The sequence below is a fragment of the Streptomyces rugosispiralis genome (assembly GCF_024505145.1).
GTDB lineage: Bacteria > Actinomycetota > Actinomycetes > Streptomycetales > Streptomycetaceae > Streptomyces > Streptomyces rugosispiralis.
This window is the reverse complement of sequence record NZ_JANIAA010000024.1, coordinates 1-57671: the sequence shown is the minus strand read 5'-3', so window position 1 is coordinate 57671 and position 57671 is coordinate 1. Positions and strand designations below refer to the sequence as shown.

The 57671-nt window shown below is 71.0% G+C and carries 45 protein-coding genes (1 of these 45 running past the window's edge); 22 read left to right on the top strand and 23 right to left on the bottom strand.

The window, feature by feature from the left end; genetic code table 11:
* Window positions 1–106: the 5' end (the start) of a 3'-5' exonuclease gene (locus tag NP777_RS29330; RefSeq protein ID WP_256653174.1), read on the bottom strand. It extends 503 nt beyond the left edge of the window; only the first 106 of its 609 coding nucleotides appear in the window; its start codon is at window positions 104–106; its stop codon lies beyond the left edge, outside the window.
* A gap of 229 nt (window positions 107–335) precedes the next feature.
* Here NP777_RS29330 and NP777_RS29325 point away from each other — a divergent pair, with 229 nt between their 5' ends.
* On the top strand, window positions 336–1892 hold the full coding sequence (locus NP777_RS29325) for an alpha-L-arabinofuranosidase B (RefSeq protein ID WP_256653173.1): 1557 nt from the start codon (window positions 336–338) through the stop codon (window positions 1890–1892).
* Window positions 1893–1942: 50 nt separating this feature from the next.
* On the opposite strand, the gene NP777_RS29320 is transcribed toward NP777_RS29325, so the two are convergent.
* From NP777_RS29320 to NP777_RS29310, 3 genes are all read right to left on the bottom strand, one after another.
* Entirely contained in the window at window positions 1943–2713 is a 771-nt protein-coding gene (locus NP777_RS29320; RefSeq protein ID WP_256653172.1) for an SDR family NAD(P)-dependent oxidoreductase, read from the bottom strand.
* Window positions 2714–2858: 145 nt separating this feature from the next.
* A complete protein-coding gene (locus tag NP777_RS29315) occupies window positions 2859–3740 on the bottom strand; it encodes an aldo/keto reductase (RefSeq protein WP_256653171.1) in 882 nt (293 codons plus the stop codon).
* 204 nt (window positions 3741–3944) lie between these two features.
* Entirely contained in the window at window positions 3945–4808 is an 864-nt protein-coding gene (locus tag NP777_RS29310; protein WP_256653170.1) for a helix-turn-helix transcriptional regulator, read from the bottom strand.
* Between the two features lie 236 nt (window positions 4809–5044).
* Here NP777_RS29310 and NP777_RS29305 point away from each other — a divergent pair, with 236 nt between their 5' ends.
* From NP777_RS29305 to NP777_RS29295, 3 genes are read left to right on the top strand one after another with little or no spacing between them, the layout of a single operon-like run.
* Window positions 5045–5812: an SDR family oxidoreductase gene (locus NP777_RS29305; RefSeq protein ID WP_256653169.1), complete on the top strand. Its 768-nt coding sequence runs from the start codon at window positions 5045–5047 to the stop codon at window positions 5810–5812.
* 46 nt (window positions 5813–5858) lie between these two features.
* Window positions 5859–6767 carry an SDR family NAD(P)-dependent oxidoreductase gene (locus tag NP777_RS29300; RefSeq protein WP_256653168.1) on the top strand — a complete coding sequence of 303 codons (909 nt, stop codon included), beginning with the start codon at window positions 5859–5861 and terminating at the stop codon, window positions 6765–6767.
* A gap of 57 nt (window positions 6768–6824) precedes the next feature.
* Window positions 6825–7040, top strand: coding sequence for a tautomerase family protein (locus NP777_RS29295; RefSeq protein ID WP_037947464.1), 216 nt, complete (start codon window positions 6825–6827; stop codon window positions 7038–7040).
* Between the two features lie 76 nt (window positions 7041–7116).
* Here the strand turns inward: NP777_RS29295 and NP777_RS29290 are convergent, their stop codons facing one another.
* Both NP777_RS29290 and NP777_RS29285 read right to left on the bottom strand, forming a co-directional pair.
* Window positions 7117–8235 (bottom strand): LLM class flavin-dependent oxidoreductase, encoded by a 1119-nt coding sequence (locus NP777_RS29290; RefSeq protein ID WP_256653167.1) that lies wholly within the window; start codon window positions 8233–8235, stop codon window positions 7117–7119.
* Between the two features lie 82 nt (window positions 8236–8317).
* On the bottom strand, window positions 8318–9658 hold the full coding sequence (locus NP777_RS29285) for a cytochrome P450 (protein WP_308405250.1): 1341 nt from the start codon (window positions 9656–9658) through the stop codon (window positions 8318–8320).
* A gap of 642 nt (window positions 9659–10300) precedes the next feature.
* Between NP777_RS29285 and NP777_RS29280 the strand changes: the two genes are divergently transcribed.
* From NP777_RS29280 to NP777_RS29255, 6 genes are all read left to right on the top strand, one after another.
* The gene (locus tag NP777_RS29280) at window positions 10301–11086 is read left to right on the top strand and encodes a trypsin-like serine peptidase (RefSeq protein WP_256653166.1); all 786 of its coding nucleotides are present in this window, start codon (window positions 10301–10303) and stop codon (window positions 11084–11086) included.
* A 90-nt stretch (window positions 11087–11176) separates the two neighbouring features.
* Window positions 11177–11467: a hypothetical protein gene (locus NP777_RS29275; protein WP_256653165.1), complete on the top strand. Its 291-nt coding sequence runs from the start codon at window positions 11177–11179 to the stop codon at window positions 11465–11467.
* A gap of 78 nt (window positions 11468–11545) precedes the next feature.
* Window positions 11546–12781, top strand: coding sequence for a sensor histidine kinase (locus NP777_RS29270; RefSeq protein WP_256653164.1), 1236 nt, complete (start codon window positions 11546–11548; stop codon window positions 12779–12781).
* Window positions 12778–13428, top strand: a complete 651-nt coding sequence (locus tag NP777_RS29265; protein WP_256653163.1) for a response regulator — start codon at window positions 12778–12780, stop codon at window positions 13426–13428. The genes NP777_RS29270 and NP777_RS29265 overlap by 4 nt, the downstream gene beginning before the upstream one ends.
* A 225-nt stretch (window positions 13429–13653) precedes the next feature.
* Window positions 13654–14418, top strand: a complete 765-nt coding sequence (locus NP777_RS29260; RefSeq protein ID WP_256653162.1) for an ABC transporter ATP-binding protein — start codon at window positions 13654–13656, stop codon at window positions 14416–14418.
* A 160-nt stretch (window positions 14419–14578) separates the two neighbouring features.
* Window positions 14579–17110, top strand: a complete 2532-nt coding sequence (locus NP777_RS29255; RefSeq protein WP_256653161.1) for an ABC transporter permease — start codon at window positions 14579–14581, stop codon at window positions 17108–17110.
* Window positions 17111–17173: 63 nt separating this feature from the next.
* Here the strand turns inward: NP777_RS29255 and NP777_RS29250 are convergent, their stop codons facing one another.
* From NP777_RS29250 to NP777_RS29230, 5 genes are all read right to left on the bottom strand, one after another.
* Entirely contained in the window at window positions 17174–18355 is a 1182-nt protein-coding gene (locus NP777_RS29250) for a serine hydrolase domain-containing protein (RefSeq protein WP_256653160.1), read from the bottom strand.
* A gap of 96 nt (window positions 18356–18451) precedes the next feature.
* Window positions 18452–19162 carry a response regulator gene (locus NP777_RS29245; RefSeq protein WP_256653159.1) on the bottom strand — a complete coding sequence of 237 codons (711 nt, stop codon included), beginning with the start codon at window positions 19160–19162 and terminating at the stop codon, window positions 18452–18454.
* On the bottom strand, window positions 19159–20304 hold the full coding sequence (locus NP777_RS29240) for a sensor histidine kinase (RefSeq protein WP_256653158.1): 1146 nt from the start codon (window positions 20302–20304) through the stop codon (window positions 19159–19161). The genes NP777_RS29245 and NP777_RS29240 overlap by 4 nt, the downstream gene beginning before the upstream one ends.
* A gap of 59 nt (window positions 20305–20363) precedes the next feature.
* Entirely contained in the window at window positions 20364–20918 is a 555-nt protein-coding gene (locus NP777_RS29235) for a TetR/AcrR family transcriptional regulator (protein WP_256653157.1), read from the bottom strand.
* Between the two features lie 34 nt (window positions 20919–20952).
* Window positions 20953–21426, bottom strand: a complete 474-nt coding sequence (locus NP777_RS29230; protein ID WP_256653156.1) for a nuclear transport factor 2 family protein — start codon at window positions 21424–21426, stop codon at window positions 20953–20955.
* A 248-nt stretch (window positions 21427–21674) separates the two neighbouring features.
* Here NP777_RS29230 and NP777_RS29225 point away from each other — a divergent pair, with 248 nt between their 5' ends.
* Entirely contained in the window at window positions 21675–23006 is a 1332-nt protein-coding gene (locus tag NP777_RS29225) for an FAD-binding oxidoreductase (protein ID WP_256653240.1), read from the top strand.
* 103 nt (window positions 23007–23109) lie between these two features.
* Here NP777_RS29225 and NP777_RS29220 read toward each other — a convergent pair whose 3' ends face one another.
* Complete coding sequence (locus NP777_RS29220) at window positions 23110–24273, bottom strand: acyl-CoA dehydrogenase family protein (RefSeq protein WP_256653155.1); 1164 nt, start codon at window positions 24271–24273, stop codon at window positions 23110–23112.
* Between the two features lie 184 nt (window positions 24274–24457).
* Between NP777_RS29220 and NP777_RS29215 the strand changes: the two genes are divergently transcribed.
* From NP777_RS29215 to NP777_RS29205, 3 genes are all read left to right on the top strand, one after another.
* The gene (locus tag NP777_RS29215) at window positions 24458–25420 is read left to right on the top strand and encodes a LysR family transcriptional regulator (protein ID WP_256653154.1); all 963 of its coding nucleotides are present in this window, start codon (window positions 24458–24460) and stop codon (window positions 25418–25420) included.
* Window positions 25421–25445: 25 nt separating this feature from the next.
* The gene (locus NP777_RS29210; protein ID WP_256653153.1) at window positions 25446–26252 is read left to right on the top strand and encodes an alpha/beta fold hydrolase; all 807 of its coding nucleotides are present in this window, start codon (window positions 25446–25448) and stop codon (window positions 26250–26252) included.
* Between the two features lie 70 nt (window positions 26253–26322).
* The gene (locus tag NP777_RS29205) at window positions 26323–27198 is read left to right on the top strand and encodes a hypothetical protein (protein ID WP_256653152.1); all 876 of its coding nucleotides are present in this window, start codon (window positions 26323–26325) and stop codon (window positions 27196–27198) included.
* 48 nt (window positions 27199–27246) lie between these two features.
* Here NP777_RS29205 and NP777_RS29200 read toward each other — a convergent pair whose 3' ends face one another.
* Together NP777_RS29200 and NP777_RS29195 are read right to left on the bottom strand one after the other, a co-directional pair.
* Complete coding sequence (locus tag NP777_RS29200) at window positions 27247–28593, bottom strand: MFS transporter (RefSeq protein WP_256653151.1); 1347 nt, start codon at window positions 28591–28593, stop codon at window positions 27247–27249.
* Window positions 28594–28832: 239 nt separating this feature from the next.
* Window positions 28833–29624, bottom strand: coding sequence for a thioesterase family protein (locus NP777_RS29195; protein WP_256653150.1), 792 nt, complete (start codon window positions 29622–29624; stop codon window positions 28833–28835).
* A 110-nt stretch (window positions 29625–29734) separates the two neighbouring features.
* Between NP777_RS29195 and NP777_RS29190 the strand changes: the two genes are divergently transcribed.
* Window positions 29735–30391, top strand: coding sequence for a YceI family protein (locus tag NP777_RS29190; protein ID WP_256653149.1), 657 nt, complete (start codon window positions 29735–29737; stop codon window positions 30389–30391).
* 86 nt (window positions 30392–30477) lie between these two features.
* Here the strand turns inward: NP777_RS29190 and NP777_RS29185 are convergent, their stop codons facing one another.
* Window positions 30478–30852, bottom strand: coding sequence for a winged helix-turn-helix transcriptional regulator (locus NP777_RS29185; RefSeq protein WP_256653148.1), 375 nt, complete (start codon window positions 30850–30852; stop codon window positions 30478–30480).
* Between the two features lie 137 nt (window positions 30853–30989).
* On the opposite strand from NP777_RS29185, the gene NP777_RS29180 reads away from it, so the two are divergent.
* Together NP777_RS29180 and NP777_RS29175 are read left to right on the top strand one after the other, a co-directional pair.
* On the top strand, window positions 30990–31958 hold the full coding sequence (locus NP777_RS29180) for an NADP-dependent oxidoreductase (RefSeq protein WP_391858598.1): 969 nt from the start codon (window positions 30990–30992) through the stop codon (window positions 31956–31958).
* 72 nt (window positions 31959–32030) lie between these two features.
* Window positions 32031–32351: an NIPSNAP family protein gene (locus NP777_RS29175; protein WP_256653147.1), complete on the top strand. Its 321-nt coding sequence runs from the start codon at window positions 32031–32033 to the stop codon at window positions 32349–32351.
* A 232-nt stretch (window positions 32352–32583) separates the two neighbouring features.
* Here NP777_RS29175 and NP777_RS29170 read toward each other — a convergent pair whose 3' ends face one another.
* Window positions 32584–33939: an MFS transporter gene (locus tag NP777_RS29170; RefSeq protein ID WP_256653146.1), complete on the bottom strand. Its 1356-nt coding sequence runs from the start codon at window positions 33937–33939 to the stop codon at window positions 32584–32586.
* Between the two features lie 214 nt (window positions 33940–34153).
* Here NP777_RS29170 and NP777_RS29165 point away from each other — a divergent pair, with 214 nt between their 5' ends.
* Together NP777_RS29165 and NP777_RS29160 are read left to right on the top strand one after the other, a co-directional pair.
* Window positions 34154–35428, top strand: coding sequence for a glucarate dehydratase family protein (locus NP777_RS29165; protein WP_256653145.1), 1275 nt, complete (start codon window positions 34154–34156; stop codon window positions 35426–35428).
* A gap of 228 nt (window positions 35429–35656) precedes the next feature.
* On the top strand, window positions 35657–37519 hold the full coding sequence (locus tag NP777_RS29160; protein ID WP_256653238.1) for a glycoside hydrolase family 9 protein: 1863 nt from the start codon (window positions 35657–35659) through the stop codon (window positions 37517–37519).
* A gap of 76 nt (window positions 37520–37595) precedes the next feature.
* Here NP777_RS29160 and argG read toward each other — a convergent pair whose 3' ends face one another.
* The 7 genes from argG to NP777_RS29125 form a co-directional block, all read right to left on the bottom strand.
* Window positions 37596–39044, bottom strand: a complete 1449-nt coding sequence (argG, locus tag NP777_RS29155) for an argininosuccinate synthase (protein WP_256653144.1) — start codon at window positions 39042–39044, stop codon at window positions 37596–37598.
* Between the two features lie 89 nt (window positions 39045–39133).
* On the bottom strand, window positions 39134–41323 hold the full coding sequence (locus NP777_RS29150; protein WP_256653143.1) for a discoidin domain-containing protein: 2190 nt from the start codon (window positions 41321–41323) through the stop codon (window positions 39134–39136).
* Between the two features lie 55 nt (window positions 41324–41378).
* Entirely contained in the window at window positions 41379–42977 is a 1599-nt protein-coding gene (locus NP777_RS29145; protein ID WP_256653142.1) for a glycoside hydrolase family 13 protein, read from the bottom strand.
* Between the two features lie 30 nt (window positions 42978–43007).
* Complete coding sequence (locus NP777_RS29140) at window positions 43008–43883, bottom strand: carbohydrate ABC transporter permease (RefSeq protein ID WP_256653141.1); 876 nt, start codon at window positions 43881–43883, stop codon at window positions 43008–43010.
* Window positions 43880–44836 (bottom strand): carbohydrate ABC transporter permease, encoded by a 957-nt coding sequence (locus tag NP777_RS29135; RefSeq protein WP_256653140.1) that lies wholly within the window; start codon window positions 44834–44836, stop codon window positions 43880–43882. The genes NP777_RS29140 and NP777_RS29135 overlap by 4 nt, the downstream gene beginning before the upstream one ends.
* A gap of 4 nt (window positions 44837–44840) precedes the next feature.
* Complete coding sequence (locus NP777_RS29130; protein WP_256653139.1) at window positions 44841–46184, bottom strand: ABC transporter substrate-binding protein; 1344 nt, start codon at window positions 46182–46184, stop codon at window positions 44841–44843.
* Between the two features lie 214 nt (window positions 46185–46398).
* Window positions 46399–47397 carry a LacI family DNA-binding transcriptional regulator gene (locus NP777_RS29125; RefSeq protein WP_256653138.1) on the bottom strand — a complete coding sequence of 333 codons (999 nt, stop codon included), beginning with the start codon at window positions 47395–47397 and terminating at the stop codon, window positions 46399–46401.
* Between the two features lie 253 nt (window positions 47398–47650).
* Between NP777_RS29125 and NP777_RS29120 the strand changes: the two genes are divergently transcribed.
* The 3 genes from NP777_RS29120 to NP777_RS29110 all read left to right on the top strand — a co-directional run.
* A complete protein-coding gene (locus NP777_RS29120) occupies window positions 47651–47965 on the top strand; it encodes a hypothetical protein (RefSeq protein WP_256653137.1) in 315 nt (104 codons plus the stop codon).
* A 135-nt stretch (window positions 47966–48100) separates the two neighbouring features.
* A complete protein-coding gene (locus NP777_RS29115; RefSeq protein WP_256653136.1) occupies window positions 48101–52843 on the top strand; it encodes a non-ribosomal peptide synthetase in 4743 nt (1580 codons plus the stop codon).
* Between the two features lie 59 nt (window positions 52844–52902).
* On the top strand, window positions 52903–57671 hold a 4769-nt coding region (locus tag NP777_RS29110), incomplete at its 3' end, for a type I polyketide synthase (protein ID WP_256653135.1).

Sequence of the window (57671 nt, the reverse complement as noted above, 5' to 3'; positions counted from 1 at the left end):
CGCCGATCTGGACGATTTCGCGAAGCTGCCCCGGTTCCGACCAGTCCTGCTCGAGCGCTCCCGGCCATGTGGTGAACTCAAGGTCGAACACGACAAACGTCGACAAACGGTCTCTCCTCGATGTGCGGTGGGGATGTGCGGTGGAGGCGAATGAACCATACGAGTCGCTGTGCAGGAGGCTACTCCTCCGTGCGCGGCCATTGACGCCGGCGGTCGCCAGTCCTACCGTCAGGTTCGATTTCACGGTCAATGTGCGGCATATCGAACGCATATGAGAATGGCATGCCCCTGACATTCGCATCGACATTCACACCGACACGGGAAGGGCAACCACCATGAAGGTTCCTTCGGGTCTCACGAGGGTGCGAAGAGCGCTGCTGCCGGTTGGCGCGACAGCGGCCCTCGTCCTCGGACTCCTGGCCGGCGGCACGGGCACATCCCAGGCCGCGGCCTCCCTGCCGTGCGACATCTACGCCGCGGCCGGTACCCCCTGCGTGGCCGCGCACAGCACCACCCGGGCCCTCTACGCCTCCTTCAACGGCCCGCTCTACCAGCTGAAACGCGCCTCCGACGGCGCCGTGACCGACGTGGGGACGCTGTCGGCGGGCGGCTACGCCGACGCCGCCCGGCAGGACTCCTTCTGTGCCGGAACCACCTGCGTCATCAACGTCATCTACGACCAGTCACCGCGCCACAACCACATGCCCATCGAACCGGCCGGCACCGCGGGCCCCGCCAACTCCGGTGTGCCCGCCGACGCGTTACCGGTGACCGCGGGCGGCCACCAGGTGTACGGCGCGTCCTTCTCCGGCCGCATGGGCTACCGCCACACCGCGGCCTCCGGTGTCGCCGTCAACGGCCGGCCCGAGGGGATGTACATGGTCACCTCCGGCACCCATGTCAATGGCCTGTGCTGCTTCGACTACGGCAACGCCGAAGTGCAGATCGCCGACACCGGCAACGGCCACATGGACGCCATCAACTTCGGCACGGAGTGCTGGTTCCCGCCGTGCGGCGGATCCGGGCCCTGGGTGCAGGCGGACCTGGAGAACGGCCTGTTCCAGTCGGACAGCGGCTACAGCAAGAACCCCTCCAACACCGGCAACTCGGCGCCCTTCGTCACCGCCCTGCTGAAGAACAACGGACAGAACTACTTCGCCCTCAAGGACGGCAACGCCCAGTCCGGCAGGCTCACCACCCAGTACGCGGGCCCTGAGCCGTCCAGGCCGGGCTACTCACCGATGCACCAGGAAGGTTCCATCGTCCTCGGCACCGGCGGCGACAACAGCAACGGGTCCATCGGCTCGTTCTTCGAGGGCGTGATGACCAGCGGCCTGCCGACCGACGCGGCCGACGACGCGGTGCAGGCCAACGTCGTCTCCGTGGGCTACGGCGCGCCCAGCCCCGTGGCGGGCGGCACCCTCAACGCGGGCTCGACGATGTCCCTGCGCGCCACCACCCCCGGCTACACCGACCGCTACGTCCGCCACCAGGCCAACAGCGCCGTCACCTCCGTGGTGTCCTCGGGCAGCTCCGCGCTCGACAAGGGCGACGCGTCCTGGATCGTGCGCCGCGGCCTCACCAACGCCTCCTGCGTGTCGTTCGAGTCGCGCAACTACCCCGGCGACTTCCTTCGCCACTACGACTACCAACTGCTCCGGCAGCCGATGGACGGCACCGCAGTCTTCCGGGCCGACGCCACCTTCTGCCCCCAGACCGGCAAGAACGGCCAGGGCACCTCGTTCGCGTCCTACAACTACCCCGACCGGTTCATCCGCCACTACGAGAACAAGGTCTACATCGCCTCCAACGGCGGGTCCAACCCCTACGACAGCGCCACGTCCTGGGCCGACGACGTGAGTTGGCGAGTGTCCGGGCCCTGGACACCGTAGGGCGGCCTGGCCCGGGGGAGCCCGTAGGGCGGCCTGGCCCGGGGGAGCCCTCAGTCGCGCAGGCTCATGCCGCCACAGACCGACCACACCTGGCCGTTGACCCACTCGGCGTCGTCCGAGAGGAGAAACGCCACGGTGCCCGCCACGTCCGCGGGCTCGCCCAGCCGCGGACTGCGGGCGATCTTCAGCGCCATGGCCTGCAGCCGCTGGTCGTCCCGCTGCTTCTGGGTGTCGCCCATGACCAGTCCGGGCGCCACGGCGTTGCAGCGGATGCCCTCCTTGCCCCAGCGGGAGGCGATATGGCGGGTCAGCGCGTTGATCCCGGCCTTGGAGGCGGCATACGCGGGACGCCGGGGCTCCCCTCCCCAGGCCGCGCCGGAGGAGGTGTTCACGATCACGCCGCCGCCCTGGGCCAGCAGCCGTGGGATGACCGCCCGGCAGGTGAGGGCGTAGCCCAGCAGATTCACCTCATGGGTGCGCCGCCACACCGCCGGGTCCATCTCCAGCAGATCGGTGTCCCGGCCCAGATGCTCGTCCGAGAGGTCGGCGCCGACGTTGTAGAGCCCGTCGACCCCGCCGAGTTCGGCGGCGGCCCGGTCGATCAGCGCGCCGATCGACTCCTCGTCGGCGAGGTCGAACGGGACGGCGACCGCCGTGCCGCCGCCCTCGGCGACGCGCCGGGCGGTGGCCTTGGCGCCCGTGATGTCGATGTCGCCGACGACGACCGAGGCACCTTCCCCGGCGAGCCGCTCGGCCGTGGCGGCGCCGATACCGGTGGCGCCGCCCGCGATGACGATCCTCTTGCCCTGAAGTCCCCTCATGCCTCTCTCCCACCGACAGAGGTCCGGAACCGACAAAAAGCTCGCGTCATCATTCCACGACGAGGCTCGGTAGTCTCCCGCCCGGACGATGGTGTGCGGGGCGGTCCGTGGCCGCCCCGCACCGGTGTCTCGGCGGAGCCGGGTCTCAGGAGAAGGTGTCGAGCGCGACCCGATCGGGGTCGGGGCCGCCCCGCGCCCCGGTGTCGAGCGCGTCGATCGCGGCCACCTCGTGGGGGGTCAGGGAGAAGTCGAAGATCCCGATGTTCTCCGCGATGCGGTGGGGTCTGACCGACTTCGGGATCGCGCACAGGTCGTGTTCGACCTGCCAGCGCAGGATGATCTGGGCCGGGCTCTTGCCGTACTTCTCGGCCATGCCGGTGATGGTGGGCTCCTGGAGCGGATCCCTGACCTTGCCCGTGCCGTCGCCCCCGTAGCGGTTCACCCCGCCGATGGGCGACCAGGACTGGGTGAGGATGCCGTGGCGTACGTCGAACGCGCGCAGCTCGGGCTGGCTGAAGTTCGGGTGCAGCTCGACCTGGTTCACCGCGGGCACGACCTCGGTGCGTGCCATGAGCTCGGCCAGGTGTCCGGGGGTGTGGTTGCAGACGCCGATGGCCCGCACCCGCCCGTCGGCCAGCAGCTTCTCGGCCGCCCGGTACGAGGCCACCGTGGTGTCGTGCGCGGACGGGACCGGCCAGTGCAGCAGGTACAGGTCGAGCTGGTCCAGGCCCAGCTTGGTGAGGCTGGTGTCGAAGGCCCGGAGGGTGGCGTCGTGGCCGTAGTCGGTCAGCCACAGCTTGGTGATGACGAAGATGTCCTCGCGGTCGATGCCCGAGCGGGCGATGCCCTCGCCGACCTCCTTCTCGTTGCCGTAGGCGGCCGCGGTGTCGATCAGTCGGTAGCCGTCCTCGATCGCGGTCGTCACCGCGGAGACGGTCTCGTCGGGCGTGCTCTGGCAGACACCGAGGCCGAGGGCGGGCATCCGCACGCCGTTGTTCAGGGTCAGAAGCGGGGCTGGTCCATTCATGACGGGATCCTTGGGGAGTCGGAGACCGGCGGGCCCCGCCGGTGCCGTGGCCCCGGCACCGGTCAGAGCCCGCTCGTACTGCGACAGGGGTTCCCGATGACGGGCCGCTCGCTCGCCCCGCACCCCGAACGTCACCACGTTGGCGCGATCAGAGAGCCGTGCCCGGCCTCCGGGGTCGCCACTCCGCGGTCGTATCGCGGGGGATCACGGTGACGCGCTGTGCTCGCCGGCCGTCATGTCCTGCGTGCCGATGACCGACAGAAGCTCCAGCTGGGCCGCGCCCTCGGTGCCGGGCGGGGCGCTGAACCACAGCAGCCGCTGGTGGCCGTCCTCGCTGAACAGGGAGTGGCAGTCCACCTCGATGACGCCCAGCGAGGGGTGGACGATGCGCTTGTGGTCGGTCCGCCGGAGGGCCACGTCATGGGTGTCCCAGAGGGCGGCGAACTCCTCGCTGCGGCGGCGGAGCGCGGCCACCATCCGCCGTACCTCGGAGTCGCCGCTGCGCCGGGCGGCGACGGCCTGGAGATCGGCCACGAAGACCCGGGAGTGGTGGGGGTGGTCCTCGGGCGGGTAGAGCCCACGGGCGTCCGGGTCGGTGAACCAGCGGTAGACCAGGCTCGCCGCGGGGCCGCGCACCGCCGGGGGACGGCCGATCAGCGCCGCGGCCAGCTCGTTCTGCACCAGCGTCTGGTGCAGATCGGTGATGACCTGGGCGGGAGTGGTGGCGAGCCGGTCCAGCAGGCCGAGCAGGGCGGGCTGGACCTGCGCGGCCGGGCCGTGCGTCGCCGGGGGAATGGGCCGGTCGGCGAGGCGGAACAGATGGTCGCGCTCGTCGCCGTTCAGCCGCAGCGCCCGTGCGAGCGCGGTCAGCACCTGGGCGGAGGGCTGAGCGCCGCGGCCGCGCTCCAGCTCGGTGTAGTAGTCCGCGGACAGCCCGGCGAGCTGGGCGACCTCCTCGCGCCGCAGGCCGGGCACCCGGCGCCGCGGACCGGCGGGCAGACCGACGTCGGCCGGGCGGATGCGGTCGCGCCGGGACTTCAGGAACGCGGCGAATTCGGAGTGGTTCACGCCCTCCATGGTCGCTGGTGCCGGTGAGCTGAGCCAGGGGCTGACAGCCCCTGGGTGGAGAGAGCCGTGGCTGGCCCGGCGATCCCGGCCCAAGCTGGAAACACCGAAGGGGCACGGCGGCGAACGGCGCCGCGGCCCCGGGGGGGCCACGGCCGGTACGCCGTGGCATCCGCCCGTCAGTACGTGCCCCCAAGCCAGTACATGCCCCCAAGCCAGTACGTGTCCCAGGAGTCTCCATGTCCCCCCAGGAAACCGCGCCCCAGCACCCCACCGACCGGACCCGCGTCGCCATCGTGACCGGAGGCTCCCGCGGCATCGGCCACGAGACGGTGAAGCGCCTGGCCGCCGACGGGTACGCCGTCGTGATCGGCTACGCGGGCCACCGCGAACCGGCCGAGGCCGCCGCCGAGGACATCGCCGCCGCCGGTGGCCGGGCCGTCGCCGTCCAGGCCGACGTCGCCGACGAACAGCAGGCGGCCGCGCTCTTCGACACCGCGGAGTCCGAGTACGGCGGTGTCGACGTCGTCGTCCACGCGGCCGGCCGGATGTATCTGGCCCCGATCGCCGAGCTGGACCTCGCCGAGCTGGACAAGCTGCACCGCACCAATATCCGCGGCACCTTCGTCGTAGCCCAGCAGGCCGCCCGCAGGATCCGCGGCGGCGGGGCGCTCATCACCTTCTCCACGTCCATCGTGGGCCTGGCCTTCCCCGCCTACGGCGCCTACAGCGCCAGCAAGGGAGCGGTCGAGGCGCTCACCATGATCCTGGCGCGCGAGCTGCGCGGCCGGGACGTCACCGTCAACACCGTGGCCCCCGGCCCCACCGCCACCGATCTGTTCCTCGACGGCAAGGACGAGGAGACCATCGCCCGGCTGGCGGCCCAGCCCCCGCTGGAGCGTCTGGGCACCCCCGCCGACATCGCCGAGGTCGTGGCCTTCCTCGCCTCCCCGGCCGGCCACTGGGTCAACGGTCAGTGCGTCCGCGCCAACGGCGGCATCGTCTGACCGCCGCCGCACCACCGCTTCCCCCGCTCCCGCCCGTAAGGACCCCATGCCCTCCGACACACCCACGACCGTCCTGGTCACCGGCGCCTCCAGTGGCTTCGGGGCGCTGACCGCACGCGCCCTGGCCCGCGCCGGCCACACCGTCTACGCCGGGATCCGTCAGCCGGCCACCCGCAACGCCTCCGCGGTGGCCGAGCTGACCCGCTACGCCACCGAACACGACGTCGACCTGCGCGCCGTGGAACTCGACGTCACCTCGCAGGACTCCGCCGACTCCGCCGTCGCCCGCGTCCTGGCCGACCGGAACCGGCTGGACGTGATCGTCCACAACGCCGGGCACATGGCCACCGGCCCGGCGGAGGCGTTCACCCCCGAACAACTGGCCCAGCTGTACGACGTCAACGTCCTGGGCACCCAGCGGGTCAACCGTGCCGCGCTGCCGCGGCTGCGGACTCAGGGCGAGGGGTTGCTGGTGTGGATCGGCAGCTCCAGCACCCGCGGCGGCTGCCCGCCCTTCATCGGGCCCTACTTCGCCGCGAAGGCCGCCATGGACGCCCTGGCCGTCAGCTACGCCGCCGAGCTGGTCCGCTTCGGCATCGACACCGCGATCGTCGTCCCCGGCGCCTTCACCACCGGCACCAATCACTTCCGCCACGCGGGCGAGCCCGCCGACCCCGACCGCGCCACCGCCTACGACGAGCGTTACGGCACCCTGCTGGCCGGACTCGACCAGCGGCTGGCCGCGCTGATTCCGCCGGACGCGGACGCCGCGCACGTCGCCGACGCCGTCGTACGCCTGGTGGCCCTGCCTGCCGGCGCCCGGCCGCTGCGCACCCACATAGACCCCAGCCGCGACGGCAGCGAAGTCGTCTCCGCGGTCGCCGACCGCGTCCGCGCCGAGTTCTTCCGCCGGGCCGGGCTGGACGATCTGCTCACCACGGGCAGCTCACTGTAAGAACACCCGAATCGACCCTCGAACACACCGAAATCCCCCGTACGAAAGAGAGCGACCATGCCCTTCGCGAACTTCAAGGTCCCTGCCGGATCCCTCGACGAGAAGCAGAAGGAGGAGATCGTCACCCGTGCCACCGAGCTGTACGTCGACATCTACGGTGAGCGCGCCCGCGCCACCACCCTGGTCCTGGTCGAGGAGGTCACCGACGGCGGCTGGGGCATCGGCGGCAACGTCCTGACCCTCGCCATGCTCCAGCAGCCGCCGGGCAACTGACACCGCCGGACCCCAGGGCCCCGGCGTCCCCTTCTCCCCCCGGGGGACGCCGGTTCCCCCGGGGGGAGACGCCGGCCTACTCGGGCCGGACCCCCTGAAGCCCGGCGCCGGTCCGCGCGGCCCCGGCGTCGCGCTGGGCGACGAGGGACGCGTGGGTCGGCGCGTCGGGCACGGTGGCGGGACGGTTCTCGGCGAACTCGGCGCGCAGGACCCGCACCACCTCGCCGAGGTGGTCCAGCTGCTCCAGGACGGTCTTCAGCGGCAGCCCGGCATGGTCCATGAGGAACAGCTGGCGCTGGTAGTCGCCGAAGGAGTCACGGAAGGCCAGGGTCTTCTCGATGACCTCCTGCGGGCTGCCCACGGTCAGCGGGGTGTCGCGGGTGAACTCCTCCAGGGACGGGCCGTGGCCGTAGACCGGCGCGTTGTCGAAGTACGGCCGGAACTCACGCACGGCGTCCTGGGAGTTGGGCCGGATGAACACCTGACCCCCCAGCCCGACGATCGCCTGCTCGGGCGTGCCGTGGCCGTACTGGGCGTAGCGCCGCCGGTAGAGGTCGATCAGCTGCTGGAAGTGCTCCTTGGGCCAGAAGATATTGTTGGCGAAGAAGCCGTCGCCGTAGTAGGCGGCCTGCTCGGCGATCTCCGGCGAGCGGATCGAGCCGTGCCAGACGAACGGCGGCACCCCGTCCAGGGGCCGCGGCGTCGAGGTGAAGCTCTGCAGCGGGGTGCGGAACCGCCCCTCCCAGTCCACCACGTCCTCGCGCCACAGCCGGTGCAGCAGGGCGTAGTTCTCGATGGCGAGCGGAATGCCCTGGCGGATGTCCTGCCCGAACCACGGATAGACCGGACCGGTGTTCCCGCGCCCCATCATCAGATCGACCCGGCCGTCCGCCAGGTGCTGGAGCATGGCGAAGTCCTCGGCGATCTTCACCGGGTCGTTGGTGGTGATCAGCGTGGTGGAGGTCGAGAGGATCAGCCGCTCGGTGCGCGCCGCGACATACCCGAGCATCGTGGTGGGGGAGGACGGCACGAACGGCGGGTTGTGGTGCTCGCCGGTCGCGAAGACGTCGAGACCCACCTCCTCCGCCTTCAGCGCGATCCTGACCATGGCCTTGATCCGCTCGTGCTCGCTCGGCGTCGTGCCCCTGGTCGGGTCCTCCGTCACATCCCCGACCGTGAAGATCCCGAACTGCACCGGACTCACCTTCCTCCGAAGTAGTTGATTGTTGAACTATGCCAACGGAGGACCTCCGGTGTCTATTCCGGTTCTTCGCGCGCTAGCCCGCGGTGACCGGGGTGGGGCTGAACGTGACGGGCAGCGACTCCAGGCAGCGGTACCAGAGGGAGTCCACCCATCTCAGCTCGTCGGGCGCGACCGCCAGTGTCAGGTCCGGAACCCGGTCCAGCAGCACCTCGATCGCCGTCTCCGCGATGATCCTGGCCGTCTCGGGTCCGCCCGCAGGGCAGCCGTAGTCGCCACCGCTGAACGCCACATGGGAGTGGTTCCCGAAGTGGCCGACGGGGGTGTCGGGCCACAGCAGCGGGTCGGCGTTGGCGGCGGCCAGGCCGAGGACGACGAGGTCGCCGGAGTGGATGCGCCGGCCGCCGAGGTCGGTGTCGCGGGTGGCGTACCGCCCGATGAGGTTCTGCAGCGGGGAGTCCGCCCACAGCACCTCGTTCATGGCCTCGCCGATGCTGCGGCGGTTGCCCGCGAGGGTCATGGCGAAGCGCCGGTCGGTGAGCATCAGCCGCAGGGTGTTGCCGATCCAGTACGAGGTCAGCGGCAGCGCCGCCGCCATCAGCACCATGACGTCCGCGGTGTGCTGCTCCTCGGTGAGGTCCGGGGTGTTCAGGATGAACCGCGAGGTGAGGTCGGGGCCCGGCTCCTCGCGCTTGGCCCGCACCAGCTCCGTCACATACCCGGCGACCCGCCGCTGACCGGCGATGGCCTCCTCGTTGGAGAGGAACGACATGGTCAGCCCCGCCGCCAGGGTCTCCAGTCCGGCCTCGTCCTCGGACAGGCCGAACAGCTCGGCCGTGGCGAGGGTGGGCACCGAGTAGATGTAGTCGTACACCAGATCCGCCCTGCCGCTCGCGGCGAACTTGTCGATCAGCTGATCGGCGAACTGCTCGCAGCGGCCGCGCAGCGCGAAGGGGTCGATCGTGGCGAGGGCCTCGCCGGCCGCCGTCGCGCGCCGCCGGTGCTCCTCGCCCTCCGTGAAGGTCATCATCGGGCTGTACGCCACCCACGGCATCAGCGGCCAGTCCGGCGGCACACTGTCCCAGCCGTTCCAGCGGCGTGGGTCCCGGCCGAACGTCTCGGTGTCGGCCAGCACCTGACGGGTCTCGCGGTAGCCGAGGACGAACCAGGCGTCGATGTCGCCTTCGAGCAGGACCGGGGCGACCGGTCCGCCGTCCCGCCGTATCCGCTGGTAGGTCTCGTCCGGGCGGCGCCGGAAGTCCGGCCCGTACAGCCGGGCGGCGTGGGCGGGACAGCCCGGGGGCGGCGTGTCGGGCGCGTGCGGCGGGGCCGGCGTGTCGGGCGCGTGCGGCGGGGCCGGTGTGTCCTGGCCTTCCCGGGCGTCCTGGTCGTCCTGGTCGTCCTGGAGGTTCGTCACCAATGGTCTTCCTCGGAGCGGCGGGTCTACGGGGATGCCGGGAGGCTAACAGCATCCGCTGCGGCAGGCGGGCCCACCGCGTAGTGCGGGGCTGCCGTGAATGCGTGCATACTTCCGTGAATTCGGCCGGAGAAATGCGATTGCGGGTTCCGGACACTGTCGGTGATCGGGCGGCCATCGCCGCCTGGGAGAAGGCGGCCGTTGACGCGCGTTGACGCGTCGGAATTCCTCGTTCAATGCGGTACGCGGCCCATTCCGCTTTTACCGAAAAGGGCAGTCCAGTAGTCGCGAGGCGATTCTCCGTACCGCGCCGCGGGCGGCACGCCTGGCCGGATACCGTTCTGACCACCTACGGGATCTTGGCGTGCGCACTTCATCACGCGATACGGTGCGCCCGGGATTTCACCGGGGGCAACCGCTCCCTGTCCCGATCAAAAATTGGGGGGACTGGTGCAGATACGCAAGGTCGTTTTAGCGGCGAGCGGAGTGGTTTTCGCATTCGCCCTGACGATTCCGGCGGCCGCGTCCGCCGATACGCACAGCACCGTCACACACAGCGTGGACACCGCGGTGTCCACGCACAAGAGTGCCGCGTCCCGCTCATCAGCGGAGTCCGCCGAGGATTACTGGACCCCGCAGCGTATGCGCAGAGCCGTCGAGGCCGACACGCCCGCCGACGCCAAGGCGTCCCGGAAGGCGGCCGTCGACGCGGCGGCCGAACCCGCTCAGCTCGCGAAACCGCAGAAGGCCACCTCGAAGAAGGCCCGCGGGGTGCGGATCGCCACCTCGATCGTGCAGGGCAAGGTCTTCTTCCACAACCCGACCAACGGCGGCGACTACGCCTGCTCCGCCGCGGCGGTCAACAATCCCACGAAGAACATGGTGTTCACCGCGGGGCACTGCGTCCACGGTGGCGCCGGTGGCACCTGGGCCACCAACTGGGTGTTCGTGCCCGCCTACTACAACGGCTCGCGGCCGTACGGAACCTGGTCCGCCAAGACGCTGACCACGTTCAACGGCTGGATCAACAACAGCGACCTCAACTACGACATCGGCGTGGTCAACGTCTGGGACAACGGCGCCGGCAAGCTGGTCGACACCGTCGGCGGCATGGGGCTCGGCTACAACTACGGGTACTCCAACACCGTGACCGTCTGGGGCTATCCGGCCGCCTTCGGCTACGACGGCGAAGTGCCCTACGTGTGCCAGAACATCCCCACGTGGCAGGACGGCTCCCGGGTGCAGAACGGATGCACCATGGTCGAGGGCGCCAGCGGCGGCCCCTGGCTGCGGGACTACAACGAGACCACGGGCCTGGGGACCGAGATCGGCGTCACCAGCACCCGGACCGATCCGCCCGCCTACATCGACAGCCCCTACTTCGACAACAAGATCCAGACGATCTACAACAACACCGCCAACGGCTGAGCACCGCACCCACCGCAGTCGGCCGGGGCCCCGCACTCAGGGGTCCCGGCCTCCGGCATCCGCAGCGCCCCACCATCGGGAGAAAACGTCATGCGCCCGCTCACCGCAGTCCTCATCACCGCGGCGGTCGTGGGAACCGGCATCGTCGCGGCCCTCGCCGTCACCGCCCGGGGCGACGACACCGGCGATCCGCCCGGCCCGGACACCCCACGGACCCATCGCGCGGATCCGCCGGACCCCTCGTACTGGACACCGGAGCGGGTGCGCGACGCACGGCCCGCGCCCATGCCCACCGACCCGGGCCGGGGCCGGGGCGCGGGACCGGGCGTGGGACCGGGCGCGCGGCCCGGCGCCGGAGGTGGGCGGCAATCGCCGCCGTAGGTGCGTAGGGTGGCGCGGGTGCGAATAGCTGTGTCCTCCGGCCGACGCGCCGGATACCGACGTTTGCCGGGGCGGGCCGTGATTGCCGCGCTGGCGCTGTGGTTCCTCTTCAACGTCTACGCGGACGTGCGGGAACGGCTCGTCCTCGACCCGAACGTCGACACGGAGGCGTTCGCCGGGGACTGGGCGCCGATCGCTTCCGGGGTCCTGGCCGGGGCGATGGCCGTGCTGGCCGTCGTACGCGATGTCCGATGGGTCCCGCGGGCCGCGCTGGTGGCCTGTGCCGGCACCTTCGCGGCCACGGTCGCCTATCACCTGATGCCGGTGAACATGGTGACCAGCGAGTCCAGCGGCACCGAAATGATGGGCCTGCTGTTCCTCCTCGCCGTGGGGGTGCGGCGCTGCACGCCCTGGCCGGCCCTGGTGTCCGTGGCGGCGATGAGCGTCAGCGTGTTCTCCGTCCCGCTCCTGCGGGACACCGATCCCGGTGACTTCTCCGACAACACCGGGCTGTTGCTGGCGCTGGCCTTCGTCTGCGGGCTGGTGCTGCGGCTCTACGACGTCCAGCAGGAACGCACCGGACAGCTGGTGCGGCAGGAGGAACGGCTCGCGCTGGCCCGGGACCTGCATGACACCGTGGCCCACCAGGTGACCGCGATCGTGGTGCAGTTGCAGGCCGTGCGCCATGTCACCGGGCGGGGCACCCCCGACCCGCGGGCGCTGAACGAGATGCTCGAGGCCGTCGAGAACGCGGGCGGCGAGGCGCTGACATCCATGCGGCGCCTGGTGGGCTCGATGCGCGGGGACGAGACCCCGCGGCATCCGGAGAACCTGGGCGAGGTCCTGAGCCGCATCGTCGAGGAGGCACGGGGGACGGGGCTGCCGGTCCGGCTGGACCTCGGGCGGGATCTGCCGGAGGACGTACCGGCCGAGGTCACCGGCGGGCTGAGCCGCGTCCTTCAGGAGGCCCTGACCAACGCCCAGCGCTATGCGCGCGGAGTGCGGTCGGTGGACGTGTCCGCCCGGGTGGCGGCACACCATGCCGAACTGGTCGTGGAGGACGACGGACACGGCTCCACGTCCGGACACCGCGGCAACCTCGGCCGGCTCGGCGGCGGCTTCGGCATCATGGGCATGCGGGAGCGGGTCGAACTGCTCGGCGGCGCCTTCGAGGCGGGCCACCGGGCCGAAGGCGGATGGCGGGTCCGCGCCTCCGTACCGCTGCGCCCCGACGAGGCCGCGCGCACCCCGCGGACACGCGGGCGGCACGCCGTACGGACCGGGTTGCGGCTACGGGAGGGCAGGACGGCATGACCATACGCATCCTGGTCGCGGACGATCAGCATCTGGTGCGGGCCGGGTTCCGCATGGTGCTGTCGGCCGAGCCCGGCATGGAGGTGGTGGCCGAGGCCGCCGACGGGGCCTCGGCCCTGTCGCTGGCCCGCGAGACCCAGCCGGACGTGTGCCTCGTGGACATCCGGATGCCCCCGCCCGACGGTCTCGAGGTCACCCGCCGGCTGGCCGGCGGCGGTCGGCCCGGCGCCCCGAAGGTGGTCGTGGTCACCACCTTCGACCTCGATGAGTACGTGTACACGGCGCTGTCGAACGGAGCGTCGGGATTCCTCCTCAAGGACGCCGGTCCGGCGCTGCTCACCGAGGCCGTGCGGGCGGCCGTCCGCGGGGACGCGATGGTCGCCCCGCAGATCACCCTGCGGCTGCTCCAGCACTTCACCAAGAGCCGGCGGCGCGCCGCACACGAGCCGGCCGAGCCGCTGACCGACCGCGAGGAGGAGGTCATCCAGGGCATCGCCCGCGGACTGACCAACCCGGAGATCGCCGCCGAGCTGTACATCGCGCCCAGCACGGTCAAGACCCATCTGGGCTCGGTCCAGGCGAAGCTGGGCCTGCGCAACAGGGTCGAGGTCGCGGCCTGGGCCTTCCGCACGGGGCGCGCGGAGTAGCGGTCCCGCGGGCGGGCGGGAGAGCGGTCGCGCGGGCGGGGGGAGTGATTCCGCGGGCGCGCGGAGCAGCGGTCCCGCGCTGATCTCCCCCGATCGGGGGAGGCGGCTCCGGATGGTCGGGGGATCCGCGCGGGGGTGGCCGAGCGAGAGGCTCATGGGTGTCGCCATCAGCGGCGACGCCCTCCGCCACGAGGGTCATCCACCGAGCGCTCACCGAGGATCGGCATGCACGCACACCAGCCCTCTTCCGCCCCGGAGCTCTACGCGGCCCACGCCACCGACCTGACGAAGGTGTACGGCACGGGGGACACCCGTGTGGTGGCCCTCGACGCGGTCACGGTCGGCTTCGGCAAGGGACGGTTCACCGCGATCATGGGGCCGTCCGGGTCGGGGAAGTCCACCCTCATGCACTGCATGGCCGGTCTCGACTCGCCGTCCTTCGGCTCGGTCCGCATCGGCGACACGGAGATCGGCTCCCTGAACAACCGTCAGCTCACCCGGCTGCGCCGCGACCGCATCGGCTTCGTCTTCCAGGCGTTCAACCTGCTGCCCACCCTGAGCGCCCTGGAGAACATCACCCTCCCCATGGACATCGCGGGCCGCAAACCGGAGCGGGCCTGGCTGGAGAGCATCATCCAGACCGTCGGCCTGGCCGACCGGCTCGGCCACCGGCCCGCCCAGCTCTCCGGCGGCCAGCAGCAGCGCGTGGCCGTGGCCCGCGCGCTGGCCGGGCGGCCCGACATCGTCTTCGCCGACGAGCCCACCGGCAACCTCGACTCCCGCAGCGGCGCCGAGATCCTCGAGTTCCTGCGCGGCTCCGTGAGCGCGCTGGGCCAGACCGTCGTGATGGTCACCCATGACCCCGTCGCCGCCTCCTACGCGGACCGCGTGGTGTTCCTCGCCGACGGCCGCATCGTGGACGAACTCCACGCGCCCACGGCCGAGGCCGTCCTGGAGCGCATGGGCCGCCTGACCCCGGCGCACGCCTGACGACCGCGTACGCCTGACGACCGCGTACGCCTGACGACCGCGTACGCCTGACGCCCGCGTACGCCTGACCGACCGCGTACGCCTGGCGCCCGCGCCACGCACGTCTGACGACCCACCCCGCTCACACCTCACACCCGGCACCCGCCCGGAAGGCCGCCCCGTGTTCCGTACCGCCCTGCGCAACGTCCTCGCGCACAAAGCCCGCCTGCTGATGACCATGCTCGCCGTCCTGCTCGGCGTCGCCTTCGTCGTGGGCACCCTCGTCTTCACCGACACCGTCGGCAACGCCTACAAGGAGCGCTTCCTCACCACCCTGCGCGATATCTCGGTCCAGGCCATACCGCCCTACGACGAGAAGACCGGCGAGCCCGGAACGGTGGAGGAGGACACGCTGCGGCGCCTGCAACGGCTGCCCGGCGTGGCGTCCGTCACCGGCTCCGTCGAGGGGTCCGCCGCGGTGGCCGCGAAGGACGGCCACCCGCTCGGCGAGGACCATGTGACCGCGGGGGGCAACTACTTCCCCCAGGCCGACGGCAAGGACACCCGCCACCCGCTGACCGCCGGGCGCGCCCCCACCGGGCCCGACGAGGTGCTGCTGGACACCGCCACCGCCGACCAGGGTGGCTACCGGGTCGGCGACACCGTCCGGCTGGCCGTCGACGGCCCGGTGCTGCACAAGAAGCTCGTCGGCATCGTCCGCACCGACGACACCCACGGCTCCGGCGGCACCCTGGCGCTCTTCGACGACGCCACCGCGCAGAAGCTGTTCCTGAAGCCCGGCCGGTACGGCGGAATCACCCTCGAGGCCGACCGCGGCACCTCCGAGGCGAAGCTCGCGGCCGAAGCGCGCCATCTGCTGCCCGAGGACTCCGACATCAGCACCGGGGCGCAGTTGCGCGAGCGGCAGCGGACCGAGGCCGCCGAGGGTACGCGGGGGCTCAGCCAGGTGCTGCTCGTCTTCGCGGCCATCGCCCTGTTCGTCGGCATCTTCGTCATCGGCAACACCTTCACCATGCTCGTCACCCAGCGTTCGCGGGAGATGGCCCTGATGCGGGCGGTCGGCGCCGAGCGCCGCCAGGTGACCCGCTCCGTCCTCGTCGAGGCCGGCCTGCTGGGGCTGTGCGCGGGCGCCGCGGGGTTCCTCCTCGGCATCGGCGTGGCCATGGGCATCCGGCAGCTCTTCGCGTCCACCGGATCCGGCTTCCCGGACGGGCCGTTGGTCATCTCGCCCGGCACCGTACTGATCTCGTTCCTGGTGGGCGTCGTCGTCACCATGCTCGCCGCCTATGTGCCCGCCCGCCGCGCCGCCGCCGTGCCTCCCGTGGCCGCCATGTCCGCGATCCACACGCCTCCGCCGGCCCGCGGCCTGCGCAGGCGCAACGCGATCGGCGTCGCCCTGATCGCGATCGGTGTGCTCGGCGTGGTGCTCGCGGCGTCCAGCGGCGAGTCGGGCAGCACCATCGTGCTCCTCCCGGCCGCCCTGCTGCTCATCGGCATCATCGTGGTGACACCCGCGCTCTCCGGCCCGGCCGTCGACCTGGCCGGACCGCTGCTGCGGCGCTTCGGTGTCCCGGGCACGCTGGCGCCGCGCAACGCCCGGCGCAACCCCCGGCGCACCGCCTCCACGGCCTCGGCCCTGATGATCGGGCTGTCCCTGGTCACCGGCCTCACGGTGGTCGCGGTGTCCGCCACGACATCGCTGCACGAGCGGGCCGAGAGCTCCGTCACGGCCGACTTCGAGATCTCGTCGAAGAACAGCGGCCACCTGCCCGCGTCGGTCCACGACACGCTGGCGAAGTCCTCGGCCGTGACCTCCTCCAGTCCGCGGCGCGAGGGCGCCGTGCGGATCGGCGGCGACGAGGTGACCCTGACCGGTGTGAACCCCCGGACCATCGGCGACCTCCTCGACCCGAGCTTCGTCTCGGGCTCGCTCGCCGCCCTGGACTCGGGCGGGGGCAAGAACCTGCTGATCGACACCTCCATCGCCGACATCTACGGATGGACCACGGGACAGCGGGTTCCGGTGGTCTACGACGACGGCAGCCGGGGCTCGCTGGAGATCGGTGGCGTCTACCACGACGACGAATACCTCCCGTCCACCATGACGCCGCTGGCCACGCTCCAGCCCCATCTCAAGGAGACCGAGGACGCTTCGGTCCTGGTGCGCACCAAGGCCGGTGACGGCGACGCGGCACGCCACTCCCTCCAGCGCATCCTCGACCAGAACCCCCTCATCCAGGTGCGGAACACCGACGACCTGGCCGAGGCGGCCGGTGGCGAGGCCATCACACTGCTCCTCAACGTCCTCTACGGACTGCTGGCCATGGCGGTGGTGATCGCGGTCCTGGGAGTCGTCAACACCCTCGCGATGTCGGTGTTCGAGCGCACCCGTGAGATCGGGATGCTGCGCGCGGTGGGGCTCCAGCCCGAGCAGACGAAGCGGATGATCCATCTGGAGTCCGTGCTCATCTCGCTGTTCGGGGCCCTGCTGGGCATCGGTGTGGGCATCTTCCTCGGCTGGGCCGCGGGCAAGCTCGCCTCCGAGAGCATCCAGGGGTACGAGATGGTCGTCCCCTGGGGCCGCATCGCCGTGGCCCTCGTGGGCGCCGTGCTCGTCGGAGTGGTCGCCGGGCTCTGGCCCGCCCGCCGGGCGGCCCGGCTGAACATCCTCACGGCCCTCAAGGCGGACTGAGGCGCGTCGCGGGCGGACCGGCCGGGGGCGGGCGGTGGAACCCGGAGGCGCCGGAGGCGCCGCTCAGGGGCTGCCGTAGGCCGCCACCATGATGTTCCGCACCACCGTGTTCATCTCCTGGCCCTTGGCGTCGGTGGAGTTGACGCTGTAGACCAGGGTGCGCGAGCCGTCGCGGGTGGAGGCGATGCCGGTGTTGTAGCCCCAGCGGCCGCCCGACTTCCCCCACACCTCCCGGCCGCCCAGCTTCTTCATCGAGAGGCCGACCGAGTACGCGGCCGGGTCGCCGGTGGCGAAGTCCGCCACCTTCGGCAGCGTGAACATCTCCCGCAGCAGCGGGCCGCGCACCACCCGCCCCTGGAACAGGGCCTTGGTGAACCGCTCCAGGTCCGCCGTGGTCGAGATGATGTCCCCGGCCGCCCAGCCGTCCGTCGGACTCCACACCGTCACATCGCGCGGCCCGGTCGTGCCGTCGTCCAGCCGCATCGTCTGGTAGCCGTGGTTGTGCTCCCCGGCGATGTGCGGATCCGTCCCCGGGAGGTAGGTGTCGCGCAGCCCCAGGGGCTTCAGGATCCGGTGGGTCACCTGGTGTTCGTAGGTGTCGCCCGTGACCCGCTCGATGACCAGACCGGCGATGGTGTAGCCGATGTTCAGATAGTGCTGCCGCTCGCCGGGCGCGAACTCGCGCTCCTTCGCGGTCGCCGAGCGGACCATCTCCTCGGGGTCATGAATCCGGAAGCGGTCGGCGTACCGCTCCTCGACCGTGCCCCCGGGGGCATCGGCGGCCGGGATGCCGTGGGTGTGGTCGAGCAACTGCCGTACGGTGACCGTCCGGTACGACGCCGGGATCAGCTCCGGCAGATACGAGTGAGCCGTGCGGTCCAGGTCGAGCGTGCCCTCGGCGGCCAGTTGCAGGGCGACCGCGGCCGTGAAGACCTTGGTCACCGAACCGGCGCGGAAGCGGCCCGCCGGATCGGCCGGCCGGTTGGTCGTCAGGTCGTGCACGCCCGAACTGCCTCTCCAGACGCCCTCGGTGCCCCCGACCCGTACCAGCGCGGCCGTGGCACCGCTCGTCGGCAGATCCGCGATGGCGGCCGCCAGCTCGGGAATCCCGGACCGCTCGGAGGCCGTGGCGGACGAGGTGTCCGCGGGCGGCGCGGTGGCCGCGAGGGCCGGCGGCACCGCCGGGCCCGCCACGACGCCCAGGACGAGCGCCGCGGCCAGCAGGGTGCGGCTGGTGCTCTTCATGGTCAACTCCTGTGGAATGAGCCGTTGTTCTCGGTGGCTCCATCCTGGTGACCCGCGGCCTGGCGCGGATCGCCCGCGCGAGCGGTGTTCCGGGGGTCAGTTCCCCGCCGACGCGGGGGAGGAGCCGGGCCGGGCAGCTCCCCCGGGCGGGGGATCCCCGGCCGTGATCAGGCCCGTCTCGTACGCGCAGATCACCGCCTGGATCCGGTCCCGCAGCCCCAGCTTGGCGAGCACATTGCCGACATGGGTCTTGACCGTGTGATCGCTGACGACCAGCTCCGCGGCGATCTCGGCGTTCGACAGGCCCCGCGCGAGCAGCAGCAGCGTCTCCCGCTCCCGCCCGGTCAGCGCGTCCAGCCGGGGATCGGGCCGCCGTGGCCGGGCGGTGGCCCGGGTGTACTGCTCCACCAGACGCCGGGCCACCGACGGCGCGAGCAGCGAGTCGCCCCGCGCCACCACCCGTACCGCGTGCACCAGATCGTCCCTGCGCACATCCTTCAGCAGGAAGCCGCTCGCGCCCGCGTGCAGCGCCTCGTAGACGTACTCGTCGGAGTCGAAGGTCGTCAGCATCACCGTCCGGCAGGCGCCGGACGCGGCGATCCCGCGGCACGCCTCGATACCGTCCACACGTGGCATCCGGATGTCCAGCAGGGCCACATCGGGCGTATGCCGCCGCACCGCCTCGACGGCCTCGGCCCCGTCGCCCGCCTCCGCGACCACCTCGATATCCGGCTGGGCGTCAAGGATCATGGCGAAGCCGCTGCGCACCAGCTCCTGGTCGTCGGCCACCACCACCCGGATCGTCAACGCGCCACCTCCACCGTGGCGGGTACGGGGAGCTGGACCCGTACCTCGAAGCCCCGGCCGTCCGGGCCCGGCCCGGTGACCGCCGTACCGCCGTGCGCCGCCGCCCGCTCGCGGACCCCGACCAGACCGTGGCCGCCACCGGAACCGGACCGCGCCCCCCGCCCGTCGTCCAGCACCCGGATGTCCACCGCGCCTTCGCCATAGGTGAGTCGGACGGAAACCCTGTGCGCCGCCGCGTGCTTGACCACGTTGGTCAGGGCCTCCTGGACGATCCGGAAGACGCTCGCCCCGATGGCCTCCGGCAGTGGCCGCACGGCCCCCACCGACTCGTACGCCACCTCGAGGCCACTCGCCCGGATCCGGTCGAGCAGCTCGGGCAGACCGGCCAGGCCCGGCTGCGGCTCGCGCGGGGCACGGTCCGGCTCATCGCCCTCGCGCAGCACACCCAGCATCCGGCGCAGCTGGGCCATGGCGTCCCGGCCCGTCGCGGAGATGGCGTCGAAGGCGGCCTCGGCCCGCTCCGGGGCCGTCCGCACCGCCACCGGACCGGCCTCCGCCTGCACGATCATCAGGCTCACCGCATGGGAGAGGATGTCATGCATCTCCCGGGCGATCCGGGCCCGTTCGCGCGCGGCGGCCCGCTCCGCCTCGATCCGGTGCTCCCGCTGCCGGGCGTCCGTCAGCCGCCCGAGGACATAGGCCGCCGCGAACACGAAGAGGGAGAAGGTCAGTTCGCGGGCCGTCCGGGTGTTCAGCCACACCGACACCGGCACGGCGACCGTCAGCAGCCCCCCGGCGACCAGCCGCTTCCACGGCGGTGAGACGACGGCGACCGTGTAGATGATGACGAGCCCGGTGTACGGCAGCGGCTGGCCGGGCCCCTCCACCGCCGGCTTGTACAGCGCGCTGGTCGCGATGATCGCGGTCAGCACGGCGAGGGGAGCGCGCCGGCGCCAGACCAGGGGGACGACGGTGAGTGTGGTCAGCCCGTAGGCGGGCCAGGTGGCCGGCTCCAGATCGGGTGGCCGCGGCACCACGAACGGCATCGTCATGGCCGCCTGGACCAGGAGCGCGATCCCGATGTCCACGGCCTGGGGGTGGGCTGCTCCCAGCGCCCGGCCCCGTTCCCACCACCCCCGCATGAGACTGGATGGTAACGGCTACGGCTTGAGGATGACCGCTACGGCCTTGTTGGTGACGGCTACGCCGCCTCCAGCAGGACGCGTGCGGCCGCCTTCGCCTGATGCGCGGGCTCCGCGCTGCCGGTGATCGCCGCGGTGGTGATGGCGCCTTCGGCCAGCAGGGCCAGGTGGTCGCCCAGCGAGGCCGGTTTGCCCGCGGCCGCCGTCAGCCCGGTGAGGTAGCGGAAGAACGCCTCCTTGTGGGCTCGGGCCGTCTCGGCGACGGCCGAGGAGGTGGCGCCCAGTTCTCCGAAGGAGTTGCTGAAGGCGCAGCCGCGGAAGTCCGGCTCGCCGAACCACTCGTGGAGCCAGTCGAAGACCGCCAGGATGCTCTCCTCGGGGGTGGCCTGAGCCTCGGCGTACGCGGCCAGCTTCTGGCGCCAGCGGACGTCGCGCCGCCGCAGATACGCCTGTACGAGCTCGCCCTTGGACGGGAAGAGCTGGTAGAGCCGTTTGAGGGAGACGCCTGACGTGGAGCGGATCTCGTCCATGCCCACCGCCTGGATGCCCCGTCCGTAGAACAGGGTCTCGGCCGCGTCGAGGATCCGGAGCTCCGCGGTCTCGGGACTGATCATGTCATCGCCTTCCTGGTGCCTGTCGCCCGGTCGGTCAGAGGCCGAGGTCGCTCAGCCCGGGGTGGTCGTCGGGACGGCGCCCGAGCGGCCAGTGGTACAGGCGCTGCGACTCCTCGATGGGGAGGTCGTTGACGCAGGCGTAGCGCAGCCGCATCAGACCGTTGTCGTCGAATTCCCAGTTCTCGTTTCCGTAGGAGCGGAACCAGCTGCCGGAGTCGTCGTGGGACTCGTAGGCGAAGCGTACGGCGATGCGGTTGCCGTCGAAGGCCCACAGCTCCTTGATGAGCCGGTAGTCCAGCTCCCTCGCCCACTTGCGGGTGAGGAAGGCGACGATCTCCTCGCGCCCGGTGGCGAACTCCGCGCGGTTCCGCCAGCGCGAGTCGACGGTGTAGGCCAGGGCGACCTTCTCCGGGTCACGGGAGTTCCAGCCGTCCTCCGCCAGCCGGACCTTCTCGACGGCGGTCTCGCGGGTGAACGGGGGGAACGGGGGGCGTGCGGCGTCGGTCATGTCGACTCCTCGGGTCATGGAGCGGGGAGGGATGGGGAGAACGAGCATTCTCTCCGTTGGGTACGACACTAGGAGAACGATGGTTCTCGTGCAACCGCCGACCCGCCTCCGCCCCGGTGGCAGGGGGGTGGTGATCACGCTTTCCGGCGGCGGTGGGTACCGTGCGAGCGGGAAGTACGTGCTCGAGGACAAGGCAGGGGACCGGCGTGTTGATCGATGATCTGCGGCAGGAGCTGCCGGACGGCCGGATGGTCGAGGACCCCGGTGTCGCCGCCGGGTTCGTCCACGACGAGGCGGAGTGGGCGCCGTACGGCACGCCCCGCGTGGTGGTGCGGCCACGCACGGCGTCGGAGGTGCGCTCCGTGGTGCGGGCCTGTGTACGGCACGGCGTTCCGCTGGTCACCCGGGGCGCCGGCACCGGCCTCTCCGGCGGCGCCAACGCGGTCGAGGGCTGTGTGGTGCTCTCCACCGAGGCCATGGACACCATCCACGAGATCGACGCCGTGGAGCGCCTCGCGGTCGTCGGGCCCGGGGTGGTCAACGACGATCTGCGGGCCGCCTGCGCCGAGCGGGGGCTGTGGTACCCGCCGGACCCGGCGAGCGCGCCCTGGTCCACCATCGGCGGCAATGTGGCGACCAACGCGGGCGGGCTGTGCTGTGTGAAGTACGGCGTCACCCGCGACTATGTGCTCGGCCTGGAAGTGGTGACCGGCACCGGTGAGCTGGTGCGGCTCGGCCGCAGGACCGCCAAGGGCGTCGCCGGGTACGACCTGGCGGGGCTGATGGTCGGCTCCGAGGGCACCCTGGGAGTGATCACCGAGGTCACGGTGCGGCTGCGGCCGAGCCGCGAGGCGGAGCGCACGGTCGCCGGATACTTCTCCTCCGTCGTGGCGGCGGGCCGCGCGGTCGCCGCGATCGGGGCCGCGGGGCTCACCCCGTCCGCGCTGGAGCTGATCGACCGGCACTGCCTGGCGGCGGTCGACAAGTGGAAGAACATGGGCCTGTCCGTGGACGCGGACGTGGTGCTCCTCGGGCGTACGGACGCCCCGGGCCCGGCCGGCGCGCAGGAGGCCGAGCGCATGCTCGCCTGTTTCGAGGAGGCGGGGGCGACCTGGGCCGCGCAGTCCACGGACCAGGAGGAGGCCGACGCGCTGTTCGCGGCCAGGCGGCTCGCCTACCCGGCGCTGGAGCGGCTCGGACCGGTGCTCACCGAGGACGTGTGCGTGCCCAAGGCGGCCGTACCGGAGATGCTGGCGCGGATCGAGCGCGCCGCCACCCGCCATGACACGCTCATCGCCAACATCGCCCACGCCGGTGACGGCAACCTCCATCCGCTGCTGATCACCCAGCCCGGCGACACCGCGGCCCGGGAGCGAGCCCAGGCCGCGTTCCACGACATCATCGCGGACGCCATCGACCTCGGTGGCACGGTCACCGGTGAACACGGTGTGGGCCTGCTGAAGCGGGACGGTCTGGAGCGGGAGCTGGCACCGGCCGTGCTGGACATGCACCGCGCGGTCAAGGCGGCCCTCGACCCGCACGGGATCCTCAACCCGGGCAAGGTCATCGCCCGCGGCTGAGCGCGTGGCGGGGGAGTGGGCGTCACGCCGGGGGGAGTGGGCGTCACTCCGGGGGAGCGGGCGGCATTCCGAGGGAGGGGGCGCCACGCCGGGGAAGGGGGCGTCACTCCAGTCCGCCGCGCTTGACGAGCTGAGCCGCGATCACATTGCGCTGGATCTCATTGGTGCCCTCGCCGACGATCATCAGGGGCGCGTCGCGGAAGTAGCGCTCCACGTCGAACTCGGTGGAGTAGCCGTAACCCCCGTGGATCCGGACGGCGTTGAGCGCGATCTCCATGGCGGTCTCGGACGCGAAGAGCTTCGCCATGCCCGCCTCCATGTCCACGCGCCGTCCCGCGTCCGCCTCCCGCGCGGCGTACAGGGTGAGCTGACGGGCGGCGGTGAGCGAGGTGGCCATGTCGGCGAGGTAGTTGCCGATCGACTGGTGCCGCCAGATCGGCTTGCCGAACGACTCGCGCTCCTGGGCGTAGGCCAGCGCGTCCTCCAGCGCGGCCCGGCCGACGCCGAGCGCACGGGCGGCCACCTGCAGCCGCCCGGTCTCCAGCCCCTTCATCATCTGGGCGAACCCCTCGCCCTCGACCCCGCCCAGGACGGCGTCGGCCGGGGCGCGGTAGCCGTCGAAGGACAGCTCACAGCTCTCCACGCCCTTGTAGCCCAGCTTGGGCAGATCGCGGGAGACCGTCAGACCCGGTCCGTGCTCGACCAGCAGGATGGACATGCCCCTGTGGGCGGGGGTGGCGTCGGGATCGGTCTTGCAGAGCAGGGCGATCAGCCGGGAGCGGCGGGAGTTGGTGATCCAGGTCTTGGCGCCGTCCACCACATAGCCGCCGGAGTCCTTACGGGCCACGGTGCGCATCGCCTGGAGGTCCGAGCCGCCGCCCGGTTCGGTGAGCGCCATGGTGGCACGGATCTCGCCGGTGGCCATCTTCGGCAGATAGCGGCGCCTCTGCTCCTCGGTGCCGAAGCGCAGCAGCAGCGTGGAGACCACGGTGTGGCCGCCCATCGCACCGGCCAGGCTCATCCAGCCACGGGCCAGCTCCTCGGTGATCAGGACATAGCACGGGGTGGAGACGGGGGTGCCGCCGTACTCCTCCGGGATGGCGAGCCCGAAGACACCGAGCCGCTTCATCCGCTCGATCAGGGCCTCGGGGTAGGTGTTGGCGTGCTCCAGCTCCCGGACGACCGGTTTGACGTCGTGGTCCACGAAGTCGCGCACCGTCGTGACGATGAACCGCTCGTCCTCGGACACCATGTCGAGGGTGCTCATACCCTGAAAACTCCTGCCTTTGAACGCTCCTGCTCCGACGCTCCTGCCCCGACGCTCCTGCTCCGACGCTCCTGCTCCGACGCTCCGCGGAGACACCATGCCATCATGGTCGCTCATGAGCGCGTCGGTGAAATAGCGATATGTGATACGTCCATGCCGGGCGCGGATGGCGGGAGAGCGAGCGTTGGACGTCAGACAACTCAAGGCACTCGTCACGGTCGCCGAGGTCGGCAGCGTCACCCGGGCCGCGGAGCTGCTGCATCTGGTGCAGCCCGCGGTCACCCGGCAGATCCGCACCCTGGAGGAGGAGCTGGAGGTCCCTCTCTTCGAGCGGACCCGGCAGGGCATGCGGCCCACCGAGGCCGGCGCGATCATGGTCGAGCGCGCTCGCCGTGCGCTCAACGAACTGGAGCGCGCCCGCGCCGAGGTCCAGCCGACCCCGGGCGTGGTGACCGGCATCGTCACCGTGGGCCTGCTGGAGAGCACGGCCGATCTGCTGGCGGAGCCGCTGGTGTCGGCGCTCGCCCGGGACCATCCCGGAATCGAGCTGCGCCTGATGACGGCGTACTCCGGACACCTCCAGCAGTGGCTGGACGACGGCGACCTGGACCTCACCCTGCTCTACCATCTGGCCGGCACCCCGTCGCCGAACGTCCGCCCCCTGGTGCGCGAGCGTCTGTGGGTGGTCGCGCCGCCGTCCGAGGGGCTGCGCGCCGACCGCCCCGTCCCCCTGGCGCGGGCCGCCGGGCGTCCGCTGGTCATGCCCGCGGCCGGCCACGCCCTGCGCAGCCTGATCGACGGGGCCGCCGGACGGGCCGCGGTCGAGATGGACGTCGCCGTGCAGACCAACTCCATGCGGGTGCAGAAACAGCTCGTCCTCGCCGGGCACGGCTGGACCATCCTGCCGGGGCTGGGCATCGCCGAGGACGTGGCCGATGGCACACTCAGCGCGGCACCGCTGTGCGAACCCGACGTATGGCGCTCGATCGTCCTCGGGACATCGCGGGCCGGGCGGACACCGCCCGCGGTGGAGGCCGTCGCCCGGGAGCTCATCCACCAGATCACCTCGGCCGTGCGCCAGGAGCGGTGGCCCTCCGCCCGGTTGCACACGTCGGCCACGCACACCGAGCACACCGATGACACCTGAGAACCCCGAGAGGCAAGAGACACCCATGCCACGCACCGACGTCCCCCAGCAGGTCAGCGGCCATGCCCGCGCGCAGGACGGCACCCTCCTCGCCTATCAGCGCCAGGGCACCGGGGCGCCGCTGCTGCTCCTGGCCGGCCAGGCCAACAACCACCACTGGTGGGACGGCATACGGGCGGACTTCCACGCCACGCACTCCACCCTCACCATGGACTGGCGCGGCACCGGGGAGAGCGGAAAGCCCGACCACCCCTACGCGACACGGGACTTCGCCGACGACGTCATCGCCGTCCTCGACCATCTGGGCATCGAGTCCGCCGATCTGTACGGGACCTCCATGGGAGGGCGGGTCGCCCAGTGGGTCGCCGCCCGCCACCCCGACCGGATCCGGCGGCTCGTCCTCGGCTGCACCTCACCCGGTGGGCCGCGGGCGGCGGAGCGCGACATGGCGGTACGCCGCTCCCTGGCCCAGGCCGACGCGGCAGCGGCGCGGGAGGCGCTGATCGACCTCATGTACACCCCGGCCTGGCGGTCCGGGCACCCCGGGCCGTATACGACCCTCGGCGACCCCGCCATGCCCCCGCACGCCCGGCGGCACCACCTGGTGGCCAGCAATGAACACAACGCCTGGGACGTCCTCCCGCTGATCGCCGCGCCCACGCTGATCCTGCACGGAGCGGACGACCGGCTCAACCCGGCGGCCAACGCACCGCTGCTCGCCTCCCGCGTCCCCCGGGCGCGGACGCATATTTTCGAGGGCGCCCGGCACGGCTACTTCGAGGAGTGCCGCCCGGAAGCCGGGGCGATCGTGTCGTCGTTCCTCACCGACTGACATGCCATCGCGGCCGGAACTCCTTCCACGCCGCCGCGCCGTCCCCGAGCACTCTCCAGGCAGGAGCACCATGCAGCCCACACCCACTCCGTCCCCGCTCGGCTCGTACCTCGCCTCATGGGCGCCCGGACCCGTCACGGCCGAGGACGCCCTGGCCGCCGGTCCGGCCGCGGCCCTCTCCGCGGTCCTCGACCTGCCGGAGCCCGTGACGAGGGACGGCGGCCTCCTGCCACCGCTGTGGCACTGGCTCTACTTCCTGCGGTGGCCCGACCAGCGGGAGCTGGGGACCGACGGCCACCCCCGGAACGGGCACTTCCTGCCGCCCATCCCGCACCGGCAGCGGATGATCGCCGGAGGGCGGTGCGAGATCTCCGAACCGCTGCGCCTCGGGGAGCCTGCCGAACGCGTCACCAGCCTCGGCACGGTGACGGCCAAACAGGGCGGCACGGGCGAGTTGCTGTTCGTCACCGAGCGCCGTGAATTCCGCCAGCGCGGCCGGACCCGCCTCGTCGAGGAGCAGGACATCGTCTACCGGTCGGGGCGCGGCGCCGCGCACCACCCGGCCACCCTGGACGAGTCGGCCGCCCCCGACCCCGACGGGACGTGGCGGCTCTCACTGCATCCGGATCCGGCCCTGCTGTTCCGGTTCAGCGCGCTCACCGCCAACGCCCACCGCATCCACTACGACACGCCGTACGCGCGAGGGGAGGAGGGCTACCCGGGCCCCGTCGTCCACGGGCCGCTGCTGGCCCTGCTCATGCTCGAACTCGCCCGTCGCCACGCCCCGGCCCGGCGGGTGGCCGCCCTGTCCTACCGGCTGCGGCGGCCGCTGTTCGCCGGGGAGCGCCTCCTCGCGTCCGGCACACCCTCCGGCAATGGCGCCGAGATGCGCATCGCCACCCATCGCGAGGCGCGGCATGCCACCGCGGAGGTGACGTTCGCATGAGCGCGGGCGGCGACCGCAAGGCCGCCGCCCGCGCCCCCGGGGCGTCGCTCAGGAGGTGGTGTCCGCCGCCTCGAGCGAGGCGGAGTGGGGGTCGGCGGTGCCCCCGTCCCGGCGTATCGCCGTGGTGGTGCCGCGCGGTGCGATGTGGGCGCGCAGGGACACCACCGTCAGCAGGGCCAGGGCCGTGCCCACGAGCGGCACCGTGAAGGCGGCGCTCGCGCCGAAGCCGTCCGCCAGCTGTCCGCCCGCCGTCACCGCCGCCGCCTGGCCCAGCGCGACCGAGCCGGTCAGCCAGGTGAACGCCTCCGTCCGGGACGCGGCCGGGACCAGCGCCTCCACCAGGGTGTACCCGGTGATCAGCGCCGGTGCGATGCACAGGCCCGCCAGCAGTCCCAGCCCGCCCAGCGGCAGGGGCGCGGACACCGCCCACAGCGTCGAGCAGATCAGCGTCAGCGCGGCGTAGGCGGTCAGCAGCCGCCGGCGCGGGGAGGTGCGCCAGGCGATGGCGCCGCAGGCCACGCCCGCGAGCATGTTGCCGGCCGCGAAGACGCCGTACAGCACACCGTTCAGGCCCGGTCGACCCTGCTCCTGGGTGAGGGCGGTCAGGGCGACCTGCATTCCGCCGAAGACCGAGCCGATGCCCAGGAAGGCCACGGCCAGGACCCGCACACCCGGCACGGACAGGGCCGAGGCGTGCGGCTCCCGCGCGTCCGTCCACGCCTGGCCCGGCGGTGGCGCGGAACGGCGTCGGGCCGCGAAGAGCAGCCCGCCCACCAGTGTCAGCGCGGCCTCCGCGATCAGGCCGGAGGCCGGGTGCACGGCCGTGCTCAAGGCGGTGGCGAGCACGGGGCCGATGACGAACGTGAGCTCGTCCGTCACGGACTCGAACGCGGCCGCCGTCGCCAGCAGCGGATGGTGTCCGGGGCGCGGCCCGGATCCGCCCGGCGCGCCGTCCCCGAGGGCGGTCGCCCAGCGGGCCCGCACCATGGGCCCGATCTGCGGGACGGAGGCGCCCGTGGGCACCGCGGCGGCGATCAGCGCCCACAGCGGCGCGTGGGCCAGCGCGAGCGCCGTCAGCAGCGCCGCGGCCGCCGTGTGGAGCAGCACACCCGGCACCAGGACCGCGCGCTGTCCGTGGCGGTCGGCCAGTTTGCCGCTCTGGGGTGCGAACAGCGCCATGGAGACGCCGGTGACGGCCGCGACCGCACCGGCGAGACCGTACGACCCGGTGGTGTGGCGCAGCAGGAGCACGATGCTGATCGTCAGCATCGCGAACGGCTGCCGGGCGGCGAACCCGGGGAGCAGGAAGGTCCACGCCCCCGGGGTGCGCAGCAGTTGCCGGTAGCCGGCGCGCCGCACGGGGGGAGGGGTGTCGCTGGAGACCGCGGATGCCACGGCCGACGCCTTTCCGCCGCCTGGTAGCGCACCCGGGCCGGCGTGGCGGAGTGCGCCGAGAGCTGTCCTCTCGCGCTGGACCGGGGTAGATACCGGGTCCGCGCCGATCAGGGGGATGCAGGACCGTGGCCGCCGAGCGGTCGCGCCAGCTCTGCGTCAGGCAGAGTGGTTCGTTGCTTGCGGGCTCATGGTACAGGGGGAGCCGCCACCTCGCCGGTGGCGGCCTGTCCCGTGCGCGGTCAGGTGCCGGGCAGGGGCCGGACGGTGAGGATCTGCTGGGCGTGCCCGACCGGGCCGCGCAGGTCGTGCAGCACGGTGCTGGTGATGCCCTGGCCGGTGCCGCCGAAGGTGACCGTGGTGTCCAGCCCGGTCCAGCGGCCCTCGGGCTGCCGGTGGAGGTGGATGGTCAGGTCGACGTTGGGGAACATCCAGACGGTGGGCGACTGCCGTACGGCGATGCCGTTGGCGGTGTCCACGAGCGCGATGTACGAGGCCAGCGGGGTGCTGGTCTGCCCGGCGACCAGGTCGAGCGGGGTGGACACCCAGAGCGTCCCGCGGCCGGGCTCGCGGGGTGCGAGCGGACGGGCGTCCAGGGAGGCGATGTACCCGCCGGGCCACAGCGAGGCCATCGACCAGGGGGCGAGCTGCTCGGGAGGGGCGAGCCGGTCCCCGGCGCCACCGGCCACGGAGGTGGTGTCCACGGCGGCGAGGAGCCAGGCGCGGGCCCGGACCACGGGGCGGTCGGCGATGAGCACCACGGCCTCGAGGAGTTCGATGGTGCGGCCGGGCCGGATGGTCTCCACCCGGATCTCGCACTCGTCGAGGGCGAGGCGCCCGAGGATGTCGAAGCTGATCCGGCTGAGCAGCAGCCCGGTGTGCGGGCGGGTGGCGAGGTGGCGGTCGATGGCGTGGACGATGAGCCCGCCGAGCGGGCTGAAGTGCTGTTCGTCGGTGCTCCAGGCGCCACTGACGTGCGAGGTGGGCTTGTAGCGGTACTCGTCGATCGGCTCGTAGTAACTGTCGGTCGTCAACGGGGGCTTCTCCTCGGGGGGAACGTCGCAGACACTTACTCAAGATCCTTGAGTATCTGCTCTTGATCAAGGGTTGCGTCATCCCCTAAGTTGAAATAACAACGGGTGGCATGAACCTGTTCAGCCGCAGTACCTCCCGCCGCGCGATCGCCAGCGCCGCACCGGCGGCCCCCACAACCCGGCCCGCGTCCGGCGCCGTCGCGCTGCCGGAATCCGGCCTCGCGGCCCTCACCGGAGAGTGGATCGTCGACCCGGCGCACAGCCGGATCGGTTTCTCCGTCCGGCACGCCATGGTGAGCACGGTGCGTGGCGCCTTCACGGAGTTCGACAGCCGACTCTACTTCGACGGCCGCGACCCGCGCCGTTCCCGGGCCGAGGTCCTGCTGTCCACCGCCAGTGTCCAGACCGGTGTCGAGCAGCGCGACGACCACCTGATGGGCCGGGACTTCCTGGACGCCAGAACCTTCCCGCACATCCGGTTCATCAGCACCGCCGTGGAGGTCGCGGGCCCGGATGTCTACCGCATGGCCGGGGACCTCACGATCAGAGACGTCACCCGTCCGGTGGTCCTGGAGCTCACCTATATCGGACATGTCACGGACCCCTTCGGCTACCAGCGGGCGGGCTTCGACGGCACGACCACCATCAACCGCTCCGAATGGGGGCTGACCTACAACGCCAGGCTGGCCGAAGGCGGCGCCCTGGTGAGTGAGAAGGTCCGCCTCCAGTTCGACATCGCCGCCATCCGTTCCGCGCCCACCGCCTGACCGAGCCCGGACCAGGGCGCCCTCTCGTTCCGCGAGGAGGGTGCTGAGGGGGGGGCGGGCGGCGACCGGCAGGGGAACCGGCGCCGTCACATCGGCTTCGCGGCCGCGGTGGTGAGATCCAGATTGTCCTCCACCCACAGACGCAGATTCCTGAGCGGGACGGACGCGCTGTGGCCCAGGGAGGAGAGCTCGTACTCCACATGGAGCGGGACGGCCGGGTAGACGGTCCGCTCCACCAGCCCGGCGTCCTCGAGACGACGCAGTGTCTGGGTGAGCACCTTGGGGCTGACCCCCTGAAGCCGGCGCTGCAGCGCGCCGAATCGGAGGGGGCCGTCCTCCAGGGCGCCTATCGCCAGCGCCGACCATTTGTTCGCCAGCAGATCCAGCATGGCGCGGCACGGGCACTGGGCCTCGTACACATCATGATGGGCGTGCTGGCCCGTGTGGCATCGCGTACTCATGGAGGAAACCTTCCGGGCCGCTTCGTACTACCCAAAAGGTAGCAGTGTCCCTTGTGGGTAACCAGGTCCCTGGGGTTAGCGTGCGAGCGCGTTCGGAAAGCGGGCGTGGGAGATACGGATGAGCTCAGGAGGCACACGTGTCCAGGTCCATGATGCGTGCGGTGGTACAGGACGCGCCCGGCGGCCCGGAGGTGCTGCGCGTCGCGGAGGTCGCACGGCCGGAACCGCTGCCCACCGAGGTGCTGGTGCGGGTGCACGCCGCCGGCGTCAACCCGGTCGACTGGAAGACCCGTCAGGGCGGCGGTATGGCGGGCGTGCTGGGCGAGCCGCCGTTCACCCTGGGCTGGGACGTCTCCGGTGTGGTCGAGGAAGTCGGGTTCGGGGTGACCACGCTGGCCCCCGGCGACGAGGTGTACGGCATGCCGTGGTTCCCCCGTCAGGCGGGCGGCTACGCGGAGTTCGTGACCGCCCCCGCCCGTCAATTCGCCCGTAAGCCCGCCACGTTGAGCCACGAGGCGGCGGCCGCCGTGCCGCTGGCGGCACTGACGGCCTGGCAGATCCTGGTGGACACCGCGAAGGTGGAGGCCGGCCAGCGGGTTCTGGTGCACGCCGCCGCCGGTGGCGTCGGACACTTCGCCGTCCAATTCGCACGGCATCTGGGGGCGACGGTCGTGGGGACCGCCCGGGAGAGCCGCCACGAATGGCTCGGCCGGCTCGGGGCGGCGGAGCTGATCGACTACACCGAGCAGCGCTTCGAGGACACGGTCGAGAACGTCGATGTGGTGATCGACCTGTTGGGAGAGGGGCACGACGCCACCAGCACCCGTTCCCTGGAGGTGCTCAAGAAGGGGGGACTGCTGGTCGCCGTCCCCGGCGGTGTCAGCCCCGAACTGCGCGAGGCCGCGGACGCCCGCTCGGTGCGCACCAGCCCCTTCCTCGTCGAGCCGGACGGCGCCGCGCTGACCACCATCGCCGGGCTGATCGACCAGGGTGAGGTCGAGGTCGAGGTCGAGGACGTCTTCCCGCTGGAGGAGGCGGCCCGCGCCCACCGCCAGGGGGAGGACGGCCACACCCGAGGCAAACTGGTGCTCCGCACCGGCGCCTGACCGCTCCCCGGCCGACAGCCGACAGCCGAGGCCACTTCGCGCCACCCGTCATACCAGCCCCAGGAGACGCGCATGTTCTACGAGATCCGCCGCTACCAGGCCAGGCCCGGCCGCCGGGAGGAATGGGTGACTTTCATGGAGGAGGTGGTGATCCCCTTCCAGGCGTCGCAGGGGATGAACGTCATCGCCTCGTTCATCGACGAGGAGGACCCCGACGGCTATGTGTGGATGCGGCGCTTCGCCGACGAGGCGGAGCGGGTGCGGCTCTACGAGGCCGTCTACCAGAGCGAGCGGTGGCAGCGGGAGATCGGCCCCCGGGTCGAGGAACTGCTGTTCCGGGAGAAGATCCAGGTCACGCGGGCCGTGCCCACGCCCGCGTCCGGACTTCGCTGACCGCGACGGCACCACCGACGGGACGGCCGTCCGCCGGTGACGCCGTCCACGTCCCCCCGACTCGCACGTCCCCGCCCGGCCCCGCACGGCCTCGCCCGGAATCACACGGCCTTGCCCGGACTCGTACGTCCCCGCCCGGACTCGTACGTCCCCGCCCGGAATCACACGGCCCGGCCCGGACCCGCACGCCCCCGCCCGGATCCGCACGGCTCCGGGCGGGGCCGTGCCGGGATCACCCGGAGACGGCCCGGACGTGGGCGGGCGCGGTGGCCTCGGCTCCGCCACGGCCGCTCCCGCGGCGGATGAAGTAGACGCCCACGGTGGCGAGCAGTGAGGCCGCGGAGAGCGCGTAGAGGCCGCCGTTGGTGCTGCCCGTCGTCTCCTCCAGATAGCCGAAGAGGGTGGGGGAGACGAAGCCGCCGAGGTTGCCGAGGGAGTTGACGACGGCGAGCCCCGCGGCCGTGACCCTGAGATCGAGCGTGGACTGGGCCAGCGGCCAGAAGAGGTTGGCGGCGCACTTGCTGCCGACGGCGGCCAGGGTGACGGCCGCGAGTCCGAACCACGGGGAGCCGAGAGTGGCGAGGAAGGTGCCGACGGCGGACAGCACCAGCACGATCGCGAGGTAGGGCCGCCGGTCCGGCACCCGGTCGGTGTAGCGGCTCATCGTGTACATCGCGATGACCGCGCAGATCCACGGGATGGCCGTGAGCAGCCCGATCTGGAAGGGCGAGAGCCCGCCGATGTCGTCCACCAGGCTCGGCAGCCAGAAGGTGATCGCGTATCCGGTGAGCGCCATGGCGAAGAACACGCCGGTCAGCAGCGCCACTTGGGGGTGGACCACCAGCCGCAGCCTGGACACCTGGGGCTCACGGCTGCGCGCCTCACGGTCCCGCTCGACCGCCGCGCCGAGGGCGGCCTTTTCATCGGCGCTCAGCCAGCGGGCGTCCTGGATCCGCGAGACGAGGAAGAAGGCCGCGACGAGGCCCACGGTGATCGAGATGGCGCCTTCCAGCGCGAACATCCAGCGCCAGCCGGCGAATCCGCCCAGGCCGTGCATTTCCAGCAGCGCGCCGCTGATGGGGCCGGTGACGATGTAGGCGGTGGCCGAGCCGCCGAGGAAGAGGGCGCTGGCCCGGCCGCGCGCGGAGTCCGGCAGCCAGGTGGTGAGGTAGTACATCACGCCGGGGAAGAACCCCGCCTCCGCGATGCCCAGCAGGAACCGCAGGACGTAGAAGGAGGTGGCCCCCGTCATGAAGCACATGAGGACGGTCACCGCACCCCAGCTGATCATGATCCGGGTGAGCCAGACGCGGGCGCCGAAGCGCTCCATCAGCATGTTGCTGGGGACTTCGAGCAGGGCGTAGCCGATGAAGAACAGCCCGGCGCCGAGCCCGTAGGCCGCGCTTCCGATGCCGATGTCGGCCTTGAGGTCGTCCTGGACGAAGCCGACGTTGGTGCGGTCCATCTGGTTGACCACGAGCATGATGACCAGGATGGGCATCACACGTCGCAGAAACTTGGTCACGGACCGTTGGACGAGCTCCGAGGAGGCGGCCGGGTCGCGGTCGGGGGCGGGGGGATTCACCATGGCGGCTCTCCTCGCTTCGTTCATGCACATGAACCCACTGGCAGTGGGGTGCAGACCCTACGATCGCCCGTTCCCTCGGTCAATGACTCCGGAAGCAACAATTCCACGCGGAATCACATGAGTTGTGATGGGTGTTTTGGCTGCTCGTCGGTGGGGCAGCCACTTGATAGGGTTCACGGACCTACCATCTGTTCAACCATATGAATGGACGTCGATGTCTGACGGAGCACCCCTGCGCATCACGGATGTCACCATCACCCCCGTCGCCTTCCGCGACCCGGCCCTGCTCAACTCCGTCGGCGTCCACGAGCCCTTCGCGCTCCGCTCGATCGTGCAGATCCACACCGACGCGGGCCTGACCGGGCTCGGCGAGACCTACGCCGACGAACTCCACCTGGAGCGCCTGGCGGCCGTCGGACACGAGATCGTCGGCCTGGACGCCTTCGCCACCGAGGAACTGCACCAGCGCGTCCAGCGGGTCATCGACCGCGTGGGCGGCTCCGGAGGCTCCGGGCTCACCGGCATGATCACCACCAGCAGCACCGTCGACCGGGTGGTCTCCCCGTTCGAGGTGGCGCTCCTGGACATCCAGGGCAAGGCCATCGGCCGCCCGGTCAGCGATCTGCTCGGCGGCGCCGTACGGTCCGCCGTCCCGTTCAGCGCGTACCTCTTCTACAAGTGGGCCGCCCACCCCGGCCAGGAGCCGGACGAGTGGGGCGAGGCCCTCGACCCCGATGCCATCGTGGCGCAGGCCCGCCGGATGGTGGACGACTACGGATTCACCGCGATCAAGCTGAAGGGCGGCGTCCGGCCCCCCGAGGAGGAGATCGAGGCGATCCGGGCGCTGCGCCGCGCCTTCCCCGGCCATCCGCTGCGCCTGGACCCCAATGCCGTCTGGACGACGGAGACCTCGGTGAAGGTCGGGCGCGCTCTCGAGGGCGTGCTGGAGTATCTGGAGGACCCCACCCCCGGGATCGACGGCATGGCCGCGGTCGCCCGCGAGGTCCCCATGCCGCTGGCCACCAACATGTGCGTGGTGGCCTTCGACGAGCTGGCCCCCGCGGTGGCCGCCGACGCCGTCCAGGTCGTCCTCTCCGACCACCACTACTGGGGCGGGCTGCGCCGTTCCAAGCTGCTCTCCGGCATCTGCGACACCTTCGGCATGGGCCTGTCCATGCACTCGAACTCGCACCTGGGCATCAGCCTGGCCGCGATGACCCACCTCGCCGCGGCCACCCCGAACCTCACCTACGCCTGTGACACCCACTGGCCGTGGAAGACCGAGGACGTGATCGTGGACGGCGCGCTGACCTTCGTGGACGGCGCGGTGCCCGTCCCGTCCGCCCCCGGTCTCGGCGTGGAGCTGGACCCCGACGCCCTGGCCCGCCTGCATGAGCAGTACGTCCGGTGCGGACTGCGCAACCGCGACGACACCGGCTACATGCGGCGCTTCGACCCGTCCTTCCAGGCGGACCTCGCCCGCTGGTAGCCCGCCCCCACCGCGGCTCACCTGGCGCGATACCTCGATTGACGGAGGCCGGTCTCGGTCACCTGGGGTACCCGGATTTCGGCTAAGCGTACGAAGCTGCAGGCCAGGGCCTCTTCATAGCCTCTGAGGGACGGAAGAGACGCCGACCCCCGGAAGTGCTGAGTCTTGTCTGCTACTGCTCCTCGCGTACGGATGACCCCTGACCGGACCGACCGCCGCCGCCGGCGCATGGTGGGCGCGGCGGTCGCGGCCGGACTGACCCTCGGCGCCCTGACCGCGCCCGCGGCGGGTGCCGTGGACCACCACACGCGGCACGCCGCCGGGACGGCCGCTCCCAAGGCCGACACCGGCTCGCCGGTGCGGGTGAACCAGGTCGGCTATCTGACCCACGGCCCCAAGAAGGGCACCGTCGTCACCCCCGCCACCAAGCCGCTGACCTGGACGCTCCGGGCCGCCGACGGCACCGAGCGGGCGCGCGGCACCACCATCCCCGCGGGCGTGGACCCCAGCTCCCGCCAACACGTCCAGACCTTCGACTTCAGCAAGGTCACGGACGCGGGCCAGGGCTACACCGTCACCATCGGCGGGAAGAAGAGCGAGCCGTTCGCCATCGGCGACCACCTCTACGACTCACTGCGGAGCGACGCGCTCGCGTACTTCTACCACAACCGCAGCGGCATCAAGATCGACGCGGACCTGGTGGGCCCCAAGTACGCCCGTCCCGCGGGACATGACAAGGCGGCCCCGCACCGGGGCGACACCGACGTTCCGTGCCAGAAGGGCGTGTGCGACTACCGCCGCAATGTCGCCGGTGGCTGGTACGACGCCGGTGACCAGGGCAAGTACGTCGTCAACGGCGGTATCTCGGTGGCCCAGCTGATGTCCGCGTATGAGCGCACCCGCACCACCAAGGGCGTCGACGCCGCGCCGCTGGGCGACGGCCGGCTCCGGGTGCCCGAGCGTGGCAACGGCGTCCCGGACATCCTCGACGAGGCCCGCTGGGAGATGGAATTCCTGCTGCGCATGCAGGTGCCGCAGGGCAAACCGCTCGCCGGTATGGCGTTCCATAAGGTGCACGACAAGCAGTGGACCGGGTTCCCGACCCGGCCGGACCAGGACCACCAGCAGCGCGAGCTGCACAAGCCGTCCACCGCGGCCACGCTCAACCTGGCGGCGTCCGCCGCGCAGAGCGCCCGGCTGTTCAAGTCCTACGACCCGGAGTTCGCCGCCCGCTGTCTGCACGCGGCCCGGACCGCGTGGGACGCGGCCAAGGCACATCCGAAGATCTTCGCCAGCGACAAGGACTCCACGGGCGGCGGGGCCTACGGCGACCGGCACGTCGGCGACGAGTTCTACTGGGCCGCGGCCGAGCTGTTCATCACCACCGGCGACCACGGCTATGCCAAGGCGGTGCTCGACTCGCCGCTCCACCGCGACGTGGGCGCGCTCTTCCCGCGTGGCGGCGCCATGTCGTGGGCCTCGACCGCGGGCCTCGGGGCGCTGGACCTGGCCACCGTCCCCAACAAGCTCACCCAGAAGCAGCGCGCCGAGGTGCGCGCGATGGTGACGACGGCCGCCGACCGCTACGCCGCGGACTCCGCCAAGTCGGCCTACGGCGTGCCGTACGCGCCCAAGGACGGCAAGTACGAGTGGGGCTCCAACAGCCAGGTGCTCAACAACATGATCGTGCTCGCCACCGCACACGACCTGACGGGCAAGGACCGCTACCTCGACGCGGTGCTCCGCGGCATGGACTATCTGCTGGGCGGCAATCCGCTCAACCAGTCCTATGTCACCGGCTACGGCGAACGGGACTCGCACAACCAGCACCACCGCTTCTGGGCCCACCAGCGCGACCACCGGCTGCCGCATCCGCCGCCCGGCTCGCTGGCCGGTGGCCCGAACTCCGGGCTGCAGGACCCGGTGGCCAAGAAGAAGCTGAAGGGCTGCGCCCCGGCGATGTGCTACACCGACAACCTGATGGCGTTCTCCACCAACGAGATCACCATCAACTGGAACGCCCCGCTGGCCTGGATCGCCTCGTACGTCGGCGGTCTGGGCGGCGGCACGGCGGAGCAGTCCGTGCGCTGACCCGGCCCGGCCGGAACACGCCGCCGCCCACCCGCGCTCGGGCGCGGGTGGGCGGCGGACCAGAAGAGCGGGGAGGTCAGTCGGCGCCGAACTCCATCGCGGCGCGGTCGAGCAGCGTGTCCTGGCCGGACACCTGCCCGTCCGAGGCGATCGCCTCGGAGGCGCCCCGCGGCATCGCGCCGATCAGCCCGGTGGAGGCCGCCTGCGCGGCGCCGATCAGCGCCGGATGCGAGCTGCCGACCATGCCGAGGCCGGCGTACTGCTCCAGCTTGGCGCGCGAGTCGGCGATGTCGAGGTTGCGCATGGTCAGCTGGCCGATCCGGTCCACCGGACCGAAGGCGGAGTCCTCGGTCCGCTCCATGGAGAGCTTGTCCGGGTGGTAGCTGAACGCCGGTCCCGAGGTGTCCAGGATGGAGTAGTCCTCGCCGCGCCGCAGCCGCAGCGTCACCTCGCCGGTGATCGCCGCGCCGACCCAGCGCTGCAGCGACTCGCGCACCATCAGCGCCTGCGGGTCCAGCCAGCGGCCCTCGTACATCAGCCGGCCGAGCCGTCGGCCCTCGGTGTGGTAGGTGGCGACGGTGTCCTCGTTGTGGATCGCGTTGACCAGCCGTTCGTACGCCGCGTGCAGCAGTGCCATGCCCGGTGCCTCGTAGATGCCCCGGCTCTTGGCCTCGATGACGCGGTTCTCGATCTGGTCGGACATGCCCATGCCGTGGCGGCCGCCGATGGCGTTGGCCTCCAGCACCAGATCGACGGCGGAGGCGAACTCCTTGCCGTTGATCGTCACCGGGCGGCCCTGCTCGAAGCCGATCGTGACGTCCTCGGCCGCTATCTCGACCGACGGGTCCCAGAACCGGACGCCCATGATCGGCTGGACGATCTCGATGCCCGTGTCGAGGTGCTCGAGCGACTTGGCCTCGTGGGTGGCGCCCCAGATGTTGGCGTCGGTGGAGTACGCCTTCTCCGTGCTGTCCCGGTAGGGCAGGTCATGGGCGAGCAGCCACTCCGACATCTCCTTGCGGCCGCCGAGCTCGCTGACGAAGTCGGCGTCCAGCCACGGCTTGTAGATCCGCAGGGAGGGGTTGGCCAGCAGGCCGTAGCGGTAGAACCGCTCGATGTCATTGCCCTTGAAAGTGGAGCCGTCGCCCCAGATCTGGACATTGTCCTCGAGCATGGCGCGCACCAGCAGGGTGCCGGTGACCGCCCGCCCGAGCGGGGTGGTGTTGAAGTAGCTGCGGCCGCCGGAGCGGATGTGGAACGCCCCGCAGGCGAGGGCCGCGAGCCCCTCCTCCACCAGGGCCGCCCGGCAGTCCACCAGACGGGCGACCTCCGCGCCGTACGTCGTGGCGCGCCCGGGGACCGAGGCGATGTCGGGCTCGTCGTACTGGCCGATGTCGGCGGTATAGGTGCAGGGCACCGCGCCCTTGTCGCGCATCCACGCGACCGCTACCGAGGTGTCGAGGCCGCCGGAGAAGGCGATCCCGACGCGTTCGCCGACAGGGAGGGAGGTGAGAACTTTGGACACAGCAGGAGTATGCAGGGTTACGCATGATCATGCAAGGTCTCCTGGTGATGGCCTTGATCCACACCTCGCTCCCCGGCGCGAAGATGGGATCACGAGGAGGTCAGATACGCCTCCACCTCACTGACCTGGGCGGCCGGCCAGCCGGTGTTACCGGTGACGTTGAGCCTCAGATAGCGCACATTCGTGCTGCCGGGCAGGGTGACGGTGACCTTGTTGCCGGACACCGGGTCGAAGCGGTAGCCCTGCGAGCCCACCACCGTCGAGTACGCGGAGCCGTCGGTGCTGCCCAGCACGGACAGCGTCTGGGTGCGGGCGCCCCACGCCGAGGACGGCGGCAGCTTCAGCACCAGCCGGCGGACCGCCTGGCTGGAGCCCAGGTCCACGGTCAGGGCCTGCGGAAAGGCGTTGTTGGTCGACTCCCAGTAGCTGTTCGCGTCGCCGTCGACCGCCTTGTCGGGGGTGTAGACGTCCCAAGAGCCGGTAGCGGTGGCCGGGCGGCCCTTGGCGAGGTTGCGGCCCGGGTCGGGATCCGGGTTGCCCTGGCCGGGCTGGGGCCAGCTGGAGCAGTCCGACCAGGTGCTGCTCCAGCCGGAGTTGCCACCGCCGTCGGTGAGACCGAAGGTCCCGGAGCCGGATGGGTACGGGCAGTTGTAGACGCCCGCCGCGCCGACGCTGGAGGCCGTGACATCGCTGAACTTCGCCGCCCCCTGCGCCTCGGCCTGGACGACGACCGTTCCGGGGTTGGTCACGGTCGCGCCGGACACATTGACGTTCTTGACCGCGTAGCCCCTGCCGCCACCCGAGACGAACTCGAAGGCGCTGTACGGGCTGTCGGTGATGGTCGTGTTGGTGATGTTGACGGTGGCCTCGATCGCGCTGTCGTAGGAGTCGACGCGCAGGGCGCCCATCGGGTGGTTCCAGTTGGGGTTCATGGCGCCCGCGCGGACCAGCGTGTTGCCGTCGACCGTGATCGTGCCGGCCAGCGGGTGGAACGGGTCCATGAACTTCTGGTTGGAGATGGCGATACCGCTGCCCAGGGCGTTGGTGTCGGAGATGAGGTTGTTCCTGACGGTGATGTCCGTACCGCCGTAGATCGCGATGCCATTGGCGAGGTTCGGCTGCGAGATGGTGTTGTTCTCGAAGCTGCTGTTGGTGTCCGGCGAGTTCAGCGACCACATGGCGAGCGCGTCGTCGCCCTGGTTGCGCAGGAAGTTGTTCCGCACGCGTACGTTCTTGGCGGTGCCGTTGAGGTTGAGACCGTCGGCCGTCATGTCCAGGAAGCGGTTGTTCTCGACCACGAGGTTGTCGTTGTTGCCCATCAGCCACAGACCGACCTTCAGGTGCTGCAGCCACATGCCCGACACACTGGAGTCCGGACCGAGCGAGCCGTTGACGAAGTTGTCGGGGTTGGAGTCGACGCGCTCGGTGACCTCGCCGATGACCGCGAAGTCCTTGATGTGCACGTTGCCGGCGGAGCCGGACTGGTCGATGAACCGCGAGGTGTGCACCACGGAGTGCCAGCCGCCGGCGCCCTGCAGGGTGACGTTCTGGACGCCGTTCAGCGAGGAGGTCAGCCTGTAGTCACCCGGCGGGATCCAGACCACTCCGCCCTGGGCGGCGGCGATGGCGTCCCGGAACGCCTGGGTGGAGTCGCCCTGCCCGCTCGGGTCGGCGCCCTTGGAGGTGACGGACACCGATCCGGCGGGTTGCGAGGCGGCCGCCGCGACCTGCTCGAAGTCGGCCACGTCCACGGTGACCTGGGTGTTCGCCGCCTCGAAGGCGACCTTGTCACCGGCCTGGACGTGTCGCCCGAGCAGCAGCCGGGCGTTGTCGTAGAGGTGGTGGGTCTTCGAACCCGCGATCCAGCCGGTGTCCACGTACGAGTACTTGGACGTGACCGCGATGGTCTTGGCCAGCTTGGTGCCGTTGACGTAGACGTTGAGCGTGCCCGACTGGCCGTCGGGCACGTTGTAGGCCACGTTCACCGCGTTGGCCGCGCGCGGCGCGGTGAACTCCACGCGCTGTCCGGCGGCGAGGCGGACGGCCTGGCGCCCGGACGCCTCGGAGGCGAGCGTGCCCTGGGTGAAGTCGGGGCCGATCTTCGCCCCCGTGGTGGTGGCCGACTCGGCCTCGGCCGAGGTGAACGGCAGGGAGGCGCCCGCCGCCGCGTGTGCGGCCGTGGGGGTCAGGGCGACGAGCGTGCCGGCCGCGAGGGCGACGGCCGCGCCGATCGCCGACAGGCGTTTGGTGGATGCCGATGCGGTACCGCTGTGGTGCATGTGCTGATCCCTTCGTGGTGGGGGTGGTGGGATAGCGCGGTGCGATGGTGGCGGCTCAGCGGAGCAGCCAGGCCGCCGTGTCCTGCGGAAGGCGGCCCCGGTCGTCCAGCGGGCCGCTGCTGAGCAGAAGCCGGGAGGTGCCGTCCAGCTCGGTGGGGGTGTTCGCGAGGTTGACCACGCAGACCAGGCCGTCCGTACGGGCGAAGGCCAGGACACCTTCGGCCGAGGGGAGCCAGGTCAGCGGCCCGTCGCCGAAGCCGGGGGTGGCGCGGCGGATCCGGATCGCCGCGCGGTAGAGGCCGAGCATCGAGCCCGGGTCCTCCGTCTGCGGATCGGCCGCGTACGCCGCCCAGTGCGCCGGCTGCGGCAGCCATGGCTCCTCGCGCGAGCCGAAACCCGCGTACGGCGCGTCCGCCGCCCACGGCAGCGGCACCCGGCAGCCGTCGCGGCCCGGGTCGGTGCCGCCGGAGCGGAAGTGCATCGGGTCCTGGATGCGGTCGCGGGGGATCTCGGCCTCGGGCAGGCCCAGCTCCTCGCCCTGGTAGACGTAGACGGCGCCGGGCAGGGCCAGCGACAGCAGCGCCGCGGCCCGTGCCCGCCGGGTGCCGAGAGCGAGGTCGGTGGGGGTGCCGAAGACCTTGGTGGCGAAGTCGAAACCGGTGTCCTCGCGTCCGTAGCGGGTCACCGTGCGGGTCACATCGTGGTTGCACAGCACCCAGGTGGCCGGAGCGCCCACCGGAGCGTGTTCGGCGAGCGTCTCGTCGATCGACGTCCGCAGCCGCCGGGCGTCCCAGGGGCAGGCCAGAAAGGAGAAGTTGAAGGCGGTGTGCAGCTCGTCGGGGCGCAGATAGCGGGCGAAGCGCTCGCTGTCCGGCAGCCACACCTCGCCGACGAAGACACCGCCGTACTCGTCGGCCACGCCGCGCCAGGAGCGGTAGATGTCATGCAGCTCGTCGCGGTCGACATACGGATGCGGATCGCGGCCCTCGACGAAGTCGGGCAGCCGGGGATCCTTGGCCAGCAGGGCGGCCGAGTCGATGCGCACCCCCGCGACACCCCGATCGAACCAGAAGCGCAGGATGTCCTCGTGCTCCTGGCGCACGGCCGGGTGGGCCCAGTTGAGGTCCGGCTGCTCGGGGGCGAACAGATGCAGATACCACTGGCCGTCCGGCAGCCGGGTCCACGCCGGGCCGCCGAACTCCGACGTCCAGTCGTTGGGCGGCAGTTCACCGTCGTCGCCGCGGCCCGGACGGACGTGGAAGAGCTCGCGCTCGGCGCCGCCCGCGAGCGCGGCCCGCCACCAGGGGTGCTGGTCGGAGACATGGTTCGGCACGATGTCCACGATCGTGCGGATGCCCAGTTCACGGGCCTCGGCGATGAGCTTCTCCGCCTCGGCCAGGGTGCCGAAGGCCGGATCGATGGCGCGGTAGTCGGCGACGTCATAGCCACCGTCCTTCATGGGCGACAGGTACCAGGGGCTGAACCACAGCGCGTCGACGCCGAGTTCGGCGAGGTACGGCAGCCTGGCGCGGACGCCCGCGAGGTCGCCGGTGCCATCGCCGTCCCCGTCGGCGAAGCTGCGCACATACACCTGGTAGATGACGGCGGAGCGCCACCAGTCGTTCGGCGTCCGGGCAGGGGTGGGCTGGGCCACGGTGGGAGCCTTTCTGTCGAGGGGGCGGTGTCAGCCCTTCGTGCTGCCCGCGCTGATCCCGGCGATGATGTGCCGCTGGAAGACGAGGAACAGCGCGACCATCGGGATGCTGGCGATGACCATCGCGGCGATGAGCACGGTCAGCTGGATGTTCTGCGACAGCTGGACGAGTGCCACGCTGATCGGCTGCTTGCCGGTGTCGGAGAAGACCATCAGCGGCCACAGGAAGTCCTGCCACACCGCCACCAGTGCGAAGATCGACACAACGCCGAGCACCGGACGCGACATGGGCAGCACGATCGACCACAGGGTGCGCAGCCTTCCGGCGCCGTCGATCTCGGCGGCCTCCAGGACATCGCGCGGGATCTGGTCGAAGAACCGCTTGAGGAGATAGAGGTTGAAGGCGTTGGCGACGGCCGGCAGCCAGATCGCGAGCGGGTCGTTGAGCAGGCTGGTGTGGATCAGCGGCAGGTCGGCGACGGTCAGGTACTTCGGCACCACCAGCGCCTGGGCCGGGACCATCAGCGTCGCCAGGATGCCACCGAGGATCACCTTGCCGAAGGCGGGCTTCAGCTTGGACAGGGCGTAGGCGGCGGCCGTGCAGAAGACCAGCTGGAACAGCCAGGCCCCGGCCGCCTGGACCACCGTGTTCCACAGGTGCTGCGGAAGCTGCATCAGGTCCCAGGCGTCGCCGTAACCGCTGAGGTGCCACTCCTTCGGAGCGAGGGTGGGCGGGGTTCGCGCCACCTCGTCCGGCGACTTCATCGCACCGGTCACCATCCAGTAGACCGGGAAGAGGAAGGCGATCGCGAACAGCACCACCACGGCGGTGAAGACCGTCCAGTAGACGGCCCGGCCGCGGGGACGGGCCAGGGCGGCGGGGGAGACGAGGGTCCGGGTGCTCATATGGCGTCCTCCCCGGAGCGGGTGAGCCGCAGATAGAGGGCGGAGAAGGCGCCGAGCAGCACGAGCAGCATCACGCTCAGCGCGCAGGCGCCACCGAAGTCGTTGTAGAGGAAGGCGTACTTGTAGATCAGGTAGAGAACGGTGACCGTGGCGTTCTCCGGGCCACCGCCGGTGATCACGAACGGCTCGGTGAAGACCTGCATCGTCGCGATGATCTGCAACAGCATCAGCATGAGGATCACGAACCGCGTCTGCGGGATCGTGACGTGCCGGACGCGCTGCAGCAGGCTCGCGCCGTCGAGTTCGGCCGCCTCGTACAGCTCACCGGGGATGGACTGCAGCGCCGCCAGGTAGATCAGGACGGTGCCGCCCATATTGGCCCAGGTGGCCACGATGACGAGGGAGATCAGGGCGGTGTGGGCGCCGTTGGACCAGTTCGAGGTGGGCAGGTGCAGGAAGCGCAGCGCCTCGTTGGCCAGCCCGGCGCCCGGGTCGTAGAACCACTTCCACAGCAGGGCGCTGACCACCGGCGGGATCATCACCGGCAGATAGACCACGACCCTGAAGAACGCCTTGGCGTGCCGGAGTTCATTGAGCACCAGGGCGAGCAGGAACGGGATCGCGAAGCCGATGAGCAGCGCCAGCAGGGTGAAGGTGAGGGTGTTCCGCCAGGCCGCGGTGAACTCCGGATCGTGCAGTACGCGGGTGAAGTTGGCGGTGCCGACCCATTCGGGGGACGAGCCGGGCGTGTACTTCTGGAAGGCGATCACGACCGCGCGGATCGCCGGATACCAGGAGAACAGCGCGAAACAGATCAGGCCGCCGAGGAGGAAGCCATAGGCCCCGACCTGGTCGGCGAGACGGCGCCGCCCCCGACCCCCCGCCGGGGGCGGCGCCTGCGCGGGGTGGACGGCGATCGCCTCGGCGGGCGGTCGCGCGGCGGTCTTGGTCATCGGGTCAGCCCCGGGCCAGAATGCTGTCGATCTTGCCGGAGGCTTCCTTCAGGAGCTGGTCGACATCGGCGTCCTTCTTGGTGAGGACGGCGGAGACGGCCCCGTCCAGCACGGAGTAGATCTGCTGGGCGTGCGGCGGCTCGATCTTCATCCGCAGCTTGTGGTTGCCGTCGAGGAAGGTCTGGTAATTGCCCACGGGAACATTGGCGTTGGCCTTCTTGACCTGCTGGTCCTTGGCGTCGGCGGCGCCGGTGAACAGCCGCGGCTCGGGCAGGCCCACCGGGGCGTGTCGCTTCTTGGCGCGGACGTAGTCGCCGAGGAAGCCCTCGCCCGGGGTGAGGAACATGTGGTCGAGCCACTTGAGGCCGGCCCGGATCTGGGCGGGCGTGTCCTTCTTCTGGAACATATAGCCGTCGCCGCCGATGAGCGTGCCCTTGCCACCGGGCATGGGGGCGATGGCGAGATCCTTGTAGTTGCCGCCCTTCTCCTTCACCAGGATCGGGATGTTGTCGGGCGCGGCCAGGTACATGCCCAGCTTTCCGGAGCCCATCAGCTGCTGGGCGTCGTTGATGACCAGGAGCTGTTTGCTGCCCATCGAGTCGTCCACCCAGCGCATGTCGTGCAGGTTCCGCAGGACGGCCCGCGCCTCGGGGGTGTCGATGGTGGCCTTCTTGCCGTCGGCGCTGACGACATCGCCGCCCTGTGAGTACAGCTCGGCGGTGAAGTGCCAGCCGCCCTGGTTCTGGGCGCTGTAGTCCGCGTAGCCGACCGTGCCACCGCCCAGCTTGGCGATCCGCTTGGCGTCGGCGCGGACCTCCTCCCACGTCGCCGGCGGCTGGTCGGGGTCGAGTCCGGCCCTCTCGAAGAGCTTGCGGTTGTAGATCAGACCCATCGAGTAGCCGGTGCGCGGGATGCCGTAGATCTTGCCGTCGACCGTGTAGATGTCGCGCAGCTGCTTCTGGAGGGTGGAGTAGCTCTTCAACTCCTTGATGTACGGGGTGAGATCGGCCGCCTGGTTGATGTCGACCACGTGTCCGGCGTCGGTGAAGTACGTGTAGAAGACGTTCTCCATCTGGCCGCCGGCCAGTTTGGCGTCGAACGTCTTCGGGTCCTGGCAGGGGAACGCGTCATGCGCGACGACGTCGATGTCCGGGTTCTGCTTCTCGAAGGAGGCGATGTCCTCCTCGAAGAACCTGCGGTCGACCTTGGCGCTCTTGGGCGGCATGCAGTTGACCGTGATACGCGTCTTGCCGCCCGCCGACCCGTCGTCCGACCCGCCGCAGGCGGTGAGGGCGAGGGAGAACGTGCTGAGCGCGATAAGAGTACGGCGGAACCCGGTGCTTCTCATGGGTGGACCCCTCTGTACAGGAGCAGGGAAGCCCCACGGCCGCGAGCGGGGCGCACACAACCGTGAGTGCGCCGCACACTCAAGCACCGACGACATCGTCCCGCAAGATGTCGCGTAGATTCTGTAATTATTCAACTGGACTGCGAATCAGGTGGATTGAGTCCGTCGACCTCTTGCCGACCGCCTCTTCGGCCGCTCCCGCCGGTCCGCTCTCTCACTCCCGCGGTGCCTGGGCGGTGGAGCCGCGCACCACCAGCTCCGGCTCGAACAACAGCTCCTCGGCCGGTACGGACGCCCCGCCGATCTGCGCGTTCAGCACCTCCACCGCCGCCCTGCCCATGGCCTCGATGGGCTGGCGGACGGTGGTCAGCGGCGGCTCGGTGCAGTTCATGAACGCGGAGTCGTCGTAGCCGACCACGGACACCCGCGACGGCACGCCGAGCCCCTTGCGGCGCGCGGCTCGTATCGCGCCCAGGGCCAGTGGGTCGCTGGCGCAGATGATCCCCGTGACACCCCGGTCGATCAGCCGGGAGGCCGCGGCGTGGCCGCCCTCGATCGAGAAGATCGCCCGAGCCACGAACTCATCCGGAAGGCGGCCGGCGATCGCCCGCGCGGCGGCCAGCTTGCGTGCCGACGGCATGTGGTCACCGGGCCCGAGCACCAGCCCGATCCGCTCGTGGCCCAGGGAGGCCAGATGGCGCCACGCCTGCTCCACGGCCACGGCGTCGTCGCAGGAGACGGCCGGGAAACCGAGGTGCTCGATGGCCGCGTTGACCAGCACCACCGGGATCTTGCGCTCGGCGAGCAGCCGGTAGTGGTCGTGCGGCGCGTCGGCCTGCGCGTACAGCCCGCCCGCGAACACCACCCCGGAGACCTGCTGTTGCAGCAGCAGGGCCACGTAATCGGCCTCCGAGACCCCGCCCTTGGTCTGGGTGCACAACACCGGAGTCAGTCCGAGCTGCGCCAGCGCCCCGCCGATGACCTCGGCGAACGCCGGGAAGATGGGGTTCTGCAACTCGGGCAGCACCAGCCCTACCAGCCGCGCCCGGTCGCCCCGCAACTGCGTGGGCCGCTCGTAGCCGAGGACGTCCAGCGCGGACAGCACGGCCTGCCGGGTGGCTTCGGAGACCCCGGGCTTGCCGTTGAGGACCCGGCTGACCGTGGCCTCGCTGACTCCGACCTTCTTCGCCACTTCAGCAAGTCGTCGCGTCATGCACGCAAGCGTAGCGCAAGCCCTGCAAGTGGCTTGCGTAAGAGGGGTGCAGAACGTGTGACGCCGATGGCGGCTCCCGGCTCGGAGTGGAAATCGCCGCGGCCCCGCCGACCCGCGGATCGGGCGGCCGGGTGAGTTCGCACAGGTCGGCAATTCGCCCTATTGCCGCCCCAAAAGTATGGGTTGACAGCGGATCAGCCAACGATCTAGGTTCCTTTCGAGGGGGCTCGTTGGACGGGGGACGGGGACTGTAGTGAGTGTTTCGGAGTTGCAAACCTCCGGGAATGCCGCTTTGAACTGCGCTGAATACGACCACTCGGCGCGGCGCGGCGGATCTATCGGCAATATCGACGCCGATCACACCATCGATGCCCGTCATACGGCCCGCGTCGAGCGTGGACGCCGGCAGTCGACCGAGTTCACCGTATCCGAGTCCCTCGAAACTCCCGGCTCCATCGACGCTCCCGGCTCTATCGGCGCTACGGGATCCACGCTCCAAGAACACTTCGTTTTCGATCCCTTTCTCGGGTCTGCCGCCGAATGTAATCCCGGCCGTACTGCCGTTTAAGAAGCGTTTGCGCCATCGGTTGGCAAGCGACAGCACCAGCGGAACAACCGCGAAAAGCAATTTCCATCAGTCGTCGGGGAAGGCTGTGTTGTGGGGAATTCAGGCGCGCCCAAATCCCGTGGTCTCAGCGCGGCCATGAGCAATCTCTTCGAGCGGACCAGGAGAAACGAGTCCACCGGCGTTGTGCCGATCGACCGGGCCCGGGAGTTGAGGGCGTCATTCGCCCAGCAACGGCTGTGGTTCCTGGACCAGTTGGAACCCGGCAACGCCTCGTACAATCTCCCCTTCGCCGTGCGGGTGCGCGGCCGCTTGGACATCTCCCATCTCTCCCAGGCCCTTTCGCTGGTGGTCGCACGGCACGAGGCGCTGCGCACCACCTTCGGCGAGGCCGGCGGTCAGCCGGTGCAGCGGATCGAGCCCCCCGCCCCCGTCCCGGTGCGCCTCGAACCGGTGCCCGGCGGTACGGAGGAGGAGCGGCTGGCCGAGGTCCGGCGGCTGGCCGGGGCCGAGATCACCGAGCCCTTCGACCTGAGTACCGGGCCCCTGCTGCGAGCCAAGGCGCTGCGACTGGACGAACAGGATCACGTCCTGCTGCTGACGGTGCACCATGTCGCGACGGACGCCTGGTCACAGGGCATTGTGGTGCGTGAGCTTTCCGTCGCGTACGAAGCGCTCGACGCCGGGCGCGAGCCCGCACTGCCCCCGCTGCCCGTGCAATACGCGGACTACGCGGAGTGGGAGCGCGACTGGCTGTCCGGCCCGACCCTGCGCCGCCAGCTGGACTACTGGACGAAGCGGCTCGACGGCATGGCGCCCGCGCTGGAGCTGCCCACCGACCGGCCCAGGCCCTCGATCGCCCGCCAGGAAGGCGACGCGGTGCGCTGGGAGTTGCCACCCGAACTGATCCGGGCGGCCCGCCGGCTGGGCGCCGGTGAGAACGCGACCCTCTACATGACCCTGCTGGCCGCGTTCCAGCTGGTACTGGGCCGGTACGTGGACAGCGACGACATCACGGTGGGCACCCCCGTGGCCAACCGGGGCCGCGCCGAGGTCGAGGGGCTCATCGGGTTCTTCGTCAATACCGTGGTGCTGCGGACCGACCTGTCCGGCGACCCCACCTTCCGCCAACTGCTGGGCCGGGTCCGCGGCACGGCGGCCGGTGCCTTCGCCCACGGCGACCTGCCCTTCGAGTATCTGGTGGAGCAGGTCCACCCCGAGCGGGACCTGTCCCGGAACCCGCTGGTCCAGGTGCTCTTCCAGATGATCAACGTACCGGCGGAGCGGCTCGAGCTGCCCGGCGCGCGGACCGAGCCCTACGACCACGGCGGCATCCTCACGCGAATGGATCTGGAGGTCCATCTCGTCGAGACCGGGGACGGAGTTCTGGGACACGTCGTCTTCAGCAAGGCCCTGTTCGACACGAGCACCATCGAACGGCTGCTGCACCACGTCACCGTCGTCCTCCGGGGCGTCCTGGCCGAGCCGGACCGGCCCATCTCCGAGATCGCGCTGCTCGACGAGGCGGAGCGGACCAAGGTCCTGGAGGAGTTCAACGCGACCGCGGGCCCCGTACCCGCCGGATCCCTGCCCGCGCTCTTCACCGCCCAGGCCGAGCGCCGCCCCGACGCGGTGGCCGTGATCAGCGGTGATGACCGGGTGACCTACGCCGAGCTGGATCAGCGGGCTAACCAGCTCGCCCATCTGCTGGCGGGCCGGGGAGTCTGCCCCGAGACCCTGGTCGGGCTCTGCGTCGATCGCGGCATCGAGATGATCGTGGCGATCCTCGCGATCCTCAAGCTCGGAGCGGCCTATGTGCCGATCGATCCCAACCACCCCCGAGACCGCGTCCAGTTCGTCCTGGCCGACTCCGGGGTGATGGTCGCCATCACCCAGCAGCGCTTCACCAGCTTGCTTGAAACCCCGGAGGCGCCCGGGACGCCTGATGCGCCCAGGACATCGGATGCATCCGATACATCCGATGCGTCCGGGATCCGGCTCATCCTGCTCGACGCCGAGCGCGCACCGCTCGCCGCGCAGCCCCGGACCGCGCCCACGGCACGGCCCAGCGCTCAGAACCTCGCGTACGTCATCTACACCTCCGGTTCCACCGGAGTCCCCAAGGGCATCCTCATGCCCGCCACCTGTGTGCTCAACCTGGTGGCCTGGCAGAAACGGGCCCTGCCCATCGATCCCGACGCCAAGACGGCACAGTTCGCCACGCTGACCTTCGACATCTCGTTGCAGGAGATCTTCTCCGCGCTGCTGCACGGCGAGACGATCGTCGTCCCCGGCGAGGAACTGCGCATGGACCCCGTCGAGTTCGCCAAATGGGTCCACGCCCACGAGATCGACCAGCTCTTCGTCCCGAATGTGATGCTGCGGGCGATCTCCGAGGAGGTGGATCCGCACGGCACCGAACTGGCCGCACTGCGCCACCTCTCACAGGCCGGCGAACCCCTCTCCCTCCACCACGATCTGCGCGAGCTGTGCGCCCGCCGCCCCGCGCTGCGGCTGCACAACCACTACGGTCCCAGCGAAGCCCATGTGGTGACGTCGTACTCGCTCCCCGCCGAGGTGGCCGAGTGGCCGCTCACCGCACCCATCGGCCGCCCGATCGGCAACACCCGGGTGTATGTGGTCGACCGGCGGCTCCGGCCGGTCCCGGTAGGGGTGCCGGGTGAGCTGTGCGTGGCCGGAGCGGGGCTGGCCAGGGGCTATCTCGGCCGTCCGGATCTGACCGCTTCCCGGTTCGTGGCCGACCCGTTCCGCGGCGACGGATCGCGTATGTACCGCTCCGGCGACCTCGTGCGCTGGCTGCCCGACGGCAACCTGGAATTCCTCGGCCGGATCGATGACCAGGTGAAGATACGCGGCTTCCGAATCGAACCGGGCGAGATCGAGGCGATCCTCGCCCGGCACCAGGACGTGCTGCACGCCGCCGTGATGGTGCGGGAGGACACCCCCGGCGACAAGAGGCTGGTGGCCTATGTGGTGGCCGATGCCGCCGCGGACCGGCACGGCCGGCTGACCGAGACCCTCCGTCGGTACGTCGAGTCCGCGGTGCCCGAATACATGGTGCCCTCCGCGTTCGTCCTGCTGGACACCATGCCCCTGACCTCCGGCGGCAAGATCGACCGGAAGGCGCTGCCCGTCCCCGATCTGCGCACCGTGCTCGAGGTCGGCTACGTCGCTCCCCGCACCTCCGAGGAAGAGGCCGTCTGCCGGGTTTACGCGGATCTGCTCGGCGCCACCAAGGTCGGCATCGACGACGACTTCTTCGCACTGGGCGGCCATTCCCTCATCGCCACCAGGGTGGTCGCCAGGCTCCGGTCCGCCCTCGGCGTCGCCGTACCGCTGAAGGCCGTCTTCCAGCAGCGCACCCCCCGAGAGCTGGCGGCCACGCTCACCGCCGCGGCCCGCTCAGGTCCCGAAGCCTCCGGCCCCGAAGCCTCCGGCCCCGAAGCCTCCGGCCCCGAAGCCGAACTGCCGCCGCTGGTTCCCACGCGGCGTGACCAGCCCGTCCCCCTCACCTTCGCACAGCAGCAGACGGACCTCTTCTTCGACGATGTCCTGAACGCCGGGCACTGGAACATCCCCATGGCGGTGCGGGTGTCGGGCGAACTGGACCTCGACTGTCTGCGCCGGGCGATGGACCTGCTGATCGACCGCCACGAGGCCCTGCGCACCGCCTTCGTCAGGGAAGCCGACGGATACGTCCAGGTGATCCGGGCGAGCGCGGCGGTCCAGGTGGAGGTGGCCGAGGCGCACGACGAGACCGAAGCCTCGGTACTGGCCGGTCAGGAGGCGGCCCGGCCCTTCGACCTCAGCCGCGGCCCGCTGGCGAGACTGCGCGTTCTGCGGCTGTCCGAGTCCGACCATGTGCTGGTGCTCACCCTGCACCACTTGGTCACCGACGGCTGGTCCCAGGGAGTGCTGGTCCGCGATCTGTCCATCGTGTACGCGGCACTGCTGCGCGGCAGCGAACCCGAGCTGCCACCTGTGCCCGTCCAGTACGCCGATGTCGCGAACTGGGAGCGGAAGTGGTTGTGCGGTCCGCTGCTGCAACTCCAACTCGACTTCTGGAAGCGGCATTTCGAGGGCATGGTCCCCGCCGAACTGCCCACCGACCGGGCCCGCGCCGCGTCGGCCCGCTACGAGAGCGACATCTTCCACTGGCGCCTGCCGAAGGACGCCGTCGAGACCGCCCGACGGCTGGGCGAATCGTCCAACGCCACCTTGTACATGACGCTGCTGACCGCTCTGAAGGTGGTCATGTCCGCCCGCTCGGACAACCAGGACGTCCTCGTCGGTGTGCCCATGGCCAACCGTGGCCGGGACGAACTGGAGAACACGGTGGGCCTCGTCTCCAAGATGCTCGCGCTGCGCACCGAAGTGTCGGGCGCCACGGACTTCGGCACGCTGCTGGCCACGGTGCGCGATGCGATGTCCGATGCCCATGCACACCAGGACGTGCCCTTCGTGTCCGTTCTCAAGCACATCGGTGACCACGCCGCCGACCCCGCCGGTGGCACCGTCGGCGGCCGGGCCGGGACGCGGCTGTCGGACGATCCGCCGGTGAAGGTGATCTTTCAGATCGTCAACACCCCGCCGCGGCCACTCCGGCTCACCGGACTGACGGCCGAGCCATTCCTGATGACCCACCCGCCGGTGACCGTCAACGTGGACATGGAGATCGACCTGTACGAGAGCGCGGAGGACGGCGGCCTCGCCGGCACCGTGCTGTTCAGCAAGTCGCTCTTCGACCGCGTCACGATCGAGCGGTTCTGCGACGACGTGGTGGCGGTCGTCTCCGCGGCCGCCGCGGATCCCGGACGGCCGGTCTCACAGGTGTGGCAGGGCCGAGGCCACGACCAGTGAACGATCCCGCAGCCGACCGCGCAGCCGATCCCGCAGCCGATCCCGCCCCGAGGAAACGCATGGAACCGGACGAGGCCATCGCCGTTGTCGGAATGTCCTGCCGCTTTCCGCAGGCACCCGATCCCGAGGCGTTCTGGCGGCTGCTGAGCGAGGGCATCTCGGCCATCGGTGAGGTGCCCGCGGGGCGGTGGACCGACGACCGGCCCACGCCGCCCGGGACCGACGACCGGTCCATGCCGCCCGCCATCCGCCGCGGCGGCTTCATCGACGACGTCGACCGCTTCGACCCCGCGTTCTTCGGCATCTCACCGCGGGAAGCCGCGGCGACCGACCCCCAACAGCGGCTGATGCTCGAGCTGACCTGGGAAGGGCTGGAGGACGCGGGCATCGTGCCCGCCACCCTGCGGGGCGCCACCGTCGGAGCGTTCATCGGCGCCGGGTCCGACGACTACGCCTCGCTGATCCGCGCCCGCGGCCGTTCGCACCACACGCTGACCGGCACCCAGCGGGGCATGATCGCGAACCGGCTCTCCCATGTGTTCGGCCTGAGCGGCCCGAGCGTGACCGTGGACGCCGCCCAGGCGTCCTCCCTGGTCGCGGTGCACATGGCCGTGGAGAGCGTACGCCGTGGCGAGTCACGGCTCGCGCTGGCGGGCGGGGTCAACCTGAACCTCTCCGCGGAGACCGCCGCCGATATCGCCGCGTTCGGCGCGCTCTCCCCGGACGGCCGCTGCTTCACCTTCGACGCACGCGCCAATGGCTATGTGCGGGGCGAGGGCGGCGGACTCGTCGTCCTGAAACCGCTCTCCGACGCTCTCGCCGACGGCGACACCGTCTACTGCGTGATCGAGGGCAGCGCGGTCAACAACGACGGCGGTGGCGCATCGCTCACCGCCCCCGACCCGGACGGCCAGCGGCAGGTGCTCCGGCTCGCCCAGCGGCGGGCCGCGATCCCCCCGGAGGCCGTTCAGTACGTGGAACTGCACGGCACCGGAACGGCACTCGGCGACCCGGCGGAAGCGGCGGCCCTGGGCGCCGTCTTCGGCCGCAGCGGGGCGGGGCCGGTGCAGCTGGGGTCGGTGAAGACCAACATCGGCCACCTGGAAGCCGCCGCCGGTATCGCCGGACTTCTGAAGACCGCACTGGCCATCCACCACCGGCAGTTGCCGGCCGGTCTCAACTACCGCACGCCGAATCCCCGTATCCCCATGGGCGAGCTCAACCTGGAGATGCGCCTCGCACCGGGGGAGTGGCCGAAGGCGGACAGCCGCCTGGTCGCCGGTGTCAGCTCTTTCGGGATGGGCGGCACCAACTGCCATGTCCTACTCGCCGAACCACTCGTCGGCGCCCCCTCCCACGCCTCGGCGCATCATCCTGAGCCGGACTCCCGCCCCAGCCCGGTCCCGGTCCCGCTTCCGCTTCCGCTGTCCGGGGTGTCCGCTGCCGCGCTGCGCGGCCAGGCGATGCGGCTACGGCCGTATCTGGAGCGATCGCCGAACCTCACCGACCTCTCCTTCTCCCTCGCCACCACACGAACTTCTTTCGACCACCGCGCGGTGCTGATCACCGGGCAGGCGACCGACGCGGCACACGGCCTGGAGGCGCTCGCCGAAGGCGGCACGGTGGCAGGTTTGGTGACGGGCACGGCGAGGGCGGCGGGAAAGCTCGCCTTCGCCTTCGCCGGCCAGGGCTCGCAGCGTCTCGGCATGGGACGTGAACTCGCCACCGCCTTCCCCGTGTTCGCCCAGGCTCTCGACGAAGTGTGCACGGCGTTGGACGCACACCTGGACCGGCCGCTTCGGGACGTGATCCACGGTGACGACGCCGAACTGCTCAACCGGACGGTGTACGCCCAGGCCGGCCTCTTCGCGGTTGAGGTGGCGCTGTTCCGGCTGCTGGAGGACTTCGGCCTCGTACCGGACCTGCTGATCGGCCACTCCCTCGGCGAGGTGAGCGCCGCCCATGTCGCCGGTGTGCTGTCCTTGGCGGACGCCGCCGCCTTCGTCGCCGCCCGTGGGCGGCTGATGCAGGCCGTGACGGAGCCGGGCGCCATGGTGTCGCTCGAAGCCACCGAGGACGAGGTCACCCGGGCGCTCATGGCGGGCGGGGCATCGGACGACGGGGCCCGGGTCTGCGTGGCGGCGGTCAACGGCCCCACCGCCACGGTGGTCTCGGGGGACGAGCGCGCCGTACTCGACCTGGCGGCGGAGTGGACCCGCCGCGGACGCCAGACGAAGCGGCTCCGGACGAGCCACGCCTTCCATTCGCCCCATCTGGACCCCGTGCTCGACGAGCTTCGGCACATCGCCGAGAACCTCACGTACCGGGCGCCCCGGATCCCACTGGTGTCGAATGTGACCGGCCGACGTGCCACGGCGGAAGAGCTGTGCGCTCCGGAGTACTGGGTGCGGCATGTCCGCCGGACCGTACGGTTCCTGGACGGGGTCCGCTGTCTGGAGGACGAGGGCGTCACCACCATCGTGGAACTGGGCCCGGACAAGGCGCTCACCACCCTGGCCCGCGACTGCCTGACCGGGCCCGGGACGCTGGTGGGCACCCTCCGCCGCGACCGGCCCGAACCACAGGCCCTGGTCACCGCGCTGGCCGAGCTGTATGTGTCGGGTGTCGAAGTGGCATGGAGCCCGCTGGTGTCCGGTGGGCGGCGGATTCCACTGCCCACGTACGCCTTCCAGCGGCAGCGGCACTGGTTCTCCGCTCCCGGGCCCGAGCGCACGGACACCGGTCTGAGCGGTGGCGAGACGCCCGACACCGGCCTGAGCGGCGACGAGACGCCCGGCACCGGGCTGAGCGGCGACGAGGCGCCCGGCATCGGCCTGAGCGGTGGCGAGCTGCTCGGCATGGTCCGGGCGCACGCGGCCGTCGTACTCGGATACCCATCGGTGACCGCCATCGGCGCCGGGCACACCTTCAAGCAACTCGGGTTCGACTCGATCACCGCCGTCGAACTGTGTGAACGGCTCGGTGCGGCGATCGCCCTTCCGCTGCCCGGTACAGCGCTGTTCGACTATCCGACGCCCGCCGCGCTCGCCGAGCATCTGCACCGCAGGCTCCACGGCCGGACGGATGAGCAGGCCGCGCCCGCGACCGTGCCAACACCCGAAGGCGGCGATCCGGTGGTGATCGTGGGGATGGGCTGCCGGTTCCCCGGCCGGGCCCACTCGCCGGAGGACCTATGGCGGATCGTGGCCGACGGCGAGGACGCCATCTCCGGCTTTCCGTCCGACCGTGGCTGGGACCTCGATGGCCTCTACCACCCCGACCCCGACCGCTCCGGCACGTCATACGCACGCGACGGCGGATTCCTTTACGACGCGGCCCAGTTCGACGCGGGGTTCTTCGGGATCTCACCGCGTGAGGCCGAGGCGATGGACCCGCAGCAGCGGCTGCTGCTGGAGACATCGTGGGAGGCGTTGGAACGGGCGGGAATCCCCGCGGAGCACATCAAGGGCAGCAGCACGGGCGTGTTCATCGGTGCCTCGTCGGTCGGCTACGCGGCGGACGCCGGAGAGGCGGCCGAGGGGTACCAGCTGACCGGCACCGCCGCGAGCGTGGCCTCGGGCCGGGTCTCGTACACCCTGGGCCTCGAAGGCCCGGCGGTCACCGTGGACACGGCATGCTCGTCCTCGCTGGTGGCATTGCACCTGGCCGTACAGTCGCTGAGGGCGGGCGAGTGCTCACTGGCATTGGCGGGCGGCGTGACCGTGATGGCCACACCGGCGATGTTCGTGGAGTTCTCCCGCCAGCGGGGGCTGGCCACGGACGGTCGGTGCAAGGCGTTCGCGGCGGCGGCGGACGGCACAGGGTGGGCCGAAGGCGTCGGGGTGCTGGTGGTCGAGCGGTTGTCGGATGCGGAGCGGAACGGTCATCGGGTGTTGGCGGTGGTGCGTGGCAGTGCGGTGAATCAGGATGGTGCGTCGAATGGGTTGACGGCGCCGAATGGTCCGTCGCAGCAGCGGGTGATCCGGCAGGCGCTGGTGAGTGCCGGGTTGTCCGCGGTGGATGTGGACGCGGTGGAGGCGCACGGTACGGGGACGACGCTCGGTGACCCGATTGAGGCGCAGGCGCTGCTGGCCACCTATGGTCAGGGCCGGGTTGCGGATCGGCCGTTGTGGTTGGGGTCGATCAAGTCGAACATCGGTCATACGCAGGCGGCCGCCGGTGTGGCCGGTGTGATCAAGATGGTGATGGCGATGCGGCACGGGGTGCTGCCGCGAACACTGCACGTGGATGCGCCGTCGCCCCACGTCGACTGGTCCGGCGGCCGGGTAAAGCTGCTCACCGAGACAACGCCATGGCCCACGACCGGCGGCCTTCGCCGAGCGGGCGTCTCATCGTTCGGAGTGAGCGGTACCAACGCTCACGTCATCCTGGAGCAGGCCCCGGAGACGGCCCGGCCGACCGGTCCCACCGGAGGAGGCGATGGCGAAGCGACGGCCGTCGCCTGGGTGTTGTCGGGACAGGGCGAGGCTGGGCTGCGGGCCCAGGCCGAGCGGCTGCGCGGCTTCATGGCGGCCGGTCCCCGCCTCACCTCGGCGGAAGTGGGATGGTCGCTGGCATCGACACGTACGACGTTGCCACACCGCGCGGTGGTCGTGGGCGCTGGGCGCGACGAGTTGCTGCGTGGTGTGAATGCGGTGGCGAACGGGATACCCGCGCCGGGAGTGGTACGGGGCACCGGAGCCTCCGGGGACGTGGTGTTCGTCTTCCCGGGGCAGGGGTCGCAGTGGGTGGGGATGGCGTTGGAGTTGGTGGAGTCGTCGTCGGTGTTCGCGGGGCGGTTGGGTGAGTGTGCGGATGCGTTGGGGCT

Excerpts from the sequence above, each read along its gene's own strand:
- NP777_RS29220 (WP_256653155.1), bottom strand. The coding sequence starts at position 24,273 with ATGAGCACCCTCGACATGGTGTCCGAGGACGAGCGGTTCATCGTCACG.
- NP777_RS29260 (WP_256653162.1), top strand. The coding sequence starts at position 13,654 with ATGCACGCACACCAGCCCTCTTCCGCCCCGGAGCTCTACGCGGCCCAC.
- NP777_RS29295 (WP_037947464.1), top strand. The coding sequence starts at position 6,825 with ATGCCCTTCGCGAACTTCAAGGTCCCTGCCGGATCCCTCGACGAGAAG.
- NP777_RS29175 (WP_256653147.1), top strand. The coding sequence starts at position 32,031 with ATGTTCTACGAGATCCGCCGCTACCAGGCCAGGCCCGGCCGCCGGGAG.
- NP777_RS29305 (WP_256653169.1), top strand. The coding sequence starts at position 5,045 with ATGTCCCCCCAGGAAACCGCGCCCCAGCACCCCACCGACCGGACCCGC.
- NP777_RS29315 (WP_256653171.1), bottom strand. The coding sequence starts at position 3,740 with ATGAATGGACCAGCCCCGCTTCTGACCCTGAACAACGGCGTGCGGATG.
- NP777_RS29210 (WP_256653153.1), top strand. The coding sequence starts at position 25,446 with ATGCCACGCACCGACGTCCCCCAGCAGGTCAGCGGCCATGCCCGCGCG.
- NP777_RS29300 (WP_256653168.1), top strand. The coding sequence starts at position 5,859 with ATGCCCTCCGACACACCCACGACCGTCCTGGTCACCGGCGCCTCCAGT.
- NP777_RS29225 (WP_256653240.1), top strand. The coding sequence starts at position 21,675 with ATGGTCGAGGACCCCGGTGTCGCCGCCGGGTTCGTCCACGACGAGGCG.
- NP777_RS29190 (WP_256653149.1), top strand. The coding sequence starts at position 29,735 with ATGAACCTGTTCAGCCGCAGTACCTCCCGCCGCGCGATCGCCAGCGCC.
- NP777_RS29320 (WP_256653172.1), bottom strand. The coding sequence starts at position 2,713 with ATGAGGGGACTTCAGGGCAAGAGGATCGTCATCGCGGGCGGCGCCACC.
- NP777_RS29185 (WP_256653148.1), bottom strand. The coding sequence starts at position 30,852 with ATGAGTACGCGATGCCACACGGGCCAGCACGCCCATCATGATGTGTAC.
- NP777_RS29240 (WP_256653158.1), bottom strand. The coding sequence starts at position 20,304 with ATGCGGGGGTGGTGGGAACGGGGCCGGGCGCTGGGAGCAGCCCACCCC.
- NP777_RS29135 (WP_256653140.1), bottom strand. The coding sequence starts at position 44,836 with ATGACCAAGACCGCCGCGCGACCGCCCGCCGAGGCGATCGCCGTCCAC.
- NP777_RS29165 (WP_256653145.1), top strand. The coding sequence starts at position 34,154 with ATGTCTGACGGAGCACCCCTGCGCATCACGGATGTCACCATCACCCCC.
- NP777_RS29160 (WP_256653238.1), top strand. The coding sequence starts at position 35,657 with ATGGTGGGCGCGGCGGTCGCGGCCGGACTGACCCTCGGCGCCCTGACC.
- NP777_RS29265 (WP_256653163.1), top strand. The coding sequence starts at position 12,778 with ATGACCATACGCATCCTGGTCGCGGACGATCAGCATCTGGTGCGGGCC.
- NP777_RS29150 (WP_256653143.1), bottom strand. The coding sequence starts at position 41,323 with ATGCACCACAGCGGTACCGCATCGGCATCCACCAAACGCCTGTCGGCG.
- NP777_RS29230 (WP_256653156.1), bottom strand. The coding sequence starts at position 21,426 with ATGACCGACGCCGCACGCCCCCCGTTCCCCCCGTTCACCCGCGAGACC.
- NP777_RS29275 (WP_256653165.1), top strand. The coding sequence starts at position 11,177 with ATGCGCCCGCTCACCGCAGTCCTCATCACCGCGGCGGTCGTGGGAACC.
- NP777_RS29250 (WP_256653160.1), bottom strand. The coding sequence starts at position 18,355 with ATGAAGAGCACCAGCCGCACCCTGCTGGCCGCGGCGCTCGTCCTGGGC.
- NP777_RS29130 (WP_256653139.1), bottom strand. The coding sequence starts at position 46,184 with ATGAGAAGCACCGGGTTCCGCCGTACTCTTATCGCGCTCAGCACGTTC.
- NP777_RS29325 (WP_256653173.1), top strand. The coding sequence starts at position 336 with ATGAAGGTTCCTTCGGGTCTCACGAGGGTGCGAAGAGCGCTGCTGCCG.
- NP777_RS29205 (WP_256653152.1), top strand. The coding sequence starts at position 26,323 with ATGCAGCCCACACCCACTCCGTCCCCGCTCGGCTCGTACCTCGCCTCA.
- NP777_RS29125 (WP_256653138.1), bottom strand. The coding sequence starts at position 47,397 with ATGACGCGACGACTTGCTGAAGTGGCGAAGAAGGTCGGAGTCAGCGAG.
- NP777_RS29140 (WP_256653141.1), bottom strand. The coding sequence starts at position 43,883 with ATGAGCACCCGGACCCTCGTCTCCCCCGCCGCCCTGGCCCGTCCCCGC.
- NP777_RS29235 (WP_256653157.1), bottom strand. The coding sequence starts at position 20,918 with ATGATCAGTCCCGAGACCGCGGAGCTCCGGATCCTCGACGCGGCCGAG.
- NP777_RS29170 (WP_256653146.1), bottom strand. The coding sequence starts at position 33,939 with ATGGTGAATCCCCCCGCCCCCGACCGCGACCCGGCCGCCTCCTCGGAG.
- NP777_RS29115 (WP_256653136.1), top strand. The coding sequence starts at position 48,101 with ATGAGCAATCTCTTCGAGCGGACCAGGAGAAACGAGTCCACCGGCGTT.
- NP777_RS29280 (WP_256653166.1), top strand. The coding sequence starts at position 10,301 with ATGCGCAGAGCCGTCGAGGCCGACACGCCCGCCGACGCCAAGGCGTCC.